Below are 55,405 nucleotides of genomic sequence, written 5' to 3'. Positions count from 1 at the left end.
ACTCCTGGTGCTTGGTGCGCCCGCGTCCGACGATGCTTGCCACTCGAACATTGTAGGGCGGGTCGAGGAACGCCAGCGTGGCTTTCTGGCCATCCATAAGGCGCGCCAGGTCCTCAGGACTCCGCACATCACCGCACAGGAGGCGATGCTTGCTGAGAAGCCAGAGGTCACCAGGGCGGCTAATCGGGCGCTGGTCGGAAGAGGTCGAGGGTACCGCGTCGGCGGGATCGGCAGCGTGCTCCTCATGATCAGAGAGGATGCCGTCGACCTCCGGGGGCGCGAACCCGGTCAGGGAAAGCTCAAGACTCTCAAGCTCCAGCAGGCCCTGCAGTTCCGGCAGTTCAAGCGCCAGAATCTCGCGATCCCAACCGGCCTGCTCGGCCAACTTGTTGTCGGCGAGCCTGTAGGCGCGCTTCTTTGCATCCGAGAGGCCCGGCACGACAACAACCGGGACCTCCTTCAGCCCCAGAAGCTTTGCTGCGGCAAGGCGGCTGTGGCCGGCAAGCAGCACGTTGGCCTCGTCGATCAGAAGGGGGGGCGTTGAAACCAAACTGACGGATGCTCCCTGCGATCTCTTCAATCTGCTTCTTGGAGTGGGTGCGAGCGTTGCGCGGGTGGACCTGTACGGCGCTCGTGCGCCATTGCTCATAGCGATTGGTCATGACGACCTCACTCAGGTTAGGCCGGACACGAGCGCTCGTGCTCGCACCTGGCGATTCATAGGATCAGGGAGAGTTGAGGTCAGACCGGATCGCGAGAGGTACCGCGCATTACCTGGCACTTCGCGCTGACCGTTTCAGGGTCCATCTCGTGGACGCTTAACGGCCGCGGCCTACGAACTCGTCGCGGGCCGGTCCCGCGCGGCTCGCGCGCAGGTCTGACATTAGGCTGGCCACCAGAGTCACTGCCTCGCAGGCGCCCGGCGTCGGACGTTGTCCAACAAGAAGGCGCATCAGGTCATGAGCCCTCGGCCCAGATCTGATGATGAGTTCCACCGGCTGCACGACTTGGAGCAGACGATGAGATAAGAGCCTGCTCTAGGCTCTCGACCGGAGAACTTGCTCTGGTACCCGGTAACATGAACTTAAGCACACAGCCTTAGTTCCGTTGCCGTTACCTTTATCGCACCAAACGTTACGCGACTTCCATATCTTTCGTCAAGTGTCCCTGTTCCCGCTGATCCAACTCGAGCTGCACTAAATCCAATTCCCTGCTACTGCAATCTGGGAATTCACAACTTATGTTTCTGAAAAGTTTTATAGATCGGGTGCCAGGGAATGGGCCAATCCCTGCTTTTCCCACGAGATTCCCTATTCTTTCCCGTTAAACAGGGATGAGGCCATCAGAGACGGGTTCGCGCCCGACTGCCTGCACCACCACCGGCTCCGGTCCTGCGAACGGTTCCGCCCTGGACGGCTGGCCCTCGCTTTCCATCTCTTCTTTCGAAACCGTCGTCGTCGGAGGAGAGACCGGTCCATGCCGCACGCCATGCTGGCCTTCGTGCTCGTCGTCCTGGCGGCCGCCCCGGCGCGGGCGGACGAGGCGGTGTGGGCGGCGTTGCGGGAACCGGGGGCGCACGCCCTGATGCGGCACGCCCGGGCGCCCGGGACCGGCGACCCGGCCGGCTTCCGGCTCGGCGACTGCGCCACCCAGCGCAACCTCGACGAGACCGGGCGCGCGCAGGCGAGCCGCATCGGCCGGGCGATCCGCCAAGCGGGCGTCGAGGTCACCAGGGTGCTGACCAGCGGCTGGTGCCGGGCGCGCGAGACGGCCGAGCGGCTCGCGGTCGGCCCCGTCGAGCACGAGCCCGCCCTCGACTCCTTCTTCGGCAACCGCGGCCGCTCCGGCCTGGCGACCGAGGCCCTCGAGGCGCGGCTCGCGGACCTCGGCGACGAGAAGGCCGTGCTCGTCACCCATCAGGTCAACATCACGGCGCTGACCGGCATCTTCCCCGCTTCCGGTGAACTCATCGTGATTTCACGGACGGCCGCAGGCGAGGTGAAGGTGCTGGGACGGGTCCTGATCGACTGAGGACCGCCCGGCGGTCCCAACCTCACGAGGCTCATCATGCGCGCGTCCCTTCCCGCCGCCGCCCTGATCTTCGCTCTTTCGGCCGGCATCGGCTTCGCCCACCACGGGTGGCGATGGGCCGAGGACGGAAACTTCGAACTCACCGGCACGATCCGCGAGGCCCGTCTCGGCAATCCGCACGGCCTTCTGACCGTGGACGCGAACGGCGAGGCCTGGACCGTGGAGGTCGGCCAGCCCTGGCGGAACGAGCAGGCCGGCCTCACGGACGACAAGCTGAAGCCGGGCGTCGAGCTGACCGCCAGCGGCCACCGCTCCAGCGACCCGGCGCAACGGCTGATGAAAGCCGAGCGCATCACCATCGACGGTACGGTCCACAACCTCTACCCGGACCGGGACTGACCCGTGGACGCTCTGCTGGCGGCCCTGGAGGCTACGGCGGTCGCCCGCTTCCTGAAGGTCTCCTGGTGGGCCTATCCGCTCGTCAACGTGGTCCACGTGCTCGGCCTCGCGGCCCTGTTCGGCGCGATCCTGGTGCTGGACCTCCGCCGCCTCGGCGCGTGGGGCCGCATCGACGAGGCCGCCCTGGCGGGGCCCGCCGTGCGGGTGGCGGCGTCGGGAGTGGCCGTGGCGGCCGTGTCCGGCGTGCTGCTCTTCAGCGTGCAGGCCGCCCAGTATGCCGCCATGACGGTGTTCCAGGTGAAACTGGCCGCGGTGGCCGTCGGCCTCCTCAACGCCGGCGCCGCGCATCTCATGGAGGTCGGCCGACGGCGGCCGGCTGTGCCGGCGGCGGTCTCCGTCCTGGCCTGGACGGTCGCGATCGTCGCGGGCCGCCTGATCGGCTACTGGGAAAGTTGACCGGAACGGGCTGGCGTTTCGCGGCCCGCCGCCGTTCAATGCCGCCGGACGCGCCCGCCGGCGCCCCGTCGATCCCGCGAGACCGCCATGGACACCTCCCCCGCCGACCGGCCGAACCGGCTGCCCTGGCCGCCCATGATCCTCCTCGGCACCCTGTTCGCCGGCGTGACCCTGGAGGCCCTGGCGCCGACGAGCCTTCCGGTTCCGGCGGCCGTCGGCCTCGCCCTGGTGGCGGCGGCCCTTGCGGTCGACGTCTGGGCCATGGTCACCATGGCGCGGGCGAAGACCAACATCCTGCCGCATCGGGCCGCCGACCGGCTGGTGACCTCGGGCCCGTTCCACTTCTCGCGCAACCCCATCTATGTGGGCAACGCGGCCCTCATCGCCGGCTGCGGCATCGCGGTCGGCTCCGTCTGGCTCCTCGCGCTCGCGCCGGTCGCCGCCTACGCCACCCATCGCCTCGCCGTTCTCAGGGAGGAGCGGCACCTCGCCGCCCGCTTCGGCGAGGCCTGGGCCGCCTACGCCCGGTCCACGCCGCGCTGGCTCGGCCCGCGCGGGCGCGCTTGAGCGCGTCCGGGACGAGGGCGAGAGGCCGGGCGGATCCGACCCGCGCGGGTCGAGCCTTCGGCGTCGCGCGGCCCCTCTCCCGCGCCCCCTCCGGCGATCGCGGTGGATCGTGGCGACGCGGTGTTGACCGCCTCCGGCCCTTCCCCTATGGTCCGCCCCCGCGTCGAACCGCCGGTCCGCCGCGCCCTTGACCGCACCCGGACGGCCGCGCCGTCGCCGAGGCGGTCCCGCGAGCGGCTGGCGTCCGCCGCATCGTTTTTGCTCTTGCGGGACAATCCGAAGATCCGTCGACCCTTGCGGCAAGCCGCTGCCGGGGCCACTTGGTCGCGGAATATCCGCCGATGGAGACCGCCGATGTCTGACACCCTGAACGCCTGGGCCGAGCCCGTTCCGACCGCCGTGCTGGTGCTGGCCGACGGCACCGTGATCGAGGGCTTCGGCATCGGCGCCCGCGGGTCCGCGGTCGGCGAGGTCTGCTTCAACACGGCCATGACCGGGTACCAGGAGATCCTGACGGACCCGTCCTACGCCGGCCAGATCATCACCTTCACCTTCCCGCACATCGGCAACGTGGGCGTCAACGACGACGACATCGAGACGGTGAATCTCTCCGCCTCCTCGGGCGTGCGCGGCGTGGTGCTGAAGGCCGACGTGACCGACCAGTCCAACTGGCGCGCCGCCCGGCGGTTCGACGCCTGGCTCGCCGCCCGCGGCATCATCGGCATCGGCGGCGTGGACACCCGCGCGCTGACGTCGCTCATCCGCCAGAAGGGCATGCCGAACGCCGTGATCGCCCACGATCCGGACGGCCGGTTCGACCTCGACGACCTGAAGCGCCAGGCGGCCGCCTGGGGCGGGCTGGAAGGGCTCGATCTCGCCAAGGAGGTCTCGTCCACCCAGTCCTACGGCTGGGACGAGAAGACCTGGGCCTGGGGCGAGGGCTACGCCAAGGTGGAGGCGCCCCGGCACCACGTGGTCGCCATCGACTTCGGCGTGAAGCGCAACATCCTGCGCCTTCTCGCCGACCAGGGCTGCAAGGTGACCGTGCTGCCGGCGACCGCCACGGCGGAGGACGTGCTCGCCCTCGAGCCGGACGGGGTGTTCCTCTCCAACGGCCCGGGCGATCCGGCGGCGACCGGCGAGTATGCCGTGCCGACCATCAAGGCCGTGATCGACCGGGGCATCCCGACCTTCGGCATCTGCCTCGGCCACCAGATGCTCGGCCTCGCCGTGGGCGCCAAGACCGTCAAGATGCACCAGGGCCATCACGGCGCGAACCATCCGGTCATGGATCACACCACCGGCAAGGTGGAGATCACGTCCATGAACCACGGCTTCGCGGTGGAGACCGCCACCCTGCCGGACACCGTGGAGGAGACCCACGTGTCGCTCTTCGACGGTTCCAACGCCGGCCTGCGACTGAAGGACAAGCCGGCCTTCTCGGTGCAGTACCATCCGGAGGCGAGCCCCGGCCCGCAGGACAGCCACTACCTCTTCCGCCGGTTCGTGAACCTGATCCGCGAGCGGAAGGGCGAGGAACTGGTCCCCGAAAGGACCTGACGAGCGGGCCGGACGACCCCGTCCTGTCGACCTCAGGTGGACCGGGTCTCGCCGAGCGCCGGACCCCGGTCCGTCGCCCGCGCGGCGATGACCGCGACGCCGATCGCCAGTAGGATGCCGGCCGCCAGGAACGGCGCGCCCGGGAAGTAGACCGGCGCGTCGGCGCCGGTGAACGCCTCGAACAGCCTCGTCATCAGGATCGGCGACGCCACCATCGTGATGCCCTTCACGCTGGCGATCGCGCCCTGCAGTTCGCCCTGCGCGTCGGCCGGCACCCGGCCGACCGCGATCGAGCGGATCGACGGCTCGATCAGCCCGATGAAGGCGAAGAAGGGGATGAAGGCGAGCATCACCGCGCCGGACGGCGCGAAGGCGAAGCCGAGGAAGCCGACCGCCGCCAGGGCGCAGCCGATCTGGGCCGCGCGCGCCTCGCCGAAGCGCTTCACGATCGGCCCCACGAGGCCACCCATCACCACCGCCATGCCGACGCCGACCGCCGCCAGGCTGAGGCCGATGTCCGCCTCGCTCCAGCCGAACCGGAGCTTGGTCGAATAGGTCCAGATCGCCGGGTTGGCGTCGTGGGCGAGCTGGTAGATGACGATGACGCCGATCAGCGCCAGGAGCGCCGGGAAGCGCGCCAGCTGGGCGAGCGCGCCGAACGGGTTGGCGCGCCGGATGTCGAAGGCGCGCCGCCGCGCCGCCGGCAGCGTCTCCTTCAGCACGAACCAGCCGAACACGAAGTTGGCGAGCGAGAGCGCCGCCGCCGCGAAGAAGGGCACGCGCGGCCCGAGCTCGCCGAGCAGGCCGCCGATCGCCGGCCCGAACACGAATCCGACGCCGAAGGCGATGCCCACGAAGCCGAAGTTGCGCGCCCGGTTCTCCGGCGTGGAAAGATCCGCGATGGCGGCGCCGGCGGTCGTGTAGCTGCCGCCCGCCATGCCGGCGAGCACGCGCCCGGCGAACAGCCAGGGCAGCGACGGCGCGAGGGCGCAGATGAGGTTGTCGACACCGAACATGGCCACGGAGGCGAGGAGCACCGGCCGGCGCCCGAACCGGTCCGACAGGCTGCCGATCACAGGGGCGAACAGGAACAGCATGGCCGAGTAGGCGAAGATCAGCCAGCCGCCGTCGATCGCCGCCGCCTCCACCCCGTCCCCGGTCAGCTCCATCAGGAGCGCCGGCAGGATCGGGATCACCATGGCGATCGCGATCACGTCGAGCGCGATCGTCACGTAGATGAAGACGAGTGTCCTGGCCGTCGAGGTCATGAAGAACGGGGTCCCGGCAATGGCGGATGGCGATGCTGCCGCCATCCATGACCGTGGCCGGCCCGTCTGTCAAAACCGAAGCTGCTGACCGGTCAGAGCTGCGTCGCCTTGAACGTATCGCAGGAGCGCCAGTTGCCCGCCTCGAAGCCGGCCCGGAACCAGCGCTGGCGCTGTTCGGAGGTGCCGTGGTTGAAGCTTTCCGGCACCACGTAGCCCTGGGTGCGCTTCTGGATGGCGTCGTCGCCGATCTGGGTGGCGGCGTTCATCGCCTCCTCGATGTCGCCCTGCTCCAGGAGCCCCTTCTGCGCCGCGTCGTGGGCCCACACGCCGGCGAAGCAGTCGGCCTGGAGCTCGACCCGGATCGACATGGCGTTGGCCTCCTCCTCGCTCATGGTCTGCCGCAGGCGGTTGAACTCCGGCAGGATGCCGAGCACGTTCTGCACGTGGTGACCCACCTCGTGGGCGATCACGTAGGCCTGGGCGAAGTCGCCCGGCGCCTGGAAGCGGCGGCGCAGCTCGTCGTAGAAGGCGAGGTCGATGAAGACGCTCCGGTCCGGCGGACAGTAGAACGGCCCGCTGGCCGCGCTGGCGAAGCCGCAGCCGGAGGTGATCTGCCCGCGGAAGAGTTCCAGCGTGGGCTTCGGATAGGTCTCGCCCTCGGCCTGGAAGATCGTCGTCCAGGTGTCCTCCGTCTCGGCAAGCACGACCGACACGAAGCTGACGAGTTCGCCTTCCTCCGCGGTGCGGGGGCGATCCTCCTCGATGCTCGACATCTGGGAGCCGCCCATCATGCCGCCGAGGTCGCCGGTGAGCACGGACAGCGGGTTCATGCCGAGGAGCCAGAGCACGACCATGGCCACGATGATGAAGCCGATGCTGGGCGCTCCCGCCCGGCGCACGCCGCCGCCCGTCGGCAGGCGAAACCCGCCCCGCCCGCCGAGACCGCCGCCGAGGCCACCGCCTTCGCCGCGCCGGTCCACCACGTTGTCGCTCTCGCGACGCCCTCGCCAACGCATGCTGAAGTCCTCCTCGCCGGCAGACACTGCGATGGGCTGGCGGTTCCTGCAAGCCGCATCCGTGGAAGTCTGAACGAACGAGACGGGCGATGGATCCCGGCCGACGCCTCGGGCCGGTCCGGCGCACCGCGATATGCGCCCGCCACTCCCTTCCGCACAGGCGCTCCCTCTGTGCAGGCGGCCTCGGCTTCGTCTACTGTCGTCCGTCGCAAGCGCAGCCTGGAGCCCCACGCACGATGACGGACGCAATGCAGCGCAAGGCCGGTGACGCCGTCATGACGCCGCAGGCCTTCCGCCAATGGCGAAAGAGCCTCGGTCTCCGCCAGAAGGACGCGGCCGAGCGGCTCGGGCTGAAGAAGCGGATGATCCAGTACTACGAGAGCGGGGACCGGGACGGGAAGACCGTGGAGATCCCGCTGTCCGTGCGCCTCGCCTGCTGGGCGCTCGCCTGCGGCGTCATCGATTTCGACGGCCAGAGGGAGCTGCCCTCGGACGGCGCCGGCGCGGCGGCGGGCGCGGCCGGAAGCGCCGGGGACTGATGTCGGCAAAAGCCGCGCGGCCCCTGCGTCCGCCCGTCGAGACGGCGCGTGTTGGAAATCCTCCGCGCGAGGGTTCCCGACCTGCGCCTTTTCCTCTATAAGCCGCGCGGCTCAGAACACACGACACCCACCAGACGAGACCACCGGTCCGGAACGAAGGCGCAGACTGGCGCTGCCTTCGGCCGCGATGGAACGCGAGCGAACGATGCCCAAGAGAACCGATATCGACACCATCCTGATCATCGGCGCAGGCCCCATCGTGATCGGTCAGGCATGCGAGTTCGACTACTCCGGCACGCAGGCCTGCAAGGCGCTGCGGGCGGAGGGCTACCGCATCGTGCTCGTCAACTCCAATCCGGCCACCATCATGACGGACCCGGACCTGGCGGACGCCACCTACATCGAGCCGATCACGCCCGACATCGTGGCGAAGATCATCGAGAAGGAGCGGGCCGAGCGCCCGCACGACAAGCTCGTCCTCCTGCCCACCATGGGCGGCCAGACCGCGCTCAACACCGCGCTCAGCCTGAAGAAGATGGGCGTCCTCGACCAGCACGGCGTGGAGATGATCGGCGCCACCGCCGAGGCCATCGACAAGGCTGAGGACCGCGAGCTCTTCCGCGAGGCCATGGCCAAGATCGGCCTCGCCACGCCGAAGGCCGCCTTCGTGAACACCTCCGACCTGAAGGCCGCCTTCCGGGCGGAGTACGCCTCGCGCGTCGGCGCCATCAAGGACAGGCACCCCGCCGGCCCGGAGCGCCAGAAGGCGCTCGCGGCCTTCGAGAACGAGTGGTCGCTCGGCGAGCGCGCCCGCCGCGAGGAGCAGATCCTGAAGGCGCAGCTCCAGGCGCTGGAGGCCTCCAAGGTCACCGGCTTGCCCGCCATCGTGCGCCCGTCCTTCACCCTCGGCGGCACTGGCGGCGGCATCGCCTACACGCTGGAGGAACTCTACGAGTTGGTCCTCACCGGCGTCGAGGCCTCGCCCACCTCCGAGGTGCTGGTGGAGGAGAGCGTGCTCGGCTGGAAGGAGTTCGAGATGGAGGTCGTCCGGGACCGGGACGACAACTGCATCATCGTCTGCTCCATCGAGAACATCGACCCGATGGGCGTCCACACGGGGGACTCGATCACCGTCGCGCCGGCCCTGACGCTGACCGACAAGGAATACCAGATCATGCGCGACGCCTCGCTGGCGGTGCTGCGCGAGATCGGCGTGGAAACCGGCGGCTCCAACGTCCAGTTCGCCGTCAACCCGGCGGACGGCCGCCTGGTCGTCATCGAAATGAACCCGCGCGTGTCGCGCTCCTCCGCGCTCGCCTCCAAGGCCACCGGCTTCCCGATCGCCAAGGTGGCGGCGCGGCTCGCGGTGGGCTACACGCTCGACGAGCTCGCCAATGACATCACCGGCGGCGCCACCCCGGCGGCCTTCGAGCCGACCATCGACTACGTGGTCACCAAGATCCCGCGCTTCGCCTTCGAGAAGTTCCCGGGCGCCGAACCGACCCTCACCACCGCCATGAAGTCGGTCGGCGAGGTGATGGCCATCGGCCGCACCTTCCAGGAGTCGCTCCAGAAGGCGCTCCGCGGCCTGGAGACCGGCCTCACCGGCCTCAACGACATCGAGATCCCGTCCCTCGGCCAGGGCGACGACAAGAATGCCATCCGGGCCGCCCTCGGCACGCCGACGCCGGACCGGCTGCGCTACGTGGCCCAGGCGCTCCGTCTCGGCTTCACCGTGGAGGACGTGCACGCGCTCTCCAAGATCGACCCGTGGTTCCTGCGCGAGATCGCCGAGATCGTCGCGACGGAGGAGAAGGTGCGCCGGCACGGCCTGCCGCCGACCGCCGGCGCCTTCCGCCGCCTGAAGGCCCAGGGCTTCTCCGACGCCCGCCTCGGCGAGATCGCCGGCCTCTCCGAAGCCGACGTGAAGGCCAGGCGCCTCGCCCTCGGCGTCACGCCCGTGTTCAAGCGCATCGACACCTGCGCGGCCGAGTTCGCCTCGCCCACCGCCTACATGTATTCCACCTACGAGGTGCCGTTCGCCGGCAAGCCGGCCGACGAGGCCCAGCCGTCCGACCGGAAGAAGGTGGTCATCCTCGGCGGCGGTCCGAACCGCATCGGCCAGGGCATTGAGTTCGACTATTGCTGCTGTCACGCCTGCTTCGCCCTCGGCGACGCCGGCTACGAGACCATCATGGTCAACTGCAACCCGGAGACCGTGTCGACCGACTACGACACCTCCGACCGCCTCTACTTCGAGCCGCTGACCGCCGAGGACGTGCTGGAGATCCTGCGCGTCGAGCAGGAGAAGGGCACGCTCCACGGCGTCATCGTGCAGTTCGGCGGCCAGACGCCCCTGAAGCTGGCGGACGCCCTGGAGAAGGCCGGGATCCCGATCCTCGGCACCTCGCCGGACGCCATCGACCTCGCCGAGGACCGCGACCGGTTCAAGCGCCTCCTCGACAAGCTCGGCCTCAAGCAGCCGAAGAACGGCATCGCCTATTCGATCGAGCAGGCGCGCCTGGTGGCGGGCGAGCTCGGCTTCCCGCTGGTCGTGCGGCCGTCCTACGTGCTCGGCGGACGGGCCATGGAGATCATTCGCGAGGAGGCGGGCTTCGACGCCTACCTGCTCGGCACCCTGCCGGCGCTCGTGCCGGCCGACGTGAAGGCCAAGTACCCGAACGACAAGACCGGCCAGATCAACATGGTGCTCGGCAAGAGCCCCCTCCTGTTCGATCGCTACCTGTCCGACGCGATCGAGGTGGACGTGGACGCGCTGTCCGACGGCGCCGACGTGTTCATCGCCGGCGTCATGGAGCACATCGAGGAGGCCGGCATCCACTCCGGCGACAGCGCCTGCACGCTGCCGACCTATTCGCTGCCCGCCGCCATCGTGGACGAGCTGAAGCGGCAGGCGGCCGCCCTCGCGCTCGCGCTCGACGTGGTCGGGCTGATGAACGTGCAGTTCGCCATCAAGGACGGCGAGGTCTTCGTCCTGGAGGTGAACCCGCGCGCCTCCCGCACCGTGCCCTTCGTCGCCAAGACGATCGGCGAGCCGGTCGCCAAGATCGCCGCCCGCGTGATGGCCGGCGAGAAGCTCAAGAGCTTCGGCCTGACCGAGAAGCCGCTGAAGCACATCGCCGTCAAGGAGGCCGTGTTCCCCTTCGCCCGTTTCCCGGGCGTCGACACCCTCCTCGGCCCGGAGATGCGCTCCACCGGCGAGGTGATGGGCCTCGACCTCGACTTCGCCGACGCCTTCGCCAAGGCCCAGCTCGGCTCCGGCACCCGGGTGCCGACCGCCGGAACGGTGTTCGTCTCCGTCAAGGACGGCGACAAGGAGCGGATTCTCGATGCGGTGAAGCGGCTCTCCGCCATCGGCTTCCGCGTGATGGCGACCGGCGGGACCCAGCGCTTCCTTGAGGAGAACGGCATTCCGGCGGTGAAGATCAACAAGGTGCTGGAAGGTCGCCCCCACATCGTGGACGCGATCAAGAACGGCGAGGTGCAGCTGGTCTTCAACACCACCGGCGGCGCCAAGGCCCATTCGGACAGCCGTTCGCTCCGTCGAGCCGCCCTCTTGCAGAAAGTCCCGTATTATACGACGCTCGCGGGTGCCATCGCGGCGGCGCGGGGAATCGAGGCGTGGTCCAAGGGCACGCCCGAGGTTCGGCCGCTGCAGGCGTATTTCGACGCTGCCGAGTGATCCACGCGGCGGGGACTGGAACCGCGGAGCCCTCTGACCAGGGCCCGCGGAAGGCTTTGTTGCGGACCTCCGTTCGGATGTCGCTTCGTCGACGCGTCCGGGGCCGGACAGGGCGGGACGTCAGATCGCCCCGAAGGGCTACCCGTCCCCGTCAGGAGGACGACAAGGACAACGACTCATGTGCCCGGCGCGCCGAGCGTCGGGCGCGTTGATTTTAGGGAAAGGTTGAACGACCGATGGAAAAGATCCCGATGACCGCTGGAGGGTACGCTGCGTTGGAGCGCGAACTCCAGCGGCGCAGATCCGAGGAGCGGCCCCGCATCATCGCGGCCATTTCCGAGGCGCGGGCGCACGGTGACCTTTCGGAGAACGCTGAATACCACGCCGCCAAGGAAGCCCAGAGCCACAACGAGGGCCGGATTTCCGAGTTGGAGGACATGCTGTCGCGCGCCGAGGTGATCGACGTGTCGAAGCTGTCCGGCAAGACCATCAAGTTCGGCGCCACCGTCACCCTGGTGGACGAGGACACCGAGGAGGAGAAGACCTATCAGATCGTCGGCGACGCCGAAGCCGACGTGAAGGAAGGCCGCATCTCCATCTCCTCGCCGATCGCCCGCGCCCTGATCGGCAAGTCCGTCGGCGACAGCGTGGAGGTGACCGCCCCCGGCGGCGCCCGCGCCTACGAAGTGCTCCAGGTCGCCTTCCGCTGAGAGGGGGACGGCCGACCCGCCCACGGCCAGGAGCCCCACGCTCCGTTCGCGCCCGGCGAGCCCCGTCCCGCCTCGTTCCACCCCTGCCCTGGACGGCCGGATGCCGCGCGTCGACTTCGCCGCGACGGATGTCGTCGCGCCCAATCTCAACCGTCGCTATTCCGGCGTCACGTCCACGGTGATCGCGCTCCTGCCGACGCAGGCGCGCGCCCACCGGATCGCCGGCCTCGGCCCCAACCTGCCGGATCACCTGCCGACGGTCGGCTGGAGGGACGTGCTTCGCGGCGGCTGGACGCCGCCGCCCGGCCGCAGGGCCCGCATCTGGCACGCGCGGCGCAACATCGAGATGGTCTGGGGCCTCGTGCTCGCGCGGGTGCTCCGGCAGCCCTGGCGGCTGGTGTTCACCTCGGCGGCCCAGCGGCGGCACACCGGCTTCACCAAGGCGCTGATCCGCCGTATGGACGCGGTGATCGCCACGTCGCCCGAGGCGGCGTCCTATCTCCAGGTGCCTGCCGTCGTCAGCCTCCACGGGGTCGACACGGCCGTCTACCGACCGGCGGACGACCGCTCCGCCGCGTGGGCGGCGACCGGACTGCCGGGACGGTTCGGCGTCGGCATCTTCGGGCGGGTGCGGCCGCAGAAGGGCACGGACATCTTCGTCGAGGCCCTGCTCGCCACCCTCCCCTCCCGGCCCGACTGGACCGCCGTCGTCATCGGCCTGGAGAAGCCGGAGGACCGCGCCTTCGCCGACGCTCTCCGAAACCGCCTGGACGGCGCGGGCCTCGAAGGCCGCGTCCGCTTTCTCGGCGAACGGCCCGTCGCCGAGATCCCCGGTTGGTACCGCGCCCTGTCGCTGGTGGTCGCGCCGCCGCGCAAGGAGGGCTTCGGTCTGATCCCGCTCGAAGCGATGGCGAGCGCGACGCCCGTGATCGCAAGCCGCGCCGGCGCCCATGTGCACCTGGTGGAGGACTGCGTCACCGGCTGGCTGGTCGACGCCGGCGACGCGACCGCGCTCGCAAGCGCCCTGTCCAAAGCCATGGACCTCACCCCCGCCGAACGCGACGCCCTCGGCCGCGCCGGGCGAGCCCGCGTCGAGGCCGCGTTCTCGATCGAGCGCGAAGCGGAGCGGATCGCGGCGGTGTACGCTGGGCTCGACACGCTCCGGCAGCCATGACGCTCAGCGAACCTTCAGGTCTTCGAGAACGGCCCGGAGGACATCGGAGAGAACCGGCTCGGGGTCGGGCGACGTGCTTGTAGCAATCAATGCGGCGACGACCAGGTCGGCGGGGGCACGCAGCGGAACGACGGAAAGACCTCCGGCCGCAGCCCATGCGGCAACGATCTCGTTGGCCGAGGACGGACTGACGCGCCGCGGCTTCAACGCCACGACGGGGCGACCGGCGGCGAGCGCCTCGGCGATCATGGATTGCGAGTCTTCCGTAACCACCAGGGCATCCGCCGCAAAGATTGCTTCGGCAGAGCCGGCCCCTTCGGCCCGGTGATCGACGAAGCGCTCGACGATCCCGTGTCGCTCCAGCGCCCGACATCGCTCGATGACCGGGACGGGCGTTCGCCGCGAACTCGTCGCTAGCCAACGGACGCCCCGGCTCGCCAGAGCCGCCACCAGATTCTCCAAATCGGTCCAGTCACCGTCGTCGAAATGGTGGCCGTGGGCCGGTCCGCCGACAAGGAGGCCGACGGTCGCGCCGGCAAGATCGCCCGGTGTCGCCAAGGGCCGGGGGGCAGGCAGGTCGGCGCGCCGGATGAGCGTTGGCAAGGGAGCCCACACACAGCCCGAATCGTGCGCCTCCCGTGGATTGTGCACGATCTGGCGGTCCACTTCGGCCGACGGATACCCTGAGACCCGCCCGATGTACAGAAATGGCGCCCCGTGCTGGCGGCGAAGAAACATGCCCGCCGCGATCGTGGGGCGGCCTGAACCGACCAGAAGCCCGGGCGCTGCGCGGTCCGAATCGAACCCGTACAGCCGTCGCAACATGGTACCGGGCGCTCCGCGCCAATGGTTGGCGGCGGCTTTGAGCACCTCGCCATGGGCGTACCACGCGGGCCTGACATCGACCCGATCGACCGCGGCGCCCATCTCGGCAAGTATGCGACCGACAGCCTCGACCTGGTTGAAATGCCCCGGCTTCTTGTCCCTGAGGAGCAGGACCCGCATCTGCTAGACGGGCGATCGGAGGCCAAGTTCGGCGGCGAGCCGTCGCGCCTTGACCACTCCCCAGTACCAGCCGCGAACGCAGGTCGCGCGCATCGGCCGGAGGTCTTCGTCGAAGGTCTTGAACGCGACCCGGTTCCGCCGGCGGATGCGGAACGGCCGAAGCGACGGGAATGCGGGCGTCAGCCGGGCCAACCACCAGGTCTCGTCATGAATGGAAACGTGAGCGTTGCGACCGTCCGAGAGCGTGGCCTTAGCAGGAGCGGTGTCGATCACCAGGATGGCGTTGACACAACAGCTGGCCATTTCAGATGCGACCGCGTCGATCTCCTCGTCCGGAACATGTTCCAGCACGTCGATGCAGGTTAGGAGTTCAAACCGCTGCTCCGGAAGGCGAGACAGAAAGGGAATGGCCGGGTCATAGCGAAGGACACTCGTCGCCCCGATCGCATCCGCAAGGACCGGCGCCAGCATGCTCTGGCCGCATCCATAGTCGATCAGCGAGGACGGCCGCAAAGCGAGCGCATGGGTCACCACATGCGGCAACACCTTGATGCCGGTCGTCCCGTACCGGGAGATCCGGTGCTTCAACTGATATTCCGCGATCAGGCTGCGTTCCATGAGCCGGCACTCCCAACTGGGGGAGCGCTAACATTCGGCCATGGTTATTGTCAAAAATATCAAGTGTCAGCTAAGTATCGAGTCACCCCAGCGGCACCACCGGCTCGTTCTTCACCTGCCTAAGCGTCAGGCTGGTCCGCACGCCGCCCACGTTCGGGGCCGCGGTCAGATCCTCGATCACGAACGTCTGGAAGGTCTTCAGGTCCGGCGCCACGCACTTCAGGAGGAAATCCACCTCGCCGGAAAGCATCCAGCACTCCCGCACGATCGGCCAGGCCTTCACCCGCTCCTCGAACTTCACGAGATCCGCCTCCGCCTGGCTCGACAGGCTCACCATGGCGAACATGGTGATGTCGTAGCCAAGGCTCTTCTCGTCGAGGAGCGCGCGGTAGCCGAGGATGACGCCGTCCTCCTCCAGCGCCCGGACCCGGCGCAGGCAGGGCGGCGCGGAGATGCCCACCCGCTTGGCGAGCTCCACGTTGGTCATGCGGCCATCGGCCTGCAGCTCCTTCAGGATCTTCCAGTCGATGGCGTCGAGGCGGACTTTCAAGGCAATCACTCCGGCAACCCGCGCGGCAAGTGTCGGGAGTTGGACACTATCTTTTGCGGTTTGAAAAGATCATTTCCGCATCGCGCACGATTCGGTCTCGCGGATCCGGACGCGGTCCGCGGCGTTGCGGTTCGGCAACAGACCGCATCCCGCAGATGTGGACAGGACCGCCCGGCGCGCCGGCAGAAGGGCGGCTCTCTTGAAAGCCCCGTATCGGCTCCCTACCATGTCGGGGACAGACAGGCGCGGCCGACGATCCGGCCCGGCGCTCCCAAGAAAGCGATCCACCCTCCGATGGCGCACCATCATACCAAGCTTCTCGTCCTGGGTTCCGGCCCGGCGGGCTACACCACGGCCATCTACGCGGCGCGCGCGATGCTGGAACCCATGCTGGTCTCCGGCATCCAGCCCGGCGGGCAGCTGACCATCACGACCGACGTGGAGAACTATCCCGGTTTCGCCGACGTCATCCAGGGCCCCTGGCTGATGGAGCAGATGCGCCTCCAGGCCGAGCACGTGGGCACCCGCATGGTGTCCGACCACATCGCCTCGGCGGACCTGTCCCGTCGCCCCTTCCATCTGGTCGGCGACAGCGGCGACACCTATTCGGCCGACGCCCTGGTGATCGCCACCGGCGCCCAGGCGCGCTGGCTGGGCCTGTCCTCGGAGGAGACCTTCAAGGGCTTCGGCGTCTCGGCCTGCGCCACCTGCGACGGCTTCTTCTACCGCGGCAAGCACGTCATCGTGGTCGGCGGCGGCAACACCGCCGTGGAGGAGGCGCTCTACCTCACCCACCACGCCGACAAGGTGACGGTGGTGCACCGGCGCGACCATTTCCGCGCCGAGCGCATCCTGCAGCAGCGCCTGTTCGACAATCCGAAGATCGAGGTGATCTGGAACACCGTTGTGGACGAGGTGCTCGGCACCACCGGCTTCCCGCCGTCGGTCAACGGCGCGCGGCTGAAGAACGTCGTCACCGGCGAGACCCGCGACATGGGCATCGACGGCATCTTCGTGGCCATTGGCCACGCGCCCGCCGTGTCGCTCTTCAAGGACCAGCTGAAGCTGAAGCCCTCCGGCTACATCTGGACGGCGCCGGATTCGACCGCCACCTCGGTGCCCGGCGTGTTCGCCGCCGGCGACGTGGCGGACGACGTGTTCCGCCAGGCCGTCACGGCCGCCGGCATGGGCTGCATGGCCGCGCTGGAGGCGGAAAAATACCTCTCCGCCGTTGCCTTCGAGGCTGCAGCCGAGTGATGGTGTCCATGGGACACAAGACAACAGGCGGGTGCTGAAACACCACGCCGCCTCGACGTTCGCGCCACGAGCATGACCGGTCCGGAGGGATCCGGGCTCGCGGCGCGGGGTTCGAGGCCCGAGGGGGGCGATGATGGACTGGGACAAGCTGCGGATCTTCCATGCGGCAGCGCGCGCGGGAAGCTTCACCCATGCCGGCGACGCCCTGTCCATGAGCCAGTCGGCGGTGAGCCGGCAGGTCAGCGCCCTGGAGCAGGATCTCGGCGTGCCCCTCTTCCACCGCCACGCCCGCGGTCTCATCCTCACCGAACAGGGCGAACTTCTCTTCCGCACCGCCCACGACGTGCTGATGAAGCTGGAGGACGTGCAGAGCCGGCTGACCGACAGCCGCGAGCGGCCCTCCGGCTCGTTGCGCGTCACCACCACGGTCGGCCTCGGCTCAACCTGGCTGACGGCGCGGGTCCACGAGTTCATCGACCTCTATCCGGACGTCCAGCTGCAGCTGATCCTCGACGACGTGGAGCTCGACCTCGCCATGCGACAGGCGGACGTCGCCATCCGGCTCCGCCAGCCGACCCAGCCGGACCTGATCCAGCGCAAACTGTTCACGGTCCACTTCCACCTCTATGCCGCGCCGGCCTATGTGAAGCGGTTCGGCAGCCCGCGCACCATCGAGGACCTGGAGAGCCACCGCATCGTCACCTTCGGGGCCGCCGCGCCGGTCTACCTTCGGGACATGAACTGGCTGGAGAGCGCGGGCCGACCCTACGACAACCCGCGCATCCCGGTGCTGCGGGTCAACAACATCGTGGCCATCAAGCGCGCGGTCCAGCGGGGCATCGGCATCGCGCTCCTGCCCGACTACCTGATCGAGAACGACAGCGGCCTCGTCCAGCTGATCCCGGAAGTGGACCTGCCGTCCTTCGACACCTACTTCGTCTACCCGGACGAGCTCAGGAATTCGGCCCGCGTCCACGCCTTCCGCGATTTCCTCGTCTCCAAGGCGCAGCGCTGGTCCTACTGACCCGCTGCGACATTCGGGCACCGGTATCCCATCAGATGCATGAGACCCGAACGGGAGAACGGCGCTGCCGACGCTCGCGCCGCGCCCTTCCGCATGTCAACAATCGCATGTGATGCCAATGGCTTAGGAATGAGCAGCCGGCAAGCAGAAGTGGCCGTTAACGCGGCAGACTTGCACAGGTTTCATGCATTTTTGCGCCGCGCTGCATAGCAGACATGCACTGGCCTTGCTTGTCGCGCAGGGCTGGGCGGAGCATATACCCAATCAGCTGATGACGACGCGTTCCTTCCGCTACTCCTCCCGGCGGCAGAACGTATCAGCTGTTCCCCTCTGGAAGGTGTGCGCGACGTCCCTGCGAAGCGCACCCGAAACTTTCAAAAGCCGGGCCTCGCGCCCGGCTCTTTTTTTGCCCGCCTGTCTCTTGCCCGTCTGTCTCTTGCCCGCCCGTTCTTTGGCGATCGTCGGGCCGTCGGCGCCGGCCGCCCTCACATGTAGAGCGGCTCCGCCTCCAGCCCCGTGTAAAGACCGGCGACCTCCGGACCGTACCCGTTGTAGAGCAGCGTCGGCACGCGGGCTCCCGTGTGGAGCACCTGCTCGGTCGCCTGGCTCCAGCGCGGATGCGGCACTTCCGGGTTCACGTTCGCCCAGAAGCCGTATTCCGCCGGCAGGATGGTTTCCCAGAAGGACACCGGGCGCTTGTCCGTGAACGTCAGCCGGACGATGGACTTGATCGACTTGAAGCCATACTTCCACGGCGTCGCCAGCCGGAGCGGCGCGCCGAACTGGTTGCGCAGCGGCTTGCCGTAGGCCCCCATCACCATGAAGGCGAGATCGTTGGTCGCCTCCGCCATGGTGAGCCCCTCCACATAGGGCCATGGATACCAGACCTGGCGCTGGCCGGGCGCCATGGAGGCGTCCAGGAAGGTCTCGAACCGCACGTAGGTGGCCGACCCCAGCGGACGGGCATAGTCCACCAGCGCCTTCAACGGGAAGCCCGTCCACGGGACGGTCATCGACCAGGCCTCGACGCACCGGTGGCGATAGAGCCGCTCCTCCACCGGCATGGCGCGGATCAGCGTGTCGATGTCGACCGTCTTCTCCTCCTCCACCATGCCGTCGATGGCGACGGTCCAGGGACGCGTCTTCAGCTGCTCCTCGGCGATGGGGAAGATCGTCTTCTGCGATCCGAACTCATAGAAGTTGTTGTAGCGGGCGTTGACGTCCTCGGGCGTCAGCTCGCGGTCGAGCTTGAAGGCCTCGTTCCGCTTCGCCGGGAAGAGGTCCGCGATCGGGGACGTCTCCTGCGCCCCGGCCACGTGCGGGACCGCGCCCGACAGGATGAGGCCGCCGCCGAGTCCGGCGGCTGCCAGGATCTGGCGCCGGTTCAGGAACATATCCTCCGGTGTCGCCTCCCGGTCCGGCAACTCCCAGCGCCGGCGCTTCTTGATCAGCATGTCGCGTCTCCCCCGGCCGGACCCTTGCCCGACCGCCCGGTTACGGTCGCCGGCTGCCGGCGACCTGTCAGGACAGGAGGGTAGGAAGTACCCGCACACGTTCAAGACACGATCCCGTCAAGCTGCACGAAAATGCACGAACCTGCCCTGGACATCCGCCCTCCGATCGGGCATGACTGCATGAACGCGCATAAAAGGTTGCCTGAACGTGCAGACAGTTCTATCGCCGCTAGAACGCCAGAACCGGATTGCCGAGATGGTCGCCGCCGAGGGGCGGCTGCAGGTGGCCGGCCTGGCGTCGCTGTTCCAGACGTCGGACGACTCCATCCGCCGCGATCTGCGGGCGCTGGCGGCCGATGGCCGGATCCGCCGTCTCCACGGCGTGGTGCTTCCGGCCGCGCCGCCCCCGGACAGCTTCGCCGAACGGGACGGCCAGCATGCCGACGAGAAGGCCGCGATCGGACGGGCCCTCGTGCCCCTGCTCCGGCCAGGCAGCACCGTCTTCTTCGATGGCGGCACCACCACCCTCGCCGCGGCCCGCGCCATGCCGACCGATCTCGCGCTCTCGGTCGTCACCACCAGCCCACCGGTGGCCCTCGCTCTCGTCGACCATCCGGGCGTGGAGGTGATCCTGGTCGGCGGCACGTTCGACCGGGCCAGCCGGACGGTCGTCGGCGCCCTCGCGGTCGAGGCGATCCGGGCGGTCCGGGCCGACGCGGCCGTCCTCGGCCTTTGCAGCCTCTCGCCCGGCGGGGTCAGCACGACCGGGCTGGAGGAGGCCGCCGTGAAGCGCGCCATGGCGGACTCCAGCGCCCGCTGCGTCGCGCTCGGGACGGCGGACAAGCTGGGTCTCGTTTCGCCGCACATGGTCATGCCCGCCGAGCAGCTCGACACCCTGATCACCTGCGCGGCGCCCGCCGACCGGATCAAGGACTTCGTCGACATCGGCGTCGACGTGATTTCCGCCCCGCTCTGACGGTCCTCAGGCTCTTCCTTCCGGACATACCCATGATCTTTGAAGCTTCCAGGGCCCGCGTCTCGATCGCCGGCATCTTCCTTGTCAACGGCGCCCTCCTCGGCAGCTGGGCGCCCCAGGTGCCGTTCGCCAAGGAGCGCCTGGACCTGACCAGCGCCGAACTCGGCGGCGCCCTTCTCGCCATGGCGGCCGGAGCCGTCGTGTCCATGCCGCTCACCGGCATGCTGGTCGCCCGCTTCGGCAGCGCCCCGGTGACCCGCGCGGCGATCCTGATCCAGCTCGCGCTCGTCCCGCTTCTCGCGCTGTCGCCGACGCTGGCGCTCTTCATCCTCTCCCTTCTCCTGTTCGGGGCCGCCAACGGCGTCTGCGACGTGGCCATGAACAGCCATGCCGTGGAGGTGGAGAAACGGCTCGGTCGTCCCGTGCTTTCGTCCTTGCATGCCATGTTCTCCATCGGCGGCTTCCTCGGATCCGCCGCCGGCGGTCTCGCCCTCGCGGCGGTCTCGCCGGCCGTCCACCTGATCGCCGTCGCGGTGGTGGCGCTCGTCGCCGTCGCGGTCAGCCAGCAGGGCCTGCTGCCGTCCGGGATCGACCGGGGCGCTGGCGGGCACGGCTTCGCCCTCCCGGACCGGGCGCTCGTCGCCATCGGTCTTCTGGTCCTCGTCGTCATGATGGTCGAAGGCGCCATGCTGGACTGGGCCGCCGTCTATCTCAGCAGCGAGCGGGACGCCTCGCCGGCCGTGGCCGGCGCCGGCTACGCGGCCTTCTCCTTCGGCATGGCGGCCGGACGCCTCCTCGGCGACCGGATCCGGGCGGCGGTCAGCGCGCCGGCTCTCGTCCGCTGGGGCGGCATCACGGCCGCGATCGTCCTGGCGCTTGCGGTGTTCGGCCCGGTGGAGAGCACGGTGCTGGCCTTCGCGGCGATCGGCCTTGCGGTCTCGAACCTCGTGCCCATCCTGTTCGCCGCCGCCGGCCACGCGCCCGGTCACACGCCAGCGACCGGCGTCGCCGCCGCCGCGACCTGCGGCTATCTCGGCTTCCTGGCCGGCCCGCCCCTGATCGGTTTCATCGCGGAAGCGAGCAGCCTCGGCACCGCCTTCCTGCTGCTGGCGGTGGGCTGCCTCGTGATCGGCTTCTTCGCCCGCGCCGCCCGGACGGCCGACCCGGCCGGCGCGGCCTGATCCGGCTGAAGCTCCCGCGCGGGAAACTTGATGATCCGCCTAAATCCTGCTTGCGGGCGCGCGTGCGCCGCAATACGGTCCGCCCGCCCTCCCCCGGCTGACACCATGGCGTTCGGAGACGCTGCGCCCCATGAGCTTCCTCGCCCAATCGCTTTCCCGCGTGAAGCCTTCGGCCACGATCGCGGTCACCAACAAGGCCCGCGAACTGAAGGCCGCCGGCCGCGACGTCATCGGCCTCGGCGCCGGTGAGCCGGACTTCGACACGCCCGACAACATCAAGGAGGCGGCGATCCGCGCCATCCGCGACGGGCGGACGAAGTACACGGCGGTCGACGGCATCCCCGAACTGAAGGCGGCCATCGTCGAGAAGTTCAAGCGCGAGAACAATCTCGCCTACACGCCGGCGCAGATCTCGGTCGGCACCGGCGGCAAGCAGGTGCTCTACAACGCCCTGATGGCCACCCTGAACCCGGGTGACGAGGTCCTGATTCCGGCGCCCTACTGGGTCAGCTACCCGGACATGGTGCTCCTCGCCGGCGCCGAGCCGACCTTCATCGACGCCTCCATGGCGACCGGCTTCAAGGTGACCGCCGACGCGCTGGACGCGGCGATCACGCCGAAGACCAAGTGGCTGATCTTCAACTCGCCCTCCAACCCGTCCGGCGCCGCCTACACCCGCGCCGAACTCCGGGCCATCGCCGACGTGCTCCTGAAGCATCCCCACGTGTGGGTGATGACGGACGACATGTACGAGCACCTGGTCTACGACGACTTCGTGTTCGCCACGCTGGCGGAAGTCGAGCCGGCGCTGACGGACCGGACGCTGACCGTCAACGGCGTCTCCAAGGCCTATTGCATGACCGGCTGGCGCATCGGCTACGCCGGCGGGCCGGCGCAGCTGATCAAGGCGATGGCGAACATCCAGTCCCAGTCCACCTCCAACCCCTGCACCATCTCCCAGTGGGCGGCGGTCGAGGCGCTGAACGGGCCGCAGGACTTCATCCCGCGCAACAACAAGGTGTTCAAGGAGCGGCGCGACCTCGTCGTCTCCATGCTGAACCAGGCGCGGGGCCTGCACTGCCCGACGCCGGAGGGCGCCTTCTACGTCTACCCGTCCTGCGAGGGCCTGATCGGCCGGACCGCGCCCTCGGGCAAGCGGATCGAGACCGACGAGGACTTCGTGAGCGAACTCCTGGAGGCCGAGGGCGTCGCGGTGGTGCAGGGCTCGGCCTTCGGCCTCGGCCCCAACTTCCGCATCTCCTACGCGACCGCGACCTCCGACCTGGAGGAGGCCTGCACCCGGATCCAGCGCTTCTGCGGCTCGCTGACCTGACGAGCCACAGCGCACCGGCGATCGGAACGCCCCGGCGGAGCCCTCCGCCGGGGCGTTCCGCTTGAGGTCGGCCGGAGCTTCAGACCGCGACCTCGTCGACGATGGAGCAGCCGCTTCCGGGCTGGCGCGCCACGGTCAGCCGGGAAGCGGGACCGGCGGGCGTCCCGCGCCGCTCCTCGACGGCCGTGACCGCGAAGGCCCGGCGGCGGTCGGGACCGAAGTAGTCGGCGGTCCGGTAGAAGGGCTCCGGCGCCACGACCGTGCGGGTGAGGCGGTCGACCAGGGTCTGCGGGTCCGCGGGCAGGACCACCACGTCGTCGAACCCATGGTGGACCAGGAGCGCGAGGCCGGACGGGCGGATGGACCGACCGACCGCGACCAGCGGCGCCAGCGCCACATTCGGATCGCGGTGATGGCGGATCCGCCGGACCCACGCGAGGGCGTCGCGGTCGGCGGCGTCGTCCACGGGCGCCACCACCATGTTCACCCGCCGGGGCGTGAAATGGTCGGGCAATTGGGCGGTGGGCGGAGCCGGCACCGCGTGGAACAGGCCCGCGGCCGCGAGCGCGCGCCGGATCTCCGGCGACGTGGGGCCGGCGGACGAAACCAGGAAGATCCGGCAGAGGCGCAGGGAGTCCGGAACCACGGGGAGCCGTTGCAGGAGCGTTCGGCACCGGGGCCGAAGGACGACTGCATCATACGTCAGACCGCCTGCCAGCCTCCACCGACAGTTGCGCGAGACTTTCGCCGGTTCGCACAGCCCGCTCGGTCCTTTTCCGCCCCTGCGGCGATTCGCGTCCCCACCCCGATCGGACCGTAGCCAGACCTCCGGCCCACCCCGCCGACCGACCTTCGGAGCGGTCCGGACGACCTTTCCGATCCCGCGCTGATACGGCCCGCTCACGAAACATTCATAAACGTAAAGGTGCCTCCACATTGCCATGATTTCTCCGGGGGGCGTCCTCAATCTCGGCCTTCGCAGACCGAAATCGACTGGCCAAATCACCCTCGGGCCAGCGGGGGCCCAGTGATTTGCAGACGAGGGATTTCATCATGACGTGCACGGTGTTCGACGAACTCCACGGACCGCTCTCCGGCCACACCCTGTCCGGCGGCGGCTCGCCGGACGGCGCGCCGGAGGACGTGGCGGTCAGCACCGGCGCTTCCATCGTGATCGCGGTGGCCGCCGCCATCGCGCTCACCCTGACGATCATCATCGCGACCCTGTCGGCCGCCCACGCGGACACCCGCGCCGCCGCGCCCACCACCGACCGCGCCGCCGTCTCGGCCACCGTCCAGCCGCACGCCGCGGCGGCCCGCTGACCGGCGGCGACCCCGCGATCGGGCCGGCACGGGTTGCGCCGGCCGCCCTGGCGGCCTATGTGGGCGACGCGGGCGCCTCCTCCACCGGACGGACGGAGCGCCCCTCCCGCCAGCCGGTTCCGCATTTCCGGGAACCGCCAGCCGCCCGCCCGTGGTCCCGCCAGACGAGTCGCCGATGAGCAGCCTCCGATTCCTCGCCGTCACGATCGCCCTCCTGGCCACCCTGTTCGGGGCGGTGGCGGCGGGGGCCGTCGCCTACGGCCGGGAAGCGCTTTGGGAGGACCTGTTCGGACCGCCCGACCTGGGCGCCTACAGCTTCGACAAGCCCACCCGCACCGGCAAGCTGAACGACGCCCTCGCCTGCCCGGTGGGCACCTGCGCGGACGCCGGCACCGTGCTGGACACGCAGGTGTTCCGCGTCGAGCCCGCCACCCTCTACGCGGTGCTGCGCGAGGAGCTGCTCGACACCTTCCGGGTCCGGATCGTGGAGGACGACCCGGCCCAGGGCCGCCTGCGCGCGGTGATCTTCACCCCGCTGATGCGCTTCCCCGACACGTTCAGCGCCGAGGTGCGCAGCCCCTCCCCCGGCCTCTCCACCATCTATCTCTATTCGCGCAGCCAGATCGGCCACGCGGACCTCGGCACCAACGAGGAGCGGGTGCGCACCGTGCTGCGCCATCTGCGCTGGACCCTGCCCCGGGTCGGCCCGGACGGCGCCCTGGTGCCCGCCCGCAAGGACCAGCAGCCCAACGCCGACGCGGCGCCCGATCGCGCGCCCGGAGTCGCCAACCCCGACGCACCGCCCTCCGCGGCCGCGCCGGCGGCGCCCTCCTCGATCGCTCCTGCCCGAGCCACCGGCGGCATGTCGGGCGAACCGCCGGGCGCCCCCGTGGCGACCCCGAAGCCCGGCTCGTCCGACCCGACGGGCTGAGCGGCCCGCCAGGCTCCGGCCGACTGGCCCTATCCTACCGGTGCCCCGAGGACCGAGGACGAAATCGAACGGGGATGCGTTGGATCACCGGAGATGGGTCCGATCCAAGTGTCTGACGACCGGCGATCTGGTCTCGCCGCGACCCTGGCGCCGGCGACCGGCGTGGCAGCCGCCCCGGCATGCGAACACTCGTCCTGCCGATCGCCGGCCCCGGAGATCTCTCGGGGTTGGACATTTCCCGGGATCGGACATCTCCCGGGATCGGAATACCCCGGCAAACGTCCGGCCGCCTGGCGGCTTCGCCTGATGTCCGGCGGCGGACGGCCCCCTCGCCATCCGCCTTCGGCCATCGAGCAGGCCCGGCGCCCGGACGCCCGCGGCCGTCAGGCTTCGATCTTGAGATCGACCGCCTTCGGGCCCTTCCCGCGCTTGTCCGGCTCCGTCGCGTAGGAGACCCGGGCGCCATTCTCCAGCAGCGAAAGGCCAGACCTCTGTACGGCACTCACGTGCACGAACACGTCATTCCCGCCCGCGTCCGGTATGATGAAACCATAGCCTTTGGCCTCGTTGAAAAATTTGACCGTTCCGGTCTGCCGTCCATCCTGCGTCATCGCTCGTGTATGCCCCATGCCAAAAAATGAAGGCAGAGCTTCGCCATCCGCGCCGGATCATCCGGAGCGGGCCGACCACCGCCATGCGCATTAATGCGCAGTTTTGACGAGGACGGAAGGACATAATTCGCACTGCAATGCATAAAGTTTCTGCGGACTGCACCTTTATACCCTCACTCTTGATTGCATCGCCGGTCCGGAGCCGTGCTGTGGGGCGAACACGCCCGGCGGGTGTCTCGCGAGCGGCCCGCACCGGCCGGCGGGCATGGCGGCGGGTCGGGAAACGGGCGACCGCGCGGCCCGCCGGGCCCGAGCCCGGACGCGCGGATGCGGCACCGCGCGGCTTCGCCGCCGGGATCTGCCAGGCACGGCGCCGGCACAAGGGCCGGCCGATCGGGGTCGGCCCCCCTGGGGGACCGCGGGCGCGGCGTCGCCGCGAACAAGGAAGAAGCGAGCGGCCCTGCCGCGCCCGCGTGCGGATCTCCGGTCGTCCGCCCGCCGGGCAAGTTCCGGCGCGCGTTAAGGCGGGAGTTCTTCAGCCGCCGGACGGGCGCGAACGCCGGACCGGTGCCTTATCGACTGCACGTCGTCCCGGTCCTAGTGCCGGGCCTCCTCCGAGCCAACCGCCCGAGTGCGACGCCAGGACGCCACCCGCGGGACCGCAGCCCCACCCGCGCGCGGTGCTGGTTCCTGGCACGCCCCCGCGGTGGGGATGAGGGCAGTATACGGGAGGGCGGAGGGGTGGGGATAAGGGGGGAGGCAGTAGGCAGTAGGCAGTAGGCAGTCGGGGGGTGGCGGGGGTGGCCCTCTTCGCACCTCGACCGTCATGGTTTGTGGAGGCGCATCCGCTACGCACCTCGACCGTCATGGTTTGTGGAGGCGGACATCTTCGCACCTCGACAGTCATGGTTCGTGGAGGCGGACATCTTCGCAGCTCGACCGTCATGGTCCGCGAAGGCGGACCACCTACGCATTCGGCGTGCGGGAGCAGGAGCGTGCGGCCGGGCAAAGGCGTGGGTGGTCCGGATGAACCGGACCATGACGGTGGAGGGGGTGGGTGGGGAGGAGCAGATGCGGCTGGCCGGCGATGGTGGCGGTGGGCGGTAGCGCGCCGCCCCTCCTCGCACCACGACCGTCATGGTCCGCGACGGCGGACATCTTCGCACCTCGACCGTCACGGTTCGTGGAGGCGGACATCTTCGCACCTCGACCGTCATGGTCCGCGAAGGCGGACCACCTACGCATTTTTCTCGATCATCCTCACCAATTCTGCGACAGTTCAACCATGGAACGCGGCGACTGGGTCTATATCGTCACGAACAGGCCGAACGGGGTTCTCTACACCGGCGTGACCAATGATCTGGTGCGACGGGTGTTCGAGCACCGGAAAGGGACCGTGCCCGGGTTCACGCGCAAGTACGGCTGCAAGCGCCTCATCTGGTACGAACGCCACGAGGACATTCGCGACGCGATCCACCGGGAGAAACGGATCAAGACGTGGCTGAGAGCGTGGAAGGTGCGGTTGATCCTGGAGGAAAACCCGGAGTGGGAGGATCTGTGGGGCGAGTTGGTTGGGGAGAATCGAGGAACTGGGGCATGAAGGCGCGCCATCGGCCTTAGGCGCCAAGGCCCGCGAAGGCGGACTGTTCGGGGGTTGGTGGGTGTTCGGACTGCGGGCGGCGCGGTCGAAAAAGGCGTGGGTGGTCCGCCTTCGCGGACCATGACGGTGGAGGGGGTAGGCGGGAAGTGACCGCGGAGGGGATAGGCGGGAAGGGACGGCGGAGGGGGTAGGCGGGAAATGACCGCGGAGGGGATAGGCGGGAAGGGACCGCGGAGGGGATAGGCGGGAAGGGACGGCGGAGGGGGTAGGCGGAATCACGAAAGCGAAAGCAGGGGTTAGGGGCGGACGGCTCGGCCGGTTACCGCCCCCTTCGCCCCTTCTTTCCAGCAATCGTTCCCGCCGCCGTGCTTGGGCTCGGCCGCTTCGGCCTCTCCCCGCCCACCGGCACTTCCGTCCGCCCCACCGTCATCTCGTCCAGGGTGTTCTTCCGCACCCGGCTCGGCGGCAGGTTGCCGGCGTTGCCGTACTTGCGGTCGCCGCTGAAGCCGCCGCCGGCGTTGTCCACGTCGACTTGCCTGGCCAGGGGGTCGTCGCTGACGACGAGTTCGGCGGCTTGGAGGCGTTTCAGTTCGTCGCGCAGGCGCGCGGCGGTTTCGAATTCGAGGTTGGCGGCGGCTTCGCGCATGCGCTTTTCCAGGTCCGCCATGTGGGCCTTGAGGTTGTGGCCGACGAGGGCGCCCTCCTCGGCGAAGCCGGCGTCCACGGTGACGTGGTCCTGCTCGTAAACCGACTGGAGGATGTCGCCGATCTGGCGCTTGACGCTCTCCGGCGTGATGCCGTGGGCGGCGTTGTAGGCGAGCTGCTTCTCGCGGCGGCGCTCGGTCTCGGCCATGGCGGCGGTCATGGAGCCGGTCATCTGGTCGGCGTAGAGGATGACGCGGCCCTCCACGTTGCGGGCGGCGCGGCCGATGGTCTGGATGAGGGAGCGTTCCGAACGCAGGAAGCCCTCCTTGTCGGCGTCCAGGATGGCGACGAGGGCGCACTCCGGAATGTCGAGGCCCTCGCGCAGGAGGTTGATGCCGACGAGGACGTCGAAGGCGCCGAGGCGCAGGTCGCGCAGGATCTCGATGCGCTCCAGGGTGTCGATGTCCGAGTGCATGTAGCGGACCCGGACGCCGTGCTCGTGGAGATACTCGGTGAGGTCCTCGGCCATGCGCTTGGTGAGCACGGTGACGAGGGTGCGGTAGCCGGCCTGGGCGACCTGGCGGACCTCGCCGAGGAGGTCGTCCACCTGGGTCTTGGCGGGGCGGATCTCCACCTCCGGGTCGACGAGGCCGGTGGGGCGGATGACCTGCTCGGCGAAGGTGCCGCCGGACTGTTCCAGCTCCCACGCCGCCGGGGTGGCGGAGACCGCAATGGTCTGCGGCCGCATGGCGTCCCACTCCTCGAAGCGGAGCGGCCGGTTGTCCATGCAGGACGGCAGGCGGAAGCCGTATTCGGCGAGCGTCGCCTTGCGGCGGAAGTCGCCCCGGTACATGGCGCCGATCTGGCTGACGGTGATGTGGCTCTCGTCCAGGAACACGAGGGCGTTGTCCGGCAGGTATTCGAACAGGGTCGGCGGCGGCTCGCCGGGGGCGCGGCCGGTGAGATAGCGCGAGTAGTTCTCGATGCCGGCGCAGGCGCCGGTGGCCTCCATCATCTCCAGATCGAACATCGTGCGCTGTTCGAGGCGCTGGGCCTCCAGGAGGCGGCCGTGGGCGTAGAGCTCCTCCAAGCGGTGCTTCAGCTCCTCCTTGATGGACTTCATGGCCTGGGCGAGGGTCGGCTTCGGCGTGACGTAGTGGGAGTTGGCGTAGACCTTGACGAACTTCAGGTCGGACGTCTTCTGGCCGGTGAGCGGGTCGAACTCGGTGATGCCCTCGATCTCGTCGCCGAACAGGGAGACGCGCCAGGCGCGGTCCTCCAAGTGGGCCGGGAAGATCTCCACCGTGTCGCCGCGCACCCGGAAGGTGCCGCGCACGAAGCCGATGTCCTGGCGCTTGTACTGGAGGGCGACCAGGTCGGCGAGGAGCTGGCGCTGGTCGATGCGCTCGCCGAGCTCCAGGCTGAACGTCATGGCCGTGTAGGTTTCCACCGACCCGATGCCGTAGATGCACGACACGGACGCCACGATGATGACGTCGTCGCGCTCGAGCAGGGCGCGGGTGGCGGCGTGGCGCATCCGGTCGATCTGCTCGTTGATGGAGGACTCCTTCTCGATGTAGGTGTCCGTGCGCGGGACGTAAGCCTCCGGCTGGTAGTAGTCGTAGTAGGAGACGAAGTACTCGACGGCGTTGTCCGGGAAGAAGGACTTGAACTCGCCGTAGAGCTGGGCGGCGAGCGTCTTGTTCGGCGCGAGGATGAGCGCCGGCCGGTTGGTGGCCTCGATGACCTTGGCCATGGTGAAGGTCTTGCCGGAGCCGGTGACGCCGAGGAGGACCTGGGTGCGCTCCTGGCCCTCGATGCCCTCGACCAGCTCGGCGATGGCGGTGGGCTGGTCGCCCTTGGGCTCGTAGGCGGATTTGACCTCGAAGCGGATGCCGCCTTCGGACTTCTGCGGGCGCTCGGGCCGGTGGGGCGTCCACATCTTGCCGTCGCGAAAGAGGTCGCGGCCGCCCTGGATGAGCTCCTCCAAGGCCTTCACCGTGGCGGTGACGCCGCCGGGCGGCAGCGCCGCGGCGTCCTCCAGGCTGATGGACATGCCGGCGACCGGGTTGAGGCCGCCCTTGGCGCGCGCCTTCGGGTCCGTGGAGGCGCCCATGGACGTGCCGCGCGCGGAGCGCGTGGGCTTCGCGGGCTTGTCGGGGGCGGGCTTGTCGGGGGTGGCCTTCTCGGCCGCAGGACGGGCGGCGCGGGGCTTGCGGGCGGGCTCGGCGACGGGAGTGGCGCTCGGCTCCAGGCCGACGAGGTCCGCGCCGGCGACGTCCGTGAGCCAGTCGGCCACGGACGTGCCCGGCACGGGCGACGCGGCCCCGTAGGCAGCCTGGGGCGCTTCGCCGAAGCCGTTCGTGACCGGCGGGCCGGCGCCCTCGGCGGGAGACGGATCGGCGGCGCCCTCGACGGACGGACGGGGGGCGGTGGAGCGGGTCTTGGAAGCCATGCCCCTATGTTGACGTTCGGCCCCGGGATGGCAAGAGCCGCCCAGGGGCCGGGTCGATGGTCTGCTGACAGATCCGGTCAGGAATGCGGCCGGGGTCGCCGGCGATGGCCGGGGTCGCCGGCGATGGCCGGGGTCGCCGGCGGGGGAGCCGGCGCGACGGCGGTGAAGCGGGTCCGGTCAGGGACCCGCCCGGTGGGCCGCCGACCGGAGATCGGTCAGTCGCAGCGCTGGCCGACGGGGCACGGCACGCCGCCGTCGTTGTCGAAGCCGCGGCGGTTGTCGTCGCGGTCCCGATCGCGGTCCCGGTCGCGGCCGCGGTCCCGATCGCGGTCCCGCTCGCGGGCGGCCTGCTCGCGTTCGCGTTCCCGCTCGCGGCGGGCCTGATCGCGCTCCCGATCCCGTTCGCGCTCGCGCTGGGCGCGTTCGCGGTCACGCTCCCGGTCGCGCTCCCGCTCGGCGCGTTCGCGCTCCCAGCGGTCCCGATCGCGGTCGCGATCACGGTCCCAGTCGCGATCGCGGTCGCGGTCCCAATCGCGGTCTCGGCGCCAGTCGCGGTCGCGGTCCCAGTCGCGGTCGCGACGCCCGTCGCGGTCCCAGCGCTCGCGGTAGCGGTAGAAGTCGCGGTCGCGGTAGTGCCGGTCCCAGTAGCCGAAGCCGAAGGTCACCACCGGCGGCCGGTAGTAGCGCGGCTGCGGCACGTAGACCTGACGGTCGTCGTAGAAGCGGTCGAGGTAGCGGGACGAGATCCAGCCGCGCTCGTAGCCGACGGAGACGTCGCACCAGCTGTAGCCGCGCAGACAGCCGTGGATCTCCACGGACGAGCCTCGCCGGACCACCGCGATGCGCGGATAGTTGGTGCCGGGACCGGCGCGCAGATTGACGTCGCCGGTCGTATAGCCGGGATCCGCCGAGGCGCCGGCCGGCAGGGCGACAACCCCGAGCGCCACGAGGGCTGCAAAGAGATAGGACTTCATGACTAACACCTCCCCGGGGAGCCGAACGGGCGAAAGCCCGTCTTGCCCGGTAAAACGCGTCTCGATGAGCCGAGTTTCAGCATACGCCTACTGTAGGGGCTCTGAACCCCTCGTTCATTCTCCATTCATCTCGGCGGGGTTGCCCCGGCGATCGGCAGGGACCCGGAGGCGACCGCCTCGTCGAACGGGGTGAGAAGCGCCCGGACGGTGACCTGCCACGGTCCGGCCGCCGGCAGGACGAGGTCGTGGACCGCATAGGCGCCGCCGGACCGGGTCGCCGGGCGTCGGATCGGTCCGAGACCGGCGTCCGGCTGCACCGCCTCGACGGTCACCTCCAGGGGCTCCACGGGACGACCGTCCGGCGTAGACAGCACGATGGCGAGCCGCACCGGGCCGGCGCGGCCGGGCGTGGCGGTGACCTCGGCGGCCATGGCCGGCCCGTCCAGGCGGACGATCACCGGCGCGGCGGCATGGAGGGCGCGCGGCGGAGGCGTGAACCGCCACAGCCCGACGACCGCCAGGACGGCGACCGCGAGGAGGAGTTCGGCGCCGACCGTGACGCGCAGGGCGGCGGGCGCCCGGCTACTCCCGGCCGGGGCGACCAGGCGCCAGCGGTTGGCCGCGGCAAGCGCCAGCATGAGGCCGACCATGACCAGCTTGGCGACGAGAACGCGGCCATAGTCGGTGCCGAGGAGCGCTTCCGGCCGCTCCACCTGACGGACCGCCACCGCGCCGCCGGAGACGACGAGCAGCACGATGGCGACCGGGCCGGCGACCGCGAAGGCCTTGAGAAGGCGGACGCGCGCGGCGCCGGCCTCCGCGCCCGGCCCGAATGCCGCCGCAAGCGCCGCGAGGCCGCCGATCCAGAGCGCGGCGGCGACCGCGTGGGCGGCGACGAGCGGGGCGAAGAGCCAGGATGGCGGGGCCGACGCGGCGTGGCCGGTGACCGCGAAGGCCGCCGCCGCGAGGCCGAGGCCGACGACCGCGAGCCCGACGGCGGCATGACGGCGCGGCCGTCCGGCGTCGCCCATCGCGGGCGCGGGCCGGAGCGACAGCACGGCGGCCGCGAGCGCCGCCAACCCGAGGACGACGGCGCGGGCGAGCGAACCCTGGCCGCCCGCGAGCCAGATCGCGGGATCGCGGAGCGCCGCCGGGCCGGCGCCGAGCACCTCCACCCCGGACAAGCCGACCAGGAGGATCCCGGAGAGGGTGCCGACCGCCGCGGCGGCGGCGACGATCCGGCGGGAGCCGGCCGTGGCGGCCCCGCAGACGGCACGGGCCAGGGCGACGCCGACGGCGAGGAGAAGCCCCGCCGTGAAAAGCGCTCGCGCGGCCCAAAGGAGAGCGCCGAAGCGGCGCTGCGGACCCGCTTCGGGCACGGCGGACGGCGCGCCGATCGAGAACACCAGGGTGCCGCCGATCGGGTGGCCGTCCGCCGAGATCACCCGCCAGACGACCGTGTGCGAACCGGGGCCGAGCCCCTTCGGCAGACGGGCGGCGAGCGTCGCCTCACTGGTCGTGGCGGCGAGGTCGACCGGATCGCCCCGCGGCGCGAGGAGCCGGACGACGAGCGCGGAGACCGGCTCCGTGAAGACGAGGTGGACCGCCTCCGGGGCGGTTTGCAGGACGGCGCCATCCACGGGGGCGGACCGGACGAGCGCCGCGTGGGCCAAGGCGGGACCGGTGGTTGCGACCCCTGCGGCGGCGACGAACGCGAGCCAGACCGCGACGAGGCCGGCGAGGCGGCGCGCGGGGCCGGGCCGGCGGATCGGCCGGCCGGAACGCCGGACCGTTCGGACGAAGAGCATGATGGATACTCCCGAGAGCCGCGGGCACCCGCAGGCGCGACCAGCCGGGCGGCGGAGCCGCCGCCCGGACGCCGGTCGCCTGCCGCCGGCGCGGTCAGTGGCCGCCGGAGGCGGGCAGGATGCGGAGCATAGGGGCGGGCCTCTCCAGGTCGTCCGCCGACTGGCCTTCGGCGGGAACCTGGATCCAGCGCTCGGCCCCGTTCGCGCATTCCTGGACGACCGGGATGGCGAGGAACGAGCCCGCGGCGAGGCCCCTGGCCAGGCTGCCGCGAAACACGAACTCGTCGTAGTGGGCGTCCTGCAGCTCGCCGGTCCAGACGATCTCGCGGACGCCCTCCGTCACCGTGGTGCCATGGTTGTCGAACGGCTGGGCATAGGGTCCGGTGACGGTCTCCAGGGTCCAGCCGGCCTTCGGCATCGGCTTCACCGAATAAAGGCCGTCGGGGACGCGGACGCGGACACGCAAGGTGGCCTCGCCGTCGCAGCCATGGGGCACCCGGAGCACCGCCTTGTAGGCGGAGCCGGCCTTCGCCTCCTTCACCTCCAGGGAGACGTGGGCGGCGGACGGCGCCGCGCAGGCGAGCAGCGCCGCAACGGCGGCGGATAAAGAGTAACGCATCAGTTGAATCCTGACCTGGACGACGGGCCGGCCGCACGGGCACGGCCTGCCGGCCGATGGCCGGCTTCGACGTCGTCGGATGATGGGGTGCGGGAATGTTGGGGCTCGCGGGCCGCGATCAGGCGACGGACGGCGGTGCCCTGGGGGAAGGACGGACGTGCGGCGGCGGCGCCGGGGCGTGCGAGCGCGGGACGCGGAGGACGCGCGCGGCGTCGTCCTGATAGGCGGGCGCGACGAGCGCGGCGCGCTCCACAGGCGGCAGGGCGGCCGCGCCGGGGCAGGCGAGGCAGCAGAGCCGGTGGTCGCGAGGATCGCCGCCGCCCGGATGGCGGTGCTCGACGCCGGCGGCATGGGCGGCGCAGATTTCCGACGTCGCCCCGTTGCCGGCCCGGGCCGGCGGCATCAGGCCGAGCCCCATCGCCTGGACCGCGAGGGCCCAGACGAGGACGACGACCGTCCACTGGTTCAGCGCTGACCGCAGCAGGCGCGGCATGGATGCGGGCTCCCGGCCCCGGACCACCGAAGCCACGCCGCCGGCCATAGCACTGGGCGGCGAGGAACGGAAGGGCGGCAAAGGGGTGCACGAAGGCGGCCGGGCGGGCGGGCGCCCTTGCCGGGGGGGCGCGCGGCGCGTAGATGCTGCGCGATGAACTATCGTCACGCCTTTCACGCGGGGAATTTCGCCGACGTGCTGAAGCACGCGGTGCTGGCGCGCGTTCTCGTGCACCTTTCCAAAAAGGACGCCGCCTTCCGGGTGATCGACACCCACGCGGGCGTCGGCCTCTACGACCTCGCGTCGGACGAGGCGCTGCGGACGGGGGAATGGCGGGGCGGGATCGGGCGCGTGATGCGGGCGAGCCTGGGTCCGGCGCTCGCCGACTTCCTGGAGCCGCTGCGGACGGTGCTGCGGGCGGTGAACGGGGGCGACGACCTGCTCGTCTACCCGGGCTCGCCGACCGTCGCGGCCACGCTCGGCCGGCGGCAGGACCGGTTCGTGTTCAACGAACTGCATCCGCAGGACGCGGACGAGCTGGCCGCGCGCTTCGCCGCCGACCGGCGCGTGAAGGTGACCCGCCAGGACGGCTACACCGCCGCCCGCAGCCTGCTGCCGCCCCACGAGCGGCGCGGCCTGACGGTGATCGACCCGCCGTTCGAGGAGGCGGGCGAGTTCGACCGGATGCTGCAGGCGCTGAAGGACGCGGACCGGCGGTTCGCCACCGGCACGATCATCGCCTGGTATCCGTTGAAGCACCTGGACGCGGTGCAGCGCTTCCACGCGGACGTGGCGGAGAGCGGCCTGACCAAGGTGCTGCGCCTGGACCAGTGGGTGCGGCGGCCCGGCGGCATCGGGCCGCTGGCGGGCGCGGGCCTTCTGGTGGTGAACCCGCCGTGGACGCTGAAGGCGGAGGCGGAGGCCGCCCTGCCGGACCTGACCGAGCGGCTGGCCGACGGCCCGGGCGCCGGCTTCCGGGCCGACTGGCTGGTGCCGGAAACCCACACGCCCTGAGATCCGCCACGCTGGTAACCAATCCGGAAGGAGGCATGCGGCAAGGATGCTTGACCGCCATCGACCGGCTGCCGCATCGTGGCGGCGGTCTTATCCGGGAGTTTTTCCATGCGTGCCGCGATTCTGGGTCTTGTCGTTCTCGCCTCCACGACGACGCCGGGAGCGGCGGCCGACATCGGCGCCGGCCGGACCGCCCGCACGGCCGTGGTGGTGGAGACGAGCACCCTGCCGGCGTGCGACGATCCGTCGGTGCTCTCCAAGGTGGTAGAGCGGCAGCACTGGGCCGAGGCCAACACCTGGCACGACGGCAAGCGCATCGAGACGCTGACCGACATCCGCCAGCGCTACAACACCACCCGGTTCGCCAGCATGATCGAGCATCGCCACTGCGAGGGCGAGGCGACCCTCGGCGCCGGCCGCAGCGACCGGGTGTTCTGGGTGATCTCGGCCGAGACCGGATTCGCCGGCATCGGCTACGGCGTGGAGGTCTGCCTGCCGTCGCAGGACTACTGGTACGTGTGGGACGCGGCCTGCCGCGTGCTGCGGTGACGGGACGGCGCGGTCGCGCGGGATCTCCGGCCCGGAAATATCTGGCCGCGGCGATTTGGGCCGCGGGGCTTCTGGCCGTGGGATTGGCGCCGGCGATCGGACCGGCGCGCGCCGACGACCGGCCGGGCGACTTCGACTTTTACGTGCTGGCGCTGTCGTGGTCGCCGAGCTGGTGCGAGGCGGAGGGCGACGCGGACGATCCCCAATGCGACGGCCGCCGGCCGTTCGCCTTCACGGTGCACGGCCTGTGGCCGCAACGGGAGCGCGGCTGGCCGGAATTCTGCCGCGCCGACGAGGGGCCGGGCCGGGCCACCCTGGACGGCGTCCTGGACGTGATGCCGAGCCGGGGTCTCGCCCGCTACCAGTGGCGCAAGCACGGGGCCTGCTCGGGCCTCGACCCGGCCGCCTATTTCGACACGCTGCGCCGGGCGCGCGAGACGGTGACAATCCCGCCCGCCTACCGGCGCCTGGACCGCTGGGCCTCGGTGCGGCCGGGCCAGGTGGAAGCCGACTTCCTGGCCGCCAACCCGGGCCTGCCGGCCGACGCCGTGGCGGTGACCTGCGACGAGCGCCGGCTGCGCGAGGTGCGCGTCTGCCTGACGAAGGACGACCTCGCCTTCCGGTCCTGCCCGGAGGTGGACCGGCGCGGCTGCCGGCGCGCCACCGTGGCCATGCCGCCCGTGCGGTGACGCGGCCGGGCCTCCGCCCCATATTCCGAACCAGACGCGCGAGAGCGGCCGCGCGGTTCCGGACCTCGGTCCGGTCCGCGCCGGACGCCGATCGGGAGGTTGCATGACCCTGACGACGCTGTTCACGGGAGCCGGGCGGTTCCTCCTGGTGTTGGCGACGCTGATCGGCGCGGCGCCGTCGGACGCCGAGGCGCAGACCGGGACGGCCCGCTACGGGTCGGCCGAGGTGGCCTGCGCGGAGGACCTGACCTGCGTCGCCTCCGTGCGGGCGCGGGATGCGGACGGGACCGTGACGAGCGTGTTCCAGCTTCACCGCGGACCGGGCAGCCGGTCGCGCTGGGCGGTGTCGGTGACGACGCTGAAGGACCTCGCGGACCGGGAGCGGCCGATCTCTATGGCGGTGGACGGGGGCGTGGCGCTGACGCTGCGACCGCGCTCGGACTACGCGCCGTTCGTCAACCCGGGCGACTTCTTCGTGCTGTCCCAGTACGCGCTGGACCGGCTGATGCGGGACATCCAGGTGGGGTTCGAGCTCCGCGTCACCTACATCGACATCGCCGGCGCGCCGCACATGGACCGCTTCCGCCTGGACGGCATGCGCGACGCCCTGACGGAGATCGACCGCCGGCAGAAGCGGATCGTCGGCGACCGCCGCGCCGGCCCGCCGGACGACCTGCCGCCGGCGCCGGAGGTGGACCGGCAGGCCATGGTGGCGCTGCAGGGGCTGCCGCCGCGGCTCGTGGAGTGGCACATAGCCAGCCAGTGCGAGGCGCCGGACGGGCCGTCCCTGGCCGAGACGCCGCCGGTGATCGGCGCGCTGTCGGAGACGGCCATGCTCTACGCCATCCCGTGCTACCGCAGCGAGGGCCGGACCGGCTACCGGCTCTACATGGTGGAGAGCGGCGAGATCGGCGGCATGCACCTCCTCACCTTCGCGACCTTCTCGTCGCGCTTCGGCTGGATGGGGACGGACACCCTGGAGACCGTGGCGTTCGACCCGCAGACCGCCACCCTGACGGCCGTGACCACCGGCGCGGCGCCGGACTGCGGCACCGCCGGCACCTGGCGCTGGGACCAGTACGCGTTCAAGCTCGTCACCTTCCGGGCGAACGAATCCTGCGGCACCGGCAAGGCCCCGGCGGACTGGCCGGTGGTCTTCCCCGGCCCGGGCGGCCAATGACGGGATGCGGCCGACGGACGGCCATGCGGTCCGGCCGGTGGACTTCCCGACCGGTGGACTTCCCGACCGGTGGACTTCCCGACCGGCCGCGCTATCGTGGCGCCGGCCCGTGACGCCCCGCGGGACCGCCGCCCGCGGCCCTGACCCCCGCGGCCCGACGCCGCCCACATCCCGAGGAGCCCGCCCCGTGCCAGACTTCATTCTCCGGTCCTCGCCGGCCTCGCCGTTCGGCCGCAAGATCAAGATCGCCGCCGCCATCCTCGGCCTCGGGGACCGGATCGAGGTGGTGAAGACCGACACCACCGACCCGGCGGACGACATCCGCACCCAGAACCCGCTCGGCAAGATCCCCGCCCTGATCACGCCGGACGGCACGGTGGTCTATGACAGCCGGGTGATCCTGGACTACCTGGACTACCTTGCCGGCGGCGGCCGGATCCTGCCGGCGGACCCGGCGGAGCGCTTTCCGGCGCTGACCCTGCAGGCCCTCGCCGACGGCATCATGGACGCCGCGCTCCTGCGGCGCTACGAGACCGTCATGCGCGAGCCGGGCGAGCGGAGCGCCCGCTGGGACGACCACCAGCGCGGCAAGGTGGAGCGCGGCCTCGCCTACCTGGAGGCCAACCTGCCGGAGGAGGACGCGGTGACGGTGGGCACGATCGCGGTCGCCTGCGCGCTCGGCTACCTGGACTTCCGCTTCGAGGGCTCCTGGCGCGAGGGCCATCCGCGGCTCGTGGCCTGGCTCGACCGCTTCACCGCCACCCTGCCCGGCTGGGCCGCCACGGCGCCCGGCTGACCGGGAGGCGGCGCGATGGCCGGCACGGTCTACGTGGACGCGGACGCCTGCCCGGTGAAGCAGGAGATCTACAAGGTGGCCGGCCGCCACCGCTGGCCGGTGGTGCTGGTGGCGAACGCCTGGATGGCCGTGCCGCGCGACGAGGACGTGCGCCTCCACGTGGTGCCGGAGGGCCCCGACGAGGCGGACAAGTGGATCGCCGCCGCCGCCGGGGCCGGCGACGTGGTGGTGACCGCCGACATCCCGCTCGCCGACCGCTGCGTGAAGGCCGGCGCGACGGTGATCGCGCCGTCCGGCAAGCCGTTCAGCCCGGATTCGATCGGCATGGCGCTCGCGGTGAGGGATCTGATGACGGACCTGCGTTCGGCCGGCGAGACGACGGGCGGCCCGCGCCCCTTCTCGCCCAAGGACCGGTCGCGCTTCCTCTCCGCCCTCCACGAGGCGATCGTGCGGATCGGCCGGGGCTGACGACGCCCCGCCACGCACGCCTTTTCTCCGTCATCGAGCCGGGCCATGCTGGCCGGGAGGAGACCCGGCCGGGGCCGAGCCCGACGACGACGCATCGATCGGGATCGGCCCGGCCTTCAGAAGGAGAGAGCATCATGGCCTGGGGAAGCGTTCCGTCCGTTCCGCCCGTCCGCCACACCCGCACGGGGGCGGCCGACGACATCGATTTCGAGATCCGCGGCTCGGAGATGCAGTTCGTCGAGATCGAGCTCGACCCCGGCGAGAGCGCGGTGGCGGAAGCGGGCTCGCTGATGTTCAAGGCGCCGACCGTCTCGATGACGACGGTGTTCGGCGACGGCTCGGCGCAGGAGGGCGGCCTGTTCGGCAAGCTGCTCGGCGCCGGCAAGCGGCTGATCACCGGCGAGAGCCTGTTCACCACCGTGTTCACCCACGAGGGGTCCGGCAAGGCGCGCGTGGCCTTCGCGGCCCCCTTCCCGGGCCACATCCTGGCGATCAAGCTCGACAGCGTGGGCGGCCGGCTGGTCTGCCAGAAGGACTCGTTCCTCGCCGCCGCCAAGGGCGTGTCCCTCGGCATCGCCTTCCAGCGCCGGATCATGACCGGCCTCTTCGGCGGCGAAGGCTTCATCATGCAGACCCTCGACGGCGACGGCTGGGTGTTCGTCCACATGGGCGGCACGCTGGTGGAGAAGGACCTCGCGCCCGGCGAGGAGATCCACGTGGACACCGGCTGCGTGGCCGCCTACACGGCCGGCGTCGACTTCGACCTCGTCCGGGCCGGCTCGATCAAGTCCATGGTGTTCGGCGGCGAGGGCGTGTTCTTCGCCCGCCTGGTCGGCCCCGGCCGCGTGTGGATGCAGTCCCTCCCCTTCTCCCGCTTCGCCGGCCGCATGTGGGCCGCGGCGCCCCAGACGGGCGGCGGCGGACAGGGGGAAGGATCGGTGCTGGGCGGCCTGGGGCGGATCCTGGACGGGGACAACCGGTGAAGGTGGGCGGCCGGGTTGTTCGGGGGCGATCGGCCGGCGGGGGATGATCGGCGGCCGAAACGCATGAGGCCGCCCGCACAGGCGACACCTCCCCCGGCTTCGCCGGACCCCGCTTCGCAGTCACGGGCCTGCTCCGCCTTGGCCATCGGCCAAACCCCTGAGGGGAGGGATTTCGAAAGTCGGGTGGCAATGATCCTTTTCCTCAGGGGAAGGTAGCCCGGAAGGCCGGAAGGGGTTGTCTTCGGCGGCTGGGGAAAAGCGCATGGGGCCGCCCACAAAGACGACCCCTCCCCCGGCTTCGCCGGACCCCGCTTCGCAGTCACGGGCCTGCTCCGCCTTGGCCATCGGCCAAACCCCTGAGGGGAGGGATTTCGAAAGTCGGGGGCAATGATCCTTCCCCTAGGGGGAAGGTGGCCCGGAGGGCCGGAAGGGGTTGTCTTCGGCGGCTGGGGAAAAGCGCATGGGGCCGCCCACAAAGACGACCCCTCCCCCGGCTTCGCCGGACCCCGCTTCGCAGTCACGGGCCTGCTCCGCCTTGGCTATCGGCCAAACCCCGAAGGGGAGGGATTGTGGGAGCGGGGACCGATGATCCTTCCCCTCAGGGGAAGGTGGCCCGGAGGGCCGGAAGGGGTTGTCTTCGGCGGCTGCGGAAAAGCGCATGGGGCCGCCCACAAAGACGACCCCTCCCCCGGCTTCGCCGGACCCTCCCCTGAGGGGAGGGATTGGTGGAGTCGGGTGGCAATGGTCCTTCCCCTCAGGGGAAGGTGGACGGCGGAGCCGGCCGGAAGGGGTTGTCTTCGGCGGCTGCGGAAAAGCGCATGGGGCCGCCCACAAAGACGACCCCTCCCCCGGCTTCGCCGGATCCCGCTTCGCAGTCACGGGCCTGCTCCGCCTTGGCCAACGGCCAAACCCCTGAGGGGAGGGATTGTGGGAGCGGGGACCGATGATCCAGTCCCTCGGGGGAAAGCGGACGGCGGAGCCAGGTGGACGGGGTTGTCGTGTTTCTCCCTCGCTCGGACGTCCGAAGGGGTTGTCTTGCTTCTCCCTCGCTCGGACGTCCGAAGGGGTTGGCTTGCTTCTCCCTCGCTCGGACGGGGCGCCGGGCCTGGGCGGGGCAACGAAAAAGGCCCGGGTTTGACCCGGGCCTTCTCCAGTCGTCCGATGCGTCGGGGTTGCCCCCGGCGGGATCAGAACTTGTAGCCGACGCCGACCTTCACAAGGTGGCCGTCGAGGTCCGCGTCGACGGTGGTGCCGTTCGCGGAGTAGGACTCCTCGGAGGTGTCGACGTAGAGGTACTCGGCGCGCACGGTGACGTTCTGGGTCAGAGCCGCTTCCACGCCGCCGCCGGCCGCCCAGCCGAGGTGGGTGTTGCTGTCGGAGCCGCCGTTGAAGTCGGCTTCGCCCCAGCCCACGGCGAGACCGCCGGTGCCGTAGACCATGAAGCTGTCGAAGGCGTAGCCGACGCGGCCGCGGACGGTGCCGAACACGGCGGTCGAGGTCTCGACGCCGACGCCGCCGACGGTGAAGTCCTCGGACGGGCCGGCGAAGATGTCGGCCTCGGCGCCCACGATCCAGTTCGGCGTCACGGCGTAGTTGTAGCCGGCGAAGACGCCGCCGGTGAAGCCCTCGACGCTCTCGTCGCCGGCGTCGCCGCCGTATTCACCGAACGCGTAGCCGACGGCGCCGCCGACATAGGCGCCGGTCCAGTCGAACGCGGTCGATTCCACGACGGCCTCGTATGCCGGCGCGGCCGGAATCGGTTCCGGCAGGTCGGCGGCGAAGGCCGGAACGGCCACGAGCGCGGTCGAGCCAACCAGCAGCGCTGCGATCACACGGGTCATGTCAAACTCCTATCATTACATCGGACCGCTCGCCGGGGAGGCCTCGGACGGCAGCGGTCTTGCCTCTCACGATCGCGCACCGGCTCAAGGTTAACGGCAGCGCCCCCGTGGAATGTTCGATATCTGAACGCGGAATGTGGCCGGGTTCGTCACGTTCCGTGGCGAGAATGCGGCTTGGGGCGGAAAGTTTCGTGGTTCCGAGCGCTATGGTGAAGCGTGTGTTAACCTTGCAAGACCGTGGTGCAACACCGTTCATTTTTAAAGATCGGGCCGGAACTGAACCGGCGGCCGTGCAGTTACGTATGCCTTGCGATGACGAAGCGTGAGCGGGTGCCTGGCGGCAGCCGCGGCCGAGTCGCCGGCCCGCCGTCCGGGCCATGCTTCTGGAGACATCGCATGTACCATCATGAACGGGGCGTGGCGGTGGTCACCGGCGCCGCCCGACGGATCGGCCGGGCGATTGCGCTCGACCTGGCGGCCGAGGGCTATGCGGTGGCGCTGCACTGCAACCGCTCCCGCGACGAGGCCGAGGAGGTGGCGGACGAGATCCGCGCCGGCCAGGGCCGGGTGGCGATCGTGACGGCGGACCTCAACGATCTGGACGCCGTGGCGCGGATCATCCCGGAGGCCGAGCGGGCGCTCGGTCCGGTGGACGTGCTGGTCAACAACGCGTCCCTGTTCGAGCGGGACGAGGCGCAGACCGTGGAGCCGGTGCTGTTCGCCCGGCACATGACCGTGAACCTCGCCGCGCCGGTGTTCCTGGCGCGCGATCTCGCCAACCGCCTGCCGGACGGGCGGGAGGGCGTGGTGATCAACCTGATCGACCAGCGGGTGTGGCGGCCGAACCCGCTGTTCTTCTCCTACAGCCTGTCGAAATCGGCGCTGTTCGATGCCACCCGGACGCTCGCCCAGGCGCTGGCGCCACGGGTGCGGGTGGCCGGCATCGGCCCCGGCCCGACCCTCGCCAACGTCCGCCAGTCGGCGGACGACTTCCAGCGGCAGATGGAGGGGGTGCTCCTGAAACGCGGCCCGAGCCTCGACGAGGTGACGGCGGCGGTGCGCTTCATCCTGGAAAGCCGCTCCTTCACCGGCCAGATGCTGGCCCTCGACGGCGGCCAGCATCTGGCGTGGGAGACGCCGGACGTGGTTGGGATCGTGGAGTGAGCGGGGGTGGAGGACGGGGAAGGCCCGGATGGTCCGCCTTCGCGGATGGTCCGCCTGCGCGGACCAGGACGGGCGGGTGCGGGTCCGTCGCCTCAGAACAGGCGACCGCCGAGGGGCACCTCGTGTCCCGGGCCGATCAGCACCACCGCGCCGTCGGCGTCCGGGACGCCGAGCGTGAGCACTTCCGAGCGCATGGGGCCGATCTGTCGCGGCGGGAAGTTGACCACGGCGAGCACCTGACGGCCGACCAGTTCCTCCGGGCTGTAGTGCACCGTGATCTGGGCGGAGGAGCGCTTGACGCCGATCTCCGGGCCGAAGTCGATGGTCAGCTTGTAGGCGGGCTTGCGGGCTTCCTTGAAGACCTCGGCGGTCACGATCCGGCCGACGCGGATATCCACCTTCAGGAAGTCGTCGTAGCTGATGGGCTCGGCGGGCGTCTGATCGGACATGGGTGCCTCAGGTCAAGGTTGAGTCGCGAAATCCGATAATCATGCAGCGTTGATATGCGGTAAATGCAAGACAGCCTCATCCATCTTGTGGATGCCGCCATTCGGGCCTGCTGGCAGTGTGTTCCTCGTTTCGAGCCTGAATGTCTATTGAGTCCGATTGTTTCGCGAGTCCTTGCCTGCTCCGGCAACCCGCCTCCCTCTTTTCAAGGGCGGGCGTTCGGAGTTCGGGCGAAAGCCCGCCAAAGACCTCCGGGGGCCGGGAACAGCGTTCGGGCGCTGTTTCCGGTCGCTCCGTTTCCGGAGGACGGGCGCGCGGACGCGATATCGCCCCCGCGTCCGGGGTGTTGATCCGACAGATCGGACCGGAGAGACGCGGCCGGCGAGCGCGGCTTAGATTCCGTCGCCGGGGCTCGTCACCTCGTCGTCCGTCGCGGGGCGCGACGGCCGTGAGCGGCCGCCGCGGCGCCATTCGGACAGGCGGTCGTCCAGGCTCTTGAGGCCCGCCCAGATCCGGTCGGCGGTGTCGAGATAGCGCTCGCCGCGGGAGAGTTCCCTGTCGAGGGTCATCATGGTCTTGGCGAGGCCCGGATCGTCGTCGTCGACCCACGTGTCCACCGCGCGCGCCCAGGCGATCGCGAGGCCCTGCGCCTTCAGCCGCCCGAGCGAGCCGGCCGTGGAGATGCGCGCGGCCGCCAGCATGAAGCCCATGGACCGCACCACCAGCCCGTTCAGCGCCAGGGCCGTGCCGGCGTCGCCCCGCGCCGACCGCGACAAGGAGCGCACCGCCTCCTTGTAAGGGGCCAGGGCGTCGAACCGGCGCATCAGCACGTCGAAGAGCCGCTCGCGGCCCGGTTCGTCGCGCATCTCCGGATCGTCGCCGGACAGCACCGCCGTATCGATGCGCTGGACGAAGGCCTTCAGGATGGCGAGCCGGCCGTCGAAGTGCTGGCGCACGTCGGCGAGCGTCACGCCCGCGTCGGCGGCCACGTCGTTGAGGTCGATGTCTGAGAGCGGCTGGGTCGCCAGCCGTCCCACGAAGGCGTCCACGATTCGGGCCCGTTGGGCCTCGGCCTTGCTGGCCATGGGGCTGTCTCCCGCGCGTGCGTTCCGTACCCGTCAGATAGGGTTCCGGCGGTCCGCCGGAAAGACGCGGGCCTCAGCCGAGTTCGCGGCCCCGCCGGGCGGCTGCCTCCACCGCCCTGGTTAGGAGCGGCAGGAGGCCGTTCTCGCCCATCAGGACCTCGAGCGCCGCCGCGGTCGTGCCGCCAGGGGAGGTGACGTTCTGGCGAAGGGTCGCCGGGTCGAGCGGCGAGGCGGCGAGCAGCGCGCCGGCGCCCGCCACGGTCTGGCGCGCCGCGAGCGCCGCCACGTCCGGCGGCAGGCCGGCGGCCTCGCCCGCCTTGGCGAGATGTTCGGCGAGCAGGAAGACATAGGCCGGCCCGGAGCCCGACACGGCGGTGACCGCGTCCATCAGGCCTTCGTCGTCCACCCAGGCGGTGCGCCCGACCGAGTCCATCAGGGCGGTCACCACGGTCCGGTCCGCCGCCGTCACCGCGCCGTTGCCGACCGCCACCGCCATGCCCTGACCGACCTGCGCCGGCGTGTTGGGCATCACGCGCACGATCGGCCCGTCGCCGAGGCCCGCGGCCAGGGTCCGCAGCGTCGTGCCGGCGGCGACGGACATGACCACGGTCCGCGGCCCGACCAGCGGCTTCACGGCGGGCAGCACGGCCGCCATCGACTGCGGCTTCACGGCCAGCACGAGCACGGCCGGCACGATGTCCACGTCCGCCGGGCTTGCCGCGTGGCGCACGCCGTGCCGGGCGACGAGGTCGGCCATCTCCGGATGGAGGTTCGGGTCGACGATCACCGTCTCGCCGCCGGCGAGATTGTTCGCCAGCCAGCCGGCCAGCATGGCGCCGCCCATCTTGCCGGCGCCGACGAGGACGAGGGGCTTCAGCGAACGGAGCGGCATGGACGACCTCTTGTCTGTCGGACGGCGCGCGGACCCCGCCCCGGGCGGGCGGCCGGCGGCCTGAAGGAAACGAGCGGCGCCCACACTGCCCGCGCCGGACCCCGGCGGCAAGCCGGCATGGGCGACGCCCGACCGGGGGAGAGGCCGGACCGCGTGGCGCGGCCGGAACCGGGCGGCGGCGGACGCACTGTCGGCGGTCCGTTCGTGCGGAGCGCCCGTCCGACCCCGTCGTCAGAGCCGATGGGCGGCGAGCCTTTCGTAGAAGGGCGTCGCCGCCTCGGCGATGCGGGCGAGATCGGCGGGCAACGCGCTCCGCTCCACGTCGGGTCGCGCCGGGCCGAAGCCGGTGGAGGCCTCCACGGCGTGGTACCAGTGCGGCGCCCAGACGCCGTCGCTCGCCCGCCGTCCAGCCGGCCAGGCCAGCATCTCGTCGCGAAAGCCGATCCCCACCGCCTCGCAGAGGCGGGTCAGCGCGCCGCGCGGGTCGGTCAGCACGTCGTTGCCCTCCACCACGGGCGGGGCGACGCCCAGTCGGTCCGCCACGGCGTCGAAGATCTCCGCCTGCTGCCGGAAGCCGATGTCGTCGAGCGTCACCGTCTCGCGCTTCTGCACGTAGGAGGCGAGCACGCTTTCCGGCCGGCGGATCAGGAACGCGTTGGTGACGGCCGCCAGGAAGCCGCGGTCGAAGGCCGGCAGCATGTGGTGGGTCATGTGCTTCTGGTAGAACACCGGCCGCCCGTCCGGCACCGGCCCCACCACGCGGGCGGCCACCGCGTCCGGATCGGTATCGTCCGCCGCCAGGATCTCGTCCCGCATCGGATGGCCGAGCCCCGTCGCCTTCAGGTAGGCGGCGTAGAAGGGCTCGTCCCAGACGGCGCAGTCCGGCCGGTTCTCGAACGCCCGCATCATGGCGGTGGAGATGTTGCGCGGGCCCGACCACATGGCGATGCGGACGGCGGGGGACGGGGATGCGGGCATGATGTCAGGCAGGTCCGTAGAGTGAGGAAGGCGGGTCCGCCAGGCCGAGGAACACGGCCAGGAGACGGTTTATCGCCTCCATGTCCGGCGGGTCCAGACGGCCGATCACCGGGCCGATCTTGTCGCGGGGGAGAGTGGAGAGCTTGTCGATCATCGCCTGGCTCACCGCCCTCAGCCCGTTGCCGTCGGACGGCGCCACCGTGTGACGGATCAGGTCCGCATCCCGGAGGTGGGACGTGAACGGCGCGAGGGTCACCGTCGGGGCGTCCGCGAACAGATCGGACTGGACGACCACCGCCGGCCGCGGCTTGCCGAAGTCGCCCTGCAGCGCCACGGTCACCACGTCGCCCCGTTTCACGTATCGAGGTCCAGGACGGCCGCCGCGGCCGCGGCCCAGGCGGCATGGTCCGCCTCGGCCGGGTCATCGCGCAGCAGGCGCGCCTGTCTCCGGCATTCGGCCTGGAACGCCGGGGACGACGTATCGGGCAGCCGGAGAACCACGTCCTTGTATCCCGGCGGCGCCGGTGCATCACGTTCCCGCATGCGCTTCATACGACCAACCATAACGCACCCCCGCAGGGATCTTCACCGCACCCGCGCGCCCGATCAAGTGTTGAACTTGAACAGCATCACGTCGCCGTCCTGGACCACGTACTCCTTGCCTTCGTCGCGCGCCTTGCCGAGTTCCTTCGCCTTCACCTCGCCCAAGGTGACGTAGTCCTCGTAGGCGATGGTCTGGGCCCGAATGAAGCCGCGCTCGAAGTCGGTGTGGATCACGCCGGCCGCCTGGGGCGCCTTGGTGCCCTTGGTGATGGTCCAGGCGCGGGTCTCCTTCGGCCCGGCGGTGAAGTAGGTGATGAGGCCGAGGAGGTCGTAGCCGGCGCGGATCAGCCGGTCGAGGCCGGGCTCTTCGAGGCCGATGGTCTCCAGGAACTCCGCCTGCTCCTCGTCGGAGAGCTGGGCGATCTCCGCCTCGATGGCGGCCGAAATCACCACCGCCTTGGCGCCCTCGGCCTTCGCCTTGGCGAACACCGCCTCGGAGAACCGGTTTCCGGTCGCCGCCGAGGCCTCCTCCACGTTGCACACGTAGAGCACCGGCTTGGCGGTCAGGAGGTTCAGCATCTCGAAAGCCTGCTCGGCACCCTTCGGCACCGCCACCGTGCGGGCCGGCCTGCCCTCGCGCAAAGCGGCCAGGGCGAGGTCCATCAGCTCCACCTGCTCCTTGGCTTCCTTGTCGTTCTGGGCGCGCTTGCGCAGCGGCACGACCCGCCGCTCCAGGCTGTCCAGGTCGGCGAGCATCAGTTCCGTCTCCACTGTGTCGGCGTCCGCCACCGGGTCGACGCGGCCCTCCACGTGGGTGATGTCGCCGTCCTCGAAGCAGCGCAGCACGTGGGCGATGGCGTCGACCTCGCGGATGTTGGCGAGGAACTGGTTGCCGAGACCCTCGCCCTTGGAGGCGCCGCGCACGAGGCCCGCGATGTCCACGAACGTCAGCCGGGTCGGCACGATCTGGGCCGACTTCGCCTGCGCGGCGATCTTCGCCATGCGCGGGTCCGGCACGGCCACCTCGCCGGTGTTCGGCTCGATGGTGCAGAACGGGTAGTTCGCCGCCTGGGCGGCCGCCGTCTTGGTGAGCGCGTTGAAGAGCGTGGACTTTCCGACGTTCGGAAGCCCGACGATGCCGCACTTGAAGCCCATGGCAGGTACGTCTTTCGGATGGAACGGGATCTGGCCGGCTGTTTGGGCCAGCGCGCCGCCGCCGTCAAGAACAACTCCGCCACGCCGCGATAGCGGGGCGGGGCCGAAGCCGACCGCGCCCGATCTCCTGGGGTCGGGACTACGCGACCGTCGAGCAACCCCGCGCCGGTCACGGTCCGGAGGGGGAGCTTGAGAGAGGGGTGAGAGGTCAGCGCAAGTTCGGCGGGCCGGTAACTCACTCGTCATGGTCCGAGAAGCCGGACCACCCAAGCGCTCTTCCGTGCCGTTGCGGTTCCCATGCGTGGGTGGTCCGGATGAACCGGACCATGACGGCCGGAGCGTGACTCAAGAGGTCGGCGCATGTTCGGCGGGTCGGTCGCGACCCGTCATGGGGGGCGAGAGGTCGACGCGTGTCCGGCGGGTCGGCCGAGGGGGGCGCGGGCGGGGAGGCTCAGCCGGGGAGACGGACGAGGGCGCGCAGGCCGCCGAGGGGGCTCGTTTCCAGGCGGACCATGCCGCCGTGGCCGCGGGCGATGTCGCGGGCTATGGCGAGACCGAGGCCGGTGCCGGCGGTGTCCTGGTTGCGGGCGCTGTCGAGCCGATAGAAGGGCTTGAACACGTTCTCCCGCTCGGCTTCCGGGATGCCGGGGCCGTCGTCGTCCACCCGGATGGTGAGCCAGCCGTCCCGGTGCTCCGCCTCCAGGCTGACCCGGCGGCCGTAGCGGACCGCATTGCCGACAAGGTTGCCGACGAGCCGGCGGAAGCCGCCGGGCTTGACGGTGACGAGCGGCGAGCCGGAGAAGCGGACCGGGATGGGCGCCGCCGCGCCGGCGCGCTCGGCGACCTCGGCGATGACCGCCTCCACGTCGATCTCGTGGGCCTCCTCGTCGGTGTCGCTCTTGGCGAAGGCCATGTAGGCCTCCAGCATGGCTTCCATCTCGTCCACGTCGCGGCGGAGCGCTAGCGTCTCCTCGTCCTCCGGCAGGAGGGCGAGCTCCAGGCGGAAGCGGGTGAGAATGGTGCGCAGGTCATGGCTGACGCCCGCCAGCATGGTGGTGCGCTGTTCCATCTGCCGCTCGATCCGGCGGCGCATCTCGATGAAGGCGTGGGCGGCGCGGCGGACCTCGCGGGCGCCCTGGGGCGAGAAGGCGCCGACCGGCCGGCCCTTGCCGAAGGCGGTGGCGGCGTTGGCGAGCCGCTGGATGGGCTTGATCTGGTTGCGGATGAAGATGATCGACACGAGGATCAGCACCAGGGCCGTGGAGACCATCCAGACGATGAAGATGTGCGAGTTGGACGCGTAGGCGTTCCCCCGGTCGAGAACGACCCGGAGCACGCCCTTCGGGATGACGAGCCGGACCTCCACGAACTCGGACTGGCCGACGGTGTCGATCCAGTAGGGCACGCCGAGCTGCGCCTCGATCTGCCGGGACAAGGTGCGGTCGAGCAGCGTGAAGAGTGCGCGGCGGCGAGGTGGCGGCAGCGGCTCCGGGGCGAGCAGTTCCATGTCGAGGTTCATGCGCCGGCCGGCGATCTCCAGAAGTTCGGAGATGTCGGCGCCGGGCGGGGCCCTGTCGATCAGGTCCACCATGGCGGCGATGTCGCGGACCACGGCCGCGGAGAGCCGGCCGGTGACCAGTTCCCAGTGGCGGTCCATGAACACGTAGGCGACCACGGTCTGCAGGATCACCATCGGAACCACGATGATGAGGAGCGAGCGGCCGAGGAGCCCCTTGGGCATGATCCGGTTGATCGCCCGGGCGAGCCCGTTCCAGAGGGCGACCAGCGGCCAGGGCGTGATGCGGCTCAGCCCCTCGCGGACGAGGCGCGCGCCGTCGTCCCCGGCTTCGAGGACGCGGCCGACCACGCCGTCGCGCTGCTCGTCCGCGGCCGGATCGTCGCCGGCCGGTGCATCGGGCCCGGCATCCGGGTCGAGCGCCCGGTCCCGCCCGGCGGTGGCGCCGACGGTGCGGTCCGGTGTCGGGCGGGGCGGCGTGGGCACGGCTCGTCCTCCGTCACTCGAAACGCAGGCGGTAGCCGACGCCGCGCACGGTCTGGAGGTGGAGCGGATTGGCCGGGTCGTCCTCGATCTTGCGGCGGAGCCGGTTGATCTGGACGTCCACGCTGCGCTCGCCGACGCCGGCCTCCGGCCCGGCCAGCGCCTCGCGGGATACGGTGCCCTCCGGCGAGGTGGCGAACAGGGTCAGGAGCTGGCGTTCCCGGTCGGTGAGGCGGACTACCTCGTCGCCCTCGCGCAGTTCCTCTCGCTTCACGTTGAAGACGAAACGGCCGAACGCGATGGTCTCCACCGGCGCGGCCTTCGGCTCCGCGCTCGACCGGCGGCGCAGGAGGTTGTTGATGCGCAGGAGAAGCTCGCGCGGCTCGAACGGCTTGGTCAGGTAGTCGTCGGCGCCGACCTCCAGGCCGCGCACCCGGTCGTCCGCCTCGGCCCGGGCGGTGAGCATCAGGATGGGGACGTCGCTGCCGCGCCGGAGGGACCCGGCCAGACTGAGGCCGTCCTCCCCGGGCATCATGACGTCGAGGACCAGGAGGTCGAAGTCGAAGCTCGACAGCTTCTGGCGCGCCTCGGTGGCGTCGGCGGCGCCGGTGACCCGGAAGCCGTTGGTGCCGAGGAACTTGGCGAGGAGCTGGCGGATGCGGCTGTCGTCGTCGACCACGAGCACATGGGCGGCGTCGTCGGACGGGACCGTCTTCCCGCGGGCGAGCGACATGGGCGTCAGGTCTCCACGTCGCGCGGCGGCCGCGGGGTCTCGTCCACCATGCCGGCCAGGAAGGCGCGCACGGCGTCGCGGCCCTCCGGCCCGAGCGGCGCGAGGGCGGCGGCGATGCGGGCATGCTGCCGGGCGGCGAGATCGAGCGCCAGACGACGGCCCTTCTCGGTGGGGGCGAGCAGACGCTCGCGCCGGTCGACCGCCCCGGGGGTCTGCTCGATGTAGCCGTCGTCGACCAGCTGCTTGAGGACGCGGCCGAGGCTCTGCTTGGTGATGCGCAGGGTGTCGAGGAGATCGGTGACCCGCAGGCCGGGCTGCCGGTTGACGAAGTGGAGCACCCGGTGGTGCGCCCGCCCGAACCCGAACTCCGCCAGGGTCTCGTCCGCCTCGGCGACGAAATCCCGGTAGGCGAAGAACATCAGCTCGATCAGCTCGAAATCGAGGGCGGCGCCCGCCCCCTCCGGCGACGCCGGACCGGCGGCACGGGGGGCCTTTTCGACGAGGCGCGGACGCTGCGCGACATTTACGTCAGCCATATTGACTTATCTGGGTTCGATTGTTACAGATCGGGCCATCGGGACGACAGGATATATCGCATCGCAGCATACGCGGTCGCCTCGATCCGAATCTTACAGGCTCGTTCCGCCGGACGCAAAGCTGGGTCACGGAGGCTGTCCTTTACACGGCTCCGGACCTGACCGACCATCCTGGCGGGGCTTCCCGTCGCCGGACGCGCGAACGCATCCGGACGACCACCTCTTTGGAGACCAAAATGGCCAGCGTTCCCTTCGACAGCCGCGACGGCGTCATCTGGTACGACGGTGAATTCGTCGACTGGAAGGACGCCAAGGTGCACGTGCTCACCCACGGGCTGCACTATGCGAGCGCCGTATTCGAGGGCGAGCGCGCCTACGGCGGCGTCATCTTCAAGTCGCGGCAGCATTCCGAGCGGCTGATCGAGTCCGGCCGGATCCTGGGCTTCACCATCCCGTACGGCGTGGACGAGATCGAGGCCGCCAAGGCCGAGACGCTGAAGCGCATGGGCTTCAAGGACGCCTACGTGCGGCCGATCGCCTGGCGCGGCTCGGAGATGATGGGCGTGTCGGCCCAGCAGAACACCATCCACCTCGCCATCGCGGTGTGGGAGTGGCCGAGCTACTTCAAGCCGGAGGAGCGCCTGAAGGGCATCCGCCTGGACCAGGCCGAATACCGCCGGCCCGACCCGCGGACGGCCCCGTCCCGCTCCAAGGCGGCGGGCCTCTACATGATCTGCACCATCTCCAAGCACGCGGCCGAGGCCAAGGGCTATGCCGACGCCCTGATGCTGGACTACCGCGGCTACGTGGCCGAGGCCACCGGCGCCAACGTGTTCTTCGTGAAGGACGGCGCCCTGCACACCCCGACGCCGGACTGCTTCCTGAACGGCATCACCCGGCAGACGGTGATCGAACTCGCCAGGCGCCACGGCATCGAGGTGATCGAGCGGCACATCATGCCGGAGGAGCTGTCGTCCTTCACCGAGTGTTTCATCTGCGGCACCGCCGCGGAGGTGACCCCGGTGTCGGAGATCGGCCCCCACCGCTTCACGCCGGCGACCATCAGCGAGACCCTGATGAACGCCTACATGGCCGAGGTTCAGCCGAAGGCCGCGGCGGCCGCGGCAGAGTGATCCGGAGCGGAGTCGGGCGCCTGTGGACGCCCGGCTCCCGCCGTCCGGCCCCGTTCCCGCCATGACAGCCTGGACCCCGCCTCAGAGCCTGCGAGTCAAGGTGCTCGGCCTCGCCCGCCGCGGTAACCGCTATCTCGTCGCCGACGTGCTGCGCAACGACGGGACGCTCAAGGGCGTTCGGCCCCTCGGCGGCAGCGTGGAGTTCGGCGAGACGCGCGAGACGGCCCTCGTCCGCGAGTTCGCCGAGGAACTGGGGGCCATCGCCACCCTCCAGGGTGGCTGGGCCGTGATCGAGAACATCTTCGACCACGAGGGCGCGATCGGTCACGAGATCATCTTCGTGGCGTCCGTTGACCTCGCCGGCCTGCCGCCGCCAGGGCCCGACGGGGTGATTCCGTTCATGGAAGGCGACATGCCGGGCCGAGCCCGGTGGATGAGCCTCTCCGAAGTGGCGACCGCCGGCCTCGCGTTCTACCCGACAGGCCTCGCCGCGCTGATCGAGAGCGGTGGGTTCCCGGTTACAGACAAGGCGTGTCCTTGACCGGCTGACTGATCCAGATCGAGTCCGCCCGGGAAGCCCTTTGCGACAGCGCCCTCCCCTTCGCGGTGCTTCTCCGTCATCCATTCCATCCTCCTCGCTCTCCCCATCCTCGAGCGTCATGGCTCACCCCGGCGGCCCTTGACGATGGAGCGTGCCGAGGGAGCGTCCTCCCGGCGCAAGTGGCTGCATTGTGTGTCAGAGGACCGTGCCTGATCCCGCATGCGTTTGGCCCCGCGCGGGATGCCGCCGGGGGTATGGCCTTGTCGATGTCTCGCCCCAGATGGGGGACCCGTGGGCGCGGCCATGCCGCGTGACGTTTCGTATTGGGGTGCGGCTCGGCCGCGCCCACGGGCGGGTCTTCCGGTCGTCCGCGCGCGGTTACAAGCCGCTACGCGTTGGGCAGGCGTTCCTCGGCCCCGGTGCGGGTCGCCCCGCCCGAACGCGAACCGCAAGTCGCCGGCCCTTACCAGCACGACGTCGATCCGCGCGATGCCTACCGATCCGTTTGCCGTCCCGGTCCTAGTGCCGGGCATCCGCCGTGCCAACCGCCCGAGTGCGACGCCAGGACATCGCCCGCGGGCCCGCATCCCCACCCGCGCGCGGTGCTGGTTCCTGGCACGCCCCCGCGGTGGGGATGAGGGGCAGTATAGGGCAGGATGGAGGGACGGGGATAAAGTAGGGTGAGGGAGTAGGCAGTCAGGGTTGGCCCGGTGCGGGGCGTACTCCCGATCCTCCCTCTATCGTCATGGCCCGGTCTGTGGCCTCTTTTCCTTCCCTGAGATCCACGGCGTCATCCCGGCGAAAGCCGGGATCCAACCGTCGGGCGCATTACCCGCGTCCGCATCGCCGCTCTCGTGTCGGTTGGATCCCGGCTTCCGCCGGGATGACGTGGAGGGTGGGGGGCACAGATACCCCACCGGCGCTATCGCCACCGGCCCGCTTTCTCGTCGTCCGTGTCCTTGGCGGCCACCCAGGCGCCCTCGCTGCCGTCGGCGCGGTGTTCCTTCTTCCAGAAGGGGGCGCGGGTCTTGAGGAAGTCCATCAGGAACTCGGCGGCCTCGAAGGCGGCCGTGCGGTGCGCAGAGGCGGCGGCGACGAGGACGATGCGGCCGCCGGGCGGGATGCGGCCGTGGCGGTGGACGGCGGTGATCGCGGTCAGCACCGGCCAGCGGGCGAGCGCCTCTTCGGCCACCCGGCGGATCTCCGCCTCGGCCATGCCGGGATAGTGTTCCAGTTCGAGCGCCGCCAGCGTACCGCCCTCGTCGCGGCAGAGGCCGACGAAGCTTGCCACCGCGCCCACGTCGGTGCGCCCCTCGTGAAGGCGGGCGATCTCGGCGCCGACGTCGAAGTCGTCCGCCTGGACGCGCACGTCGATCGCGGCACCCATGGCGTCAGCCCCCGGTCATGGGCGGGAACAGCGCGACCTCGCGCGGCCGGCCGAGCGGCGCGTCCTGGGGCACGTGCTCCTGGTCGACGGCGACGCGGATCTGGGCGGCCGCCTCGAACGCGTGGGCGTAGGTGTCGCCGCGGCCGGCGAGCCAGCGGATCAGGTCGCCGGCGGTGACGACCGTGTCTGGCACGTCGACCGTCTCTTCGGCGAGGCCGATGCGCTCGCGCACCCAGGCGAAATAGACGAGCCTCACTGGTCGTTCTCCATCAGGTAGCCGACCCCCGCCCGGAAATAATCATAACCGGTGTAGAGCGTCACCAGGGCCGCCGTCCACAGGAGGACGAGGCCGGTGTCGTTGATGCCGGGGAGGAGCTTGTCCCCCGCCGGCCCGGCGAGCAGGAAGCCGATGGCGACCAGCTGGATGGTGGTCTTCCACTTGGCGAGCCGCGTGACCGGCACGCTGACCTTCAGCTCGGCCAGGAATTCGCGCAGGCCCGACACGAAGATCTCGCGCATCAGGATGATGACGGCCGCCCAGAGCGACCAGCCACCGATGGTGCCGTCGCCGGTGAGGACGAGCAGCGACACGGAGACGAGCAGCTTGTCGGCGATCGGGTCCAGCATGCGGCCGAGCGCCGACTGCTGCTTCCAGGCGCGGGCGAGATAGCCGTCGAAGTAGTCGGTGATCGACGCGCCCAGGAAGAGCGTGACCGCGAGCCAGCGCCCGGCATCCCCCTCCACGTAGAAGGAGGCGGCCACCAGCGGCACCGCGAGGATGCGCAGGTAGGTCAGGATGTTCGGTAGGGAGAGCGCGGTTTGCATCAGGCTGTTGTGGGCGGCAGGCATGTTCGTTCCATGGCACGGCGAAGGGTTCGGGGGCAAGTCCGCCCCGTGACGCGGCCGCAGATGCCAGGCCGGGCCGACACCGGGCGCGCCCCGCGCATGGTTTCCGTCCGGTTTCTGTTCATTGTTAATTCTATCGAAGGACGCGCGAGCGATCCTTGCACCG

At 70.5% G+C, this 55,405-nt stretch carries 55 protein-coding genes (1 of these 55 only partly in view); 27 read left to right on the top strand and 28 right to left on the bottom strand.

The genetic code is table 11. The features are described 5' to 3' along the window. Positions 1-511, bottom strand: the 5' portion of a protein-coding gene (locus HND91_RS11970) for a DNA modification methylase (protein WP_343057327.1). Its footprint begins 746 nt before the window's first position; only the first 511 of its 1,257 coding nucleotides appear in the window; it begins with the start codon at positions 509-511; its stop codon lies off the left edge, out of view. Between the two features lie 965 nt (positions 512-1,476). Here HND91_RS11970 and HND91_RS11965 point away from each other — a divergent pair. The 5 genes from HND91_RS11965 to carA all read left to right on the top strand — a co-directional run bounded on the left by HND91_RS11965 (position 1,477) and on the right by carA (position 5,013). Further along, positions 1,477-2,031 (top strand): histidine phosphatase family protein, encoded by a 555-nt coding sequence (locus tag HND91_RS11965; protein WP_181706785.1) that lies wholly within the window; start codon positions 1,477-1,479, stop codon positions 2,029-2,031. A 36-nt stretch (positions 2,032-2,067) separates the two neighbouring features. Then, a complete protein-coding gene (locus HND91_RS11960) occupies positions 2,068-2,430 on the top strand; it encodes a DUF6152 family protein (RefSeq protein ID WP_181706784.1) in 363 nt (120 codons plus the stop codon). A 3-nt stretch (positions 2,431-2,433) separates the two neighbouring features. Next, complete coding sequence (locus HND91_RS11955) at positions 2,434-2,886, top strand: DUF2214 domain-containing protein (RefSeq protein WP_181706783.1); 453 nt, start codon at positions 2,434-2,436, stop codon at positions 2,884-2,886. 87 nt (positions 2,887-2,973) lie between these two features. Further along, positions 2,974-3,453, top strand: a complete 480-nt coding sequence (locus HND91_RS11950) for a methyltransferase family protein (RefSeq protein WP_181706782.1) — start codon at positions 2,974-2,976, stop codon at positions 3,451-3,453. Between the two features lie 354 nt (positions 3,454-3,807). Continuing rightward, positions 3,808-5,013, top strand: coding sequence for a glutamine-hydrolyzing carbamoyl-phosphate synthase small subunit (gene carA, locus HND91_RS11945; RefSeq protein WP_181706781.1), 1,206 nt, complete (start codon positions 3,808-3,810; stop codon positions 5,011-5,013). A 32-nt stretch (positions 5,014-5,045) separates the two neighbouring features. On the opposite strand, the gene HND91_RS11940 is transcribed toward carA, so the two are convergent. Both HND91_RS11940 and ypfJ read right to left on the bottom strand, forming a co-directional pair. Further along, positions 5,046-6,281: a TCR/Tet family MFS transporter gene (locus tag HND91_RS11940; protein ID WP_181706780.1), complete on the bottom strand. Its 1,236-nt coding sequence runs from the start codon at positions 6,279-6,281 to the stop codon at positions 5,046-5,048. Positions 6,282-6,373: 92 nt separating this feature from the next. After that, positions 6,374-7,297, bottom strand: a complete 924-nt coding sequence (gene ypfJ / locus HND91_RS11935; protein WP_181706779.1) for a KPN_02809 family neutral zinc metallopeptidase — start codon at positions 7,295-7,297, stop codon at positions 6,374-6,376. Between the two features lie 236 nt (positions 7,298-7,533). On the opposite strand from ypfJ, the gene HND91_RS11930 reads away from it, so the two are divergent. The 4 genes from HND91_RS11930 (at position 7,534) to HND91_RS11915 (ending at position 13,423) form a co-directional block, all read left to right on the top strand. Further along, on the top strand, positions 7,534-7,836 hold the full coding sequence (locus HND91_RS11930; protein ID WP_210272669.1) for a helix-turn-helix domain-containing protein: 303 nt from the start codon (positions 7,534-7,536) through the stop codon (positions 7,834-7,836). Between the two features lie 205 nt (positions 7,837-8,041). After that, a complete protein-coding gene (gene carB / locus HND91_RS11925; RefSeq protein WP_181706778.1) occupies positions 8,042-11,539 on the top strand; it encodes a carbamoyl-phosphate synthase large subunit in 3,498 nt (1,165 codons plus the stop codon). A 236-nt stretch (positions 11,540-11,775) separates the two neighbouring features. Next, the gene (gene greA / locus HND91_RS11920) at positions 11,776-12,249 is read left to right on the top strand and encodes a transcription elongation factor GreA (protein ID WP_181706777.1); all 474 of its coding nucleotides are present in this window, start codon (positions 11,776-11,778) and stop codon (positions 12,247-12,249) included. A 100-nt stretch (positions 12,250-12,349) separates the two neighbouring features. Beyond that, complete coding sequence (locus HND91_RS11915; RefSeq protein ID WP_181706776.1) at positions 12,350-13,423, top strand: glycosyltransferase family 4 protein; 1,074 nt, start codon at positions 12,350-12,352, stop codon at positions 13,421-13,423. 3 nt (positions 13,424-13,426) lie between these two features. On the opposite strand, the gene HND91_RS11910 is transcribed toward HND91_RS11915, so the two are convergent. The 3 genes from HND91_RS11910 to HND91_RS11900 all read right to left on the bottom strand — a co-directional run bounded on the left by HND91_RS11910 (position 13,427) and on the right by HND91_RS11900 (position 15,596). After that, positions 13,427-14,428 (bottom strand): ELM1/GtrOC1 family putative glycosyltransferase, encoded by a 1,002-nt coding sequence (locus HND91_RS11910; protein WP_181706775.1) that lies wholly within the window; start codon positions 14,426-14,428, stop codon positions 13,427-13,429. 3 nt (positions 14,429-14,431) lie between these two features. After that, on the bottom strand, positions 14,432-15,046 hold the full coding sequence (locus HND91_RS11905) for a methyltransferase domain-containing protein (RefSeq protein WP_181706774.1): 615 nt from the start codon (positions 15,044-15,046) through the stop codon (positions 14,432-14,434). Positions 15,047-15,128: 82 nt separating this feature from the next. Beyond that, a complete protein-coding gene (locus tag HND91_RS11900) occupies positions 15,129-15,596 on the bottom strand; it encodes an Lrp/AsnC family transcriptional regulator (protein ID WP_181706773.1) in 468 nt (155 codons plus the stop codon). A gap of 294 nt (positions 15,597-15,890) precedes the next feature. On the opposite strand from HND91_RS11900, the gene trxB reads away from it, so the two are divergent. Both trxB and HND91_RS11890 read left to right on the top strand, forming a co-directional pair. Further along, entirely contained in the window at positions 15,891-16,853 is a 963-nt protein-coding gene (trxB, locus tag HND91_RS11895; protein ID WP_181706772.1) for a thioredoxin-disulfide reductase, read from the top strand. A gap of 133 nt (positions 16,854-16,986) precedes the next feature. Continuing rightward, entirely contained in the window at positions 16,987-17,877 is an 891-nt protein-coding gene (locus HND91_RS11890) for a LysR family transcriptional regulator (protein WP_181706825.1), read from the top strand. A 485-nt stretch (positions 17,878-18,362) separates the two neighbouring features. On the opposite strand, the gene msrP is transcribed toward HND91_RS11890, so the two are convergent. Then, positions 18,363-19,331, bottom strand: a complete 969-nt coding sequence (gene msrP, locus HND91_RS11885; protein WP_181706771.1) for a protein-methionine-sulfoxide reductase catalytic subunit MsrP — start codon at positions 19,329-19,331, stop codon at positions 18,363-18,365. A 208-nt stretch (positions 19,332-19,539) separates the two neighbouring features. On the opposite strand from msrP, the gene HND91_RS11880 reads away from it, so the two are divergent. The 3 genes from HND91_RS11880 to HND91_RS11870 all read left to right on the top strand — a co-directional run bounded on the left by HND91_RS11880 (position 19,540) and on the right by HND91_RS11870 (position 22,821). Next, positions 19,540-20,307, top strand: a complete 768-nt coding sequence (locus tag HND91_RS11880) for a DeoR family transcriptional regulator (RefSeq protein ID WP_181706770.1) — start codon at positions 19,540-19,542, stop codon at positions 20,305-20,307. A gap of 32 nt (positions 20,308-20,339) precedes the next feature. Next, positions 20,340-21,488 (top strand): MFS transporter, encoded by a 1,149-nt coding sequence (locus HND91_RS11875; protein WP_181706769.1) that lies wholly within the window; start codon positions 20,340-20,342, stop codon positions 21,486-21,488. Positions 21,489-21,618: 130 nt separating this feature from the next. Then, entirely contained in the window at positions 21,619-22,821 is a 1,203-nt protein-coding gene (locus tag HND91_RS11870; RefSeq protein WP_181706768.1) for a pyridoxal phosphate-dependent aminotransferase, read from the top strand. Between the two features lie 79 nt (positions 22,822-22,900). On the opposite strand, the gene HND91_RS11865 is transcribed toward HND91_RS11870, so the two are convergent. Beyond that, entirely contained in the window at positions 22,901-23,467 is a 567-nt protein-coding gene (locus tag HND91_RS11865) for a hypothetical protein (protein ID WP_181706767.1), read from the bottom strand. 407 nt (positions 23,468-23,874) lie between these two features. Between HND91_RS11865 and HND91_RS11860 the strand changes: the two genes are divergently transcribed. After that, on the top strand, positions 23,875-24,144 hold the full coding sequence (locus tag HND91_RS11860) for a hypothetical protein (RefSeq protein ID WP_181706766.1): 270 nt from the start codon (positions 23,875-23,877) through the stop codon (positions 24,142-24,144). Between the two features lie 175 nt (positions 24,145-24,319). Further along, on the top strand, positions 24,320-25,075 hold the full coding sequence (locus HND91_RS11855) for a DUF1499 domain-containing protein (protein ID WP_181706765.1): 756 nt from the start codon (positions 24,320-24,322) through the stop codon (positions 25,073-25,075). A 383-nt stretch (positions 25,076-25,458) separates the two neighbouring features. Here HND91_RS11855 and HND91_RS11850 read toward each other — a convergent pair whose 3' ends face one another. Continuing rightward, entirely contained in the window at positions 25,459-25,686 is a 228-nt protein-coding gene (locus HND91_RS11850; protein WP_181706764.1) for a cold-shock protein, read from the bottom strand. Between the two features lie 1,285 nt (positions 25,687-26,971). Between HND91_RS11850 and HND91_RS11845 the strand changes: the two genes are divergently transcribed. Next, the gene (locus tag HND91_RS11845; RefSeq protein ID WP_181706763.1) at positions 26,972-27,286 is read left to right on the top strand and encodes a GIY-YIG nuclease family protein; all 315 of its coding nucleotides are present in this window, start codon (positions 26,972-26,974) and stop codon (positions 27,284-27,286) included. 319 nt (positions 27,287-27,605) lie between these two features. Here HND91_RS11845 and uvrB read toward each other — a convergent pair whose 3' ends face one another. From uvrB to HND91_RS11820, 5 genes are all read right to left on the bottom strand, one after another. Next, positions 27,606-30,386, bottom strand: a complete 2,781-nt coding sequence (gene uvrB / locus HND91_RS11840) for an excinuclease ABC subunit UvrB (RefSeq protein WP_181706762.1) — start codon at positions 30,384-30,386, stop codon at positions 27,606-27,608. Between the two features lie 215 nt (positions 30,387-30,601). Further along, on the bottom strand, positions 30,602-31,360 hold the full coding sequence (locus tag HND91_RS11835) for an SH3 domain-containing protein (RefSeq protein WP_181706761.1): 759 nt from the start codon (positions 31,358-31,360) through the stop codon (positions 30,602-30,604). A 125-nt stretch (positions 31,361-31,485) separates the two neighbouring features. Beyond that, the gene (locus tag HND91_RS11830; RefSeq protein ID WP_181706760.1) at positions 31,486-33,168 is read right to left on the bottom strand and encodes a copper resistance CopC/CopD family protein; all 1,683 of its coding nucleotides are present in this window, start codon (positions 33,166-33,168) and stop codon (positions 31,486-31,488) included. A gap of 94 nt (positions 33,169-33,262) precedes the next feature. Beyond that, a complete protein-coding gene (locus tag HND91_RS11825) occupies positions 33,263-33,787 on the bottom strand; it encodes a YcnI family copper-binding membrane protein (RefSeq protein WP_181706759.1) in 525 nt (174 codons plus the stop codon). A 118-nt stretch (positions 33,788-33,905) separates the two neighbouring features. Further along, on the bottom strand, positions 33,906-34,280 hold the full coding sequence (locus HND91_RS11820) for a DUF2946 family protein (protein WP_181706758.1): 375 nt from the start codon (positions 34,278-34,280) through the stop codon (positions 33,906-33,908). Positions 34,281-34,433: 153 nt separating this feature from the next. Between HND91_RS11820 and HND91_RS11815 the strand changes: the two genes are divergently transcribed. The 7 genes from HND91_RS11815 to HND91_RS11790 all read left to right on the top strand — a co-directional run bounded on the left by HND91_RS11815 (position 34,434) and on the right by HND91_RS11790 (position 39,959). Next, positions 34,434-35,294 carry a 23S rRNA (adenine(2030)-N(6))-methyltransferase RlmJ gene (locus tag HND91_RS11815; protein WP_181706757.1) on the top strand — a complete coding sequence of 287 codons (861 nt, stop codon included), beginning with the start codon at positions 34,434-34,436 and terminating at the stop codon, positions 35,292-35,294. Between the two features lie 108 nt (positions 35,295-35,402). Continuing rightward, positions 35,403-35,843 (top strand): hypothetical protein, encoded by a 441-nt coding sequence (locus tag HND91_RS22745; RefSeq protein WP_246329423.1) that lies wholly within the window; start codon positions 35,403-35,405, stop codon positions 35,841-35,843. Positions 35,844-35,920: 77 nt separating this feature from the next. Beyond that, entirely contained in the window at positions 35,921-36,532 is a 612-nt protein-coding gene (locus HND91_RS22740) for a ribonuclease T2 family protein (RefSeq protein ID WP_343057326.1), read from the top strand. Between the two features lie 103 nt (positions 36,533-36,635). Beyond that, positions 36,636-37,712 carry a DUF1176 domain-containing protein gene (locus tag HND91_RS11805; protein WP_181706755.1) on the top strand — a complete coding sequence of 359 codons (1,077 nt, stop codon included), beginning with the start codon at positions 36,636-36,638 and terminating at the stop codon, positions 37,710-37,712. Between the two features lie 187 nt (positions 37,713-37,899). Then, positions 37,900-38,508, top strand: a complete 609-nt coding sequence (locus tag HND91_RS11800) for a glutathione S-transferase family protein (RefSeq protein ID WP_343057325.1) — start codon at positions 37,900-37,902, stop codon at positions 38,506-38,508. A 15-nt stretch (positions 38,509-38,523) separates the two neighbouring features. After that, complete coding sequence (locus HND91_RS11795; RefSeq protein ID WP_181706753.1) at positions 38,524-38,976, top strand: YaiI/YqxD family protein; 453 nt, start codon at positions 38,524-38,526, stop codon at positions 38,974-38,976. Positions 38,977-39,110: 134 nt separating this feature from the next. Next, positions 39,111-39,959 (top strand): AIM24 family protein, encoded by an 849-nt coding sequence (locus tag HND91_RS11790; RefSeq protein ID WP_181706752.1) that lies wholly within the window; start codon positions 39,111-39,113, stop codon positions 39,957-39,959. A 1,187-nt stretch (positions 39,960-41,146) separates the two neighbouring features. On the opposite strand, the gene HND91_RS11785 is transcribed toward HND91_RS11790, so the two are convergent. Beyond that, positions 41,147-41,800: an outer membrane protein gene (locus HND91_RS11785; protein ID WP_181706751.1), complete on the bottom strand. Its 654-nt coding sequence runs from the start codon at positions 41,798-41,800 to the stop codon at positions 41,147-41,149. 396 nt (positions 41,801-42,196) lie between these two features. Here HND91_RS11785 and HND91_RS11780 point away from each other — a divergent pair, with 396 nt between their 5' ends. Next, a complete protein-coding gene (locus HND91_RS11780; RefSeq protein ID WP_181706750.1) occupies positions 42,197-42,964 on the top strand; it encodes an SDR family oxidoreductase in 768 nt (255 codons plus the stop codon). Between the two features lie 92 nt (positions 42,965-43,056). Here HND91_RS11780 and HND91_RS11775 read toward each other — a convergent pair whose 3' ends face one another. From HND91_RS11775 to HND91_RS11730, 10 genes are all read right to left on the bottom strand, one after another. Then, complete coding sequence (locus HND91_RS11775) at positions 43,057-43,413, bottom strand: tRNA-binding protein (RefSeq protein WP_181706749.1); 357 nt, start codon at positions 43,411-43,413, stop codon at positions 43,057-43,059. A 390-nt stretch (positions 43,414-43,803) separates the two neighbouring features. After that, on the bottom strand, positions 43,804-44,496 hold the full coding sequence (locus tag HND91_RS11770) for a TetR/AcrR family transcriptional regulator (protein ID WP_181706748.1): 693 nt from the start codon (positions 44,494-44,496) through the stop codon (positions 43,804-43,806). A gap of 73 nt (positions 44,497-44,569) precedes the next feature. After that, on the bottom strand, positions 44,570-45,388 hold the full coding sequence (gene proC / locus HND91_RS11765; RefSeq protein WP_181706747.1) for a pyrroline-5-carboxylate reductase: 819 nt from the start codon (positions 45,386-45,388) through the stop codon (positions 44,570-44,572). 231 nt (positions 45,389-45,619) lie between these two features. Next, positions 45,620-46,366: a sulfotransferase-like domain-containing protein gene (locus HND91_RS11760; RefSeq protein ID WP_210272668.1), complete on the bottom strand. Its 747-nt coding sequence runs from the start codon at positions 46,364-46,366 to the stop codon at positions 45,620-45,622. Positions 46,367-46,370: 4 nt separating this feature from the next. Beyond that, positions 46,371-46,724 carry a type II toxin-antitoxin system PemK/MazF family toxin gene (locus HND91_RS11755; RefSeq protein ID WP_181706746.1) on the bottom strand — a complete coding sequence of 118 codons (354 nt, stop codon included), beginning with the start codon at positions 46,722-46,724 and terminating at the stop codon, positions 46,371-46,373. After that, entirely contained in the window at positions 46,721-46,918 is a 198-nt protein-coding gene (locus tag HND91_RS11750; RefSeq protein ID WP_210272667.1) for an antitoxin MazE-like protein, read from the bottom strand. Before HND91_RS11750 ends, HND91_RS11755 begins: the two co-directional genes overlap by 4 nt. A gap of 54 nt (positions 46,919-46,972) precedes the next feature. Continuing rightward, the gene (ychF, locus tag HND91_RS11745) at positions 46,973-48,064 is read right to left on the bottom strand and encodes a redox-regulated ATPase YchF (protein WP_181706744.1); all 1,092 of its coding nucleotides are present in this window, start codon (positions 48,062-48,064) and stop codon (positions 46,973-46,975) included. 451 nt (positions 48,065-48,515) lie between these two features. Further along, positions 48,516-49,931, bottom strand: a complete 1,416-nt coding sequence (locus tag HND91_RS11740; protein WP_425485446.1) for an ATP-binding protein — start codon at positions 49,929-49,931, stop codon at positions 48,516-48,518. A 148-nt stretch (positions 49,932-50,079) separates the two neighbouring features. Continuing rightward, positions 50,080-50,796 carry a response regulator gene (locus HND91_RS11735; RefSeq protein WP_181706743.1) on the bottom strand — a complete coding sequence of 239 codons (717 nt, stop codon included), beginning with the start codon at positions 50,794-50,796 and terminating at the stop codon, positions 50,080-50,082. A gap of 5 nt (positions 50,797-50,801) precedes the next feature. Further along, positions 50,802-51,332 (bottom strand): MarR family winged helix-turn-helix transcriptional regulator, encoded by a 531-nt coding sequence (locus HND91_RS11730; RefSeq protein ID WP_181706742.1) that lies wholly within the window; start codon positions 51,330-51,332, stop codon positions 50,802-50,804. Between the two features lie 236 nt (positions 51,333-51,568). On the opposite strand from HND91_RS11730, the gene HND91_RS11725 reads away from it, so the two are divergent. Next, complete coding sequence (locus tag HND91_RS11725) at positions 51,569-52,465, top strand: branched-chain amino acid aminotransferase (RefSeq protein ID WP_181706741.1); 897 nt, start codon at positions 51,569-51,571, stop codon at positions 52,463-52,465. 61 nt (positions 52,466-52,526) lie between these two features. After that, positions 52,527-53,006, top strand: a complete 480-nt coding sequence (locus HND91_RS11720; RefSeq protein ID WP_181706740.1) for an NUDIX hydrolase — start codon at positions 52,527-52,529, stop codon at positions 53,004-53,006. A 922-nt stretch (positions 53,007-53,928) separates the two neighbouring features. Here the strand turns inward: HND91_RS11720 and HND91_RS11715 are convergent. Genes HND91_RS11715 through pgsA form a run of 3 tightly spaced genes read right to left on the bottom strand, consistent with a single transcriptional unit; the run spans position 53,929 to position 55,218 of the window. After that, on the bottom strand, positions 53,929-54,393 hold the full coding sequence (locus HND91_RS11715) for a molybdenum cofactor biosynthesis protein MoaE (RefSeq protein WP_181706739.1): 465 nt from the start codon (positions 54,391-54,393) through the stop codon (positions 53,929-53,931). 4 nt (positions 54,394-54,397) lie between these two features. Next, positions 54,398-54,649 (bottom strand): molybdopterin converting factor subunit 1, encoded by a 252-nt coding sequence (moaD, locus tag HND91_RS11710; RefSeq protein WP_181706738.1) that lies wholly within the window; start codon positions 54,647-54,649, stop codon positions 54,398-54,400. Then, positions 54,646-55,218 (bottom strand): CDP-diacylglycerol--glycerol-3-phosphate 3-phosphatidyltransferase, encoded by a 573-nt coding sequence (gene pgsA / locus HND91_RS11705; RefSeq protein WP_181706822.1) that lies wholly within the window; start codon positions 55,216-55,218, stop codon positions 54,646-54,648. The genes moaD and pgsA overlap by 4 nt, the downstream gene beginning before the upstream one ends. Positions 55,219-55,405 lie beyond the last annotated feature (187 nt).

The organism is Chthonobacter rhizosphaerae, assembly GCF_013839525.1.
GTDB classification, from domain to species: domain Bacteria; phylum Pseudomonadota; class Alphaproteobacteria; order Rhizobiales; family Pleomorphomonadaceae; genus Chthonobacter; species Chthonobacter rhizosphaerae.
Note: the sequence above shows the minus strand (reverse complement) of the source record. Positions and strands in the feature narration are given on the sequence as shown.

Coding starts and splice junctions, on each gene's coding strand:
- HND91_RS11965 (WP_181706785.1), top strand. CDS start 1,477: ATGCCGCACGCCATGCTGGCCTTCGTGCTCGTCGTCCTGGCGGCCGCC.
- HND91_RS11960 (WP_181706784.1), top strand. CDS start 2,068: ATGCGCGCGTCCCTTCCCGCCGCCGCCCTGATCTTCGCTCTTTCGGCC.
- HND91_RS11950 (WP_181706782.1), top strand. CDS start 2,974: ATGGACACCTCCCCCGCCGACCGGCCGAACCGGCTGCCCTGGCCGCCC.
- carA (WP_181706781.1), top strand. CDS start 3,808: ATGTCTGACACCCTGAACGCCTGGGCCGAGCCCGTTCCGACCGCCGTG.
- HND91_RS11940 (WP_181706780.1), bottom strand. CDS start 6,281: ATGACCTCGACGGCCAGGACACTCGTCTTCATCTACGTGACGATCGCG.
- ypfJ (WP_181706779.1), bottom strand. CDS start 7,297: ATGCGTTGGCGAGGGCGTCGCGAGAGCGACAACGTGGTGGACCGGCGC.
- HND91_RS11930 (WP_210272669.1), top strand. CDS start 7,534: ATGACGGACGCAATGCAGCGCAAGGCCGGTGACGCCGTCATGACGCCG.
- carB (WP_181706778.1), top strand. CDS start 8,042: ATGCCCAAGAGAACCGATATCGACACCATCCTGATCATCGGCGCAGGC.
- greA (WP_181706777.1), top strand. CDS start 11,776: ATGGAAAAGATCCCGATGACCGCTGGAGGGTACGCTGCGTTGGAGCGC.
- HND91_RS11915 (WP_181706776.1), top strand. CDS start 12,350: ATGCCGCGCGTCGACTTCGCCGCGACGGATGTCGTCGCGCCCAATCTC.
- HND91_RS11910 (WP_181706775.1), bottom strand. CDS start 14,428: ATGCGGGTCCTGCTCCTCAGGGACAAGAAGCCGGGGCATTTCAACCAG.
- HND91_RS11905 (WP_181706774.1), bottom strand. CDS start 15,046: ATGGAACGCAGCCTGATCGCGGAATATCAGTTGAAGCACCGGATCTCC.
- trxB (WP_181706772.1), top strand. CDS start 15,891: ATGGCGCACCATCATACCAAGCTTCTCGTCCTGGGTTCCGGCCCGGCG.
- HND91_RS11890 (WP_181706825.1), top strand. CDS start 16,987: ATGGACTGGGACAAGCTGCGGATCTTCCATGCGGCAGCGCGCGCGGGA.
- msrP (WP_181706771.1), bottom strand. CDS start 19,331: ATGCTGATCAAGAAGCGCCGGCGCTGGGAGTTGCCGGACCGGGAGGCG.
- HND91_RS11875 (WP_181706769.1), top strand. CDS start 20,340: ATGATCTTTGAAGCTTCCAGGGCCCGCGTCTCGATCGCCGGCATCTTC.
- HND91_RS11870 (WP_181706768.1), top strand. CDS start 21,619: ATGAGCTTCCTCGCCCAATCGCTTTCCCGCGTGAAGCCTTCGGCCACG.
- HND91_RS11860 (WP_181706766.1), top strand. CDS start 23,875: ATGACGTGCACGGTGTTCGACGAACTCCACGGACCGCTCTCCGGCCAC.
- HND91_RS11855 (WP_181706765.1), top strand. CDS start 24,320: ATGAGCAGCCTCCGATTCCTCGCCGTCACGATCGCCCTCCTGGCCACC.
- HND91_RS11850 (WP_181706764.1), bottom strand. CDS start 25,686: ATGACGCAGGATGGACGGCAGACCGGAACGGTCAAATTTTTCAACGAG.
- HND91_RS11845 (WP_181706763.1), top strand. CDS start 26,972: ATGGAACGCGGCGACTGGGTCTATATCGTCACGAACAGGCCGAACGGG.
- uvrB (WP_181706762.1), bottom strand. CDS start 30,386: ATGGCTTCCAAGACCCGCTCCACCGCCCCCCGTCCGTCCGTCGAGGGC.
- HND91_RS11835 (WP_181706761.1), bottom strand. CDS start 31,360: ATGAAGTCCTATCTCTTTGCAGCCCTCGTGGCGCTCGGGGTTGTCGCC.
- HND91_RS11830 (WP_181706760.1), bottom strand. CDS start 33,168: ATGCTCTTCGTCCGAACGGTCCGGCGTTCCGGCCGGCCGATCCGCCGG.
- HND91_RS11825 (WP_181706759.1), bottom strand. CDS start 33,787: ATGCGTTACTCTTTATCCGCCGCCGTTGCGGCGCTGCTCGCCTGCGCG.
- HND91_RS11820 (WP_181706758.1), bottom strand. CDS start 34,280: ATGCCGCGCCTGCTGCGGTCAGCGCTGAACCAGTGGACGGTCGTCGTC.
- HND91_RS11815 (WP_181706757.1), top strand. CDS start 34,434: ATGAACTATCGTCACGCCTTTCACGCGGGGAATTTCGCCGACGTGCTG.
- HND91_RS22745 (WP_246329423.1), top strand. CDS start 35,403: ATGCGTGCCGCGATTCTGGGTCTTGTCGTTCTCGCCTCCACGACGACG.
- HND91_RS11805 (WP_181706755.1), top strand. CDS start 36,636: ATGACCCTGACGACGCTGTTCACGGGAGCCGGGCGGTTCCTCCTGGTG.
- HND91_RS11795 (WP_181706753.1), top strand. CDS start 38,524: ATGGCCGGCACGGTCTACGTGGACGCGGACGCCTGCCCGGTGAAGCAG.
- HND91_RS11790 (WP_181706752.1), top strand. CDS start 39,111: ATGGCCTGGGGAAGCGTTCCGTCCGTTCCGCCCGTCCGCCACACCCGC.
- HND91_RS11785 (WP_181706751.1), bottom strand. CDS start 41,800: ATGACCCGTGTGATCGCAGCGCTGCTGGTTGGCTCGACCGCGCTCGTG.
- HND91_RS11780 (WP_181706750.1), top strand. CDS start 42,197: ATGTACCATCATGAACGGGGCGTGGCGGTGGTCACCGGCGCCGCCCGA.
- HND91_RS11775 (WP_181706749.1), bottom strand. CDS start 43,413: ATGTCCGATCAGACGCCCGCCGAGCCCATCAGCTACGACGACTTCCTG.
- HND91_RS11770 (WP_181706748.1), bottom strand. CDS start 44,496: ATGGCCAGCAAGGCCGAGGCCCAACGGGCCCGAATCGTGGACGCCTTC.
- proC (WP_181706747.1), bottom strand. CDS start 45,388: ATGCCGCTCCGTTCGCTGAAGCCCCTCGTCCTCGTCGGCGCCGGCAAG.
- HND91_RS11760 (WP_210272668.1), bottom strand. CDS start 46,366: ATGCCCGCATCCCCGTCCCCCGCCGTCCGCATCGCCATGTGGTCGGGC.
- HND91_RS11750 (WP_210272667.1), bottom strand. CDS start 46,918: ATGAAGCGCATGCGGGAACGTGATGCACCGGCGCCGCCGGGATACAAG.
- ychF (WP_181706744.1), bottom strand. CDS start 48,064: ATGGGCTTCAAGTGCGGCATCGTCGGGCTTCCGAACGTCGGAAAGTCC.
- HND91_RS11735 (WP_181706743.1), bottom strand. CDS start 50,796: ATGTCGCTCGCCCGCGGGAAGACGGTCCCGTCCGACGACGCCGCCCAT.
- HND91_RS11730 (WP_181706742.1), bottom strand. CDS start 51,332: ATGGCTGACGTAAATGTCGCGCAGCGTCCGCGCCTCGTCGAAAAGGCC.
- HND91_RS11725 (WP_181706741.1), top strand. CDS start 51,569: ATGGCCAGCGTTCCCTTCGACAGCCGCGACGGCGTCATCTGGTACGAC.
- HND91_RS11720 (WP_181706740.1), top strand. CDS start 52,527: ATGACAGCCTGGACCCCGCCTCAGAGCCTGCGAGTCAAGGTGCTCGGC.
- HND91_RS11715 (WP_181706739.1), bottom strand. CDS start 54,393: ATGGGTGCCGCGATCGACGTGCGCGTCCAGGCGGACGACTTCGACGTC.
- pgsA (WP_181706822.1), bottom strand. CDS start 55,218: ATGCAAACCGCGCTCTCCCTACCGAACATCCTGACCTACCTGCGCATC.